Origin of the sequence: Acidiphilium iwatense (genome assembly GCF_021556475.1) — a bacterium.
Taxonomy (GTDB): Bacteria; Pseudomonadota; Alphaproteobacteria; order Acetobacterales; family Acetobacteraceae; genus Acidiphilium; species Acidiphilium iwatense.
Window position 1 is genome coordinate 57,672 of sequence record NZ_JAKGBZ010000005.1, and the last position, 55,477, is coordinate 113,148.

The following is a 55,477-nucleotide window of genomic DNA, read 5'->3' on the forward strand; positions in this document are numbered from 1 at the left end:
GGGCGATCGCGACGCCGACGCGGATCGTGCCGCCGCCATCCGGCGTCTTCGGGTCGGGCTTGATAGCCCCATACTTGGTCGCATTATCGATCAGATTGCCGAACACCTGGGTAAGCTGGCCGGAATCGCCGCGAATCTGAGGAAGGTCGACCGGGATGTCGAGCGCCAGCGTCATTTCGGCCTCGCGCAGGATCGGCTCCATGAAGCCGGCGACCTGACGCAGCACGAGGGCGATGTCGATCATCTCGGTCGGCGGCTGGTGCTCGGTCATTTCGATGCGCGACAGGCTGAGCAGATCGGCGATGATCCGCTGCATCCGGTCGGCCTGCTCGGCCATGATGTTCAGGAATCGCGGCAGCGCCTCGGTGTCGCCCACAGCCGGCCCGCGCAAGGTTTCGATGAAGCCGATCAGGCTGGTCAGCGGGGTGCGCAGCTCGTGGCTCGCATTGGCGACGAAGTCGGCGCGCATCCGTTCGAGCCCGCGTTCCTGCGTGCGGTCGGCGAGCAGCAGATAGAGCGGCGCCAGCCGATCGCCGGTGCCGGCGCGGATGACGATCGCGTCCAGATCGCGCGGGATCGGGGCGGCGAGGGCAAGCGAGATGCGGACCGGCTGGCCGCTGGCTTCCGCCTCGGCGAGGGCGGTGCGCAGGGCGGGATGTCTCAGCAGGGCGGATTCCTCGGTGCCATAGGCGCGCGCCGCGGCCGGATTTCGCCAGATGATCCGCCGTGCGCCGGGCGAACCGTCGAACTGGAACAAGGCGTCGGGCAGCCGGTCGAGCAGTACCTGGCTCGAATCGGCGCCGGTCGCGATTGCCTGACGGCTGCGACGTTCGGTGTCGATCGCGTGGATCGCCGCGAAAGCGAGATTGGTCAGCCCCGGCGTGACCAGCCTGATTTCGCCGGGTGCCGAGGCGGCAATTCCCGCGCCGAACCGGCGCAGATCGCGGGCGAGCACGATCCCCGCGCCGAGCGACCAGACCGCGCAGCCGATCAGGCACACCACGCCTTCCCAGGGCCGCAGAATGCCCGCCATCGTCAGGATGACGACGATCAGCGACGGCGGACCGCCCAGCCACGCGGCGATGGTCGCGATCGGGCGGTTCATGTTTTGGTCAGCTTATCGGCGGTGCGGCCGGCGGCCGCAGGCTGGTCGGCGCCGGCGAGACGATTTGCGGGCCGCCGGGTTCGACCTTGAACACGGCGAGGCCGCGCTGGACATGGCCGTTCGGGTCGAGCCGCAGCACGCCGTCGGCGCCGGAGAAGCCTTCGGGATTGGTCATTACCCGATCGGTGTAGCCGCCCTCGCGGGAGGCGAGAACGGCGATCGCCGCGGCGTCGAACGCGATTTTGTCGATGTCGGGAGGTGCGGAACCGCCATAGCGTGCCTCGAATTTCTGGACGAAGGCGAGCCCGAGCGACGGATCGGGGGCGGCATAGATCGCGCCGCGCAGCGAATCATGCGTCGCCATGGCCCGTGCATCATGGGCCCAGAGCGCCGGGCCGAGCAACTGGATCTGCGGTGGTCCCGCTTCGTAATAGGGCAGTAGCGTGCCGACTTCTGCGAGTTGCTCGCCGGTGGCACCGACCAGAAGCGCGTCGAACGGCGGCGGCGGGATTGGTTGGCGTTCCAGCTTCGCGGCGATCAGCCGCCCGGCTTCGGTATCCTGATCGCGCGCCGCGCGGATTTTCGCCTCGATGCTCGCCCCCCTGCTGTCGAAGGCGGAGACGCTGCGCACCGTCTGAGTCAGGCTCGCGAAGGAATGGCCGAAGTAACCGATCTGCGGCGAGGGGCCGCCGAGCGCGTTCACCTTGGCCCGCAGCGCGCTCGCCATCATCCGGCCAAAGGCGTTGTCGGGAAGGATCGCGGCGGTGCGGGTGCGGCCATGATCGGCGGCATAGGCAACGACGCGCCGGACCTGCTGTCCCGGCGAGACGCCGAGCGGCCAAACGCCGGGAGCGCCGACCGTCTCGTCATTGGTGAAGGCAAGTACGTTGACATTGGCGGCGCGCGCGATCGGCGCGACCGCCTGGGTGTCGCCGGCGGTGAGCGGCCCGAGGATCAGCCCATCGCCCGCTGCGATCGCCGCCTGCGCCGCGGCGGCGGCGCCCTGCGGCGTTCCGCCGGTGTCACGCACGTCGAGAGGCGGCGCGCCGGGTGCGGCGAAAGCGAGTTTGACCGATTGTTCGAGCGACTGGCCGATCGGCGCCAGCGGCCCCGACAGTGGCACCAGAAGAGCGACCGGGCCGCTGGTCTTGCCGATATTCGGTATTTCGGCGGACGGTCCCATGCCACCGATCGGGCCGAGACCCGGCAGGCTCGGCATCGGCTCCGAACAGGAGGACAGGAACAGCGATGAGGCGAGCACGGTTGCCAGGGTGAGCGTCAGAGGCGTTAATACGCGGCGTGACATCTGAAACTCCTATACAAACAGCCGAGTCCGTAGCGGATCGCCAGCCCGCCCTTGTGCTGGTTTCCACGCCGATCGGCAACCTCGGCGATATGACACCGCGCGCGGTCGCGGCGCTGCGGGATGCCGATACCATATTGTGCGAGGACACGCGCGTTACAGGGATCTTGCTTGCCGTTCATGGACTGTCGGCACGGTTGCAACCGCTGCACGACCATAACGAGCAGGACCGGATCGCTCCCCTGATCGAGGCGATGCGCGCCGGGCGGCGGTTTGCCCTGGTCAGCGACGCCGGCGCACCGCTGATCGCCGATCCGGGGTATCGGCTGGTGCGCGCGGCGATCGAGGCGAAGCTCGATATCAGTGCGATTCCCGGCCCGAACGCGGCGGTGATGGCGCTCGCCTTGTCCGGCCTGCCGCCGCATCCGTTCCTGTTCGGCGGGTTCCTGCCGCCGCGCTCGGCGGCTCGCCGGTCGGCGCTGCAACGGCTCGCCGATGCCGAGCGAGCGGGGCTGAATGCGACGCTGATTTTCTATGAGGCGCCGCATCGCCTGGCGGCGTCGCTGGCCGATTGCGCCGCCGTGCTCGGCGACCGGCCGGCGGCGGTCGCGCGGGAATTGACCAAGCGCTTCGAGGAGGTCCGGCGCGGCGGCTTGGCCGAACTCACCGCGAATTATCGCGATGTGGCGCCGCGCGGCGAGATCACCCTGGTGATCGGGCCGGCGCCGGATCATGTCGCATCCGACGAGGATCTCGATCGCGCGTTGACCGAGGCGCTTGACACGATGAGCATCAAGGATGCCGCCGCCGAGGTAGCGCGGCGGCTCGGTCTGCCGCGCAAACAGGTCTACGCGCGCGCGCTCAGCCTGCGGGCGACGTCAGGATGAGGCGAAGCAGGCCCGGATGGAGTGCGTAGGGCAGGCCGTAGACGACCCCGATCGCGACGTTCATGGCGATCAGCAGGCTCAAGGCACGCCAGACCGAGAGGCGCAGGCCGGCGCGCAGGATGAACCACTGGTACCAGAACATGTAGAGGACGATGAGGCCGATCGTGACGGCCGTTGCGGCCGGTTGCGGCAATCCGACACTCACCAGACCGCCGCTCAGCACGACTCCGGCAAGGATCAGCGGGAAGATCAGCCAGATCGACCAGTTCAAGGCGGTGCTCGTCATCAGCCAGGTGGCGCCCTGTCCGGTCCGGCGTGCACTCCATTCGGTGATCACCGGCTGGATCAGCACCCCGCATATCCGGGAGAGGAAGATGACCGCGGCGAGTATCCAATGCCCATTGATTCCGATCAGCGCCGAGCCGACGATCGGAAATGCCAGCAAAGGCGCGATCGACGCGGAAAACGCCGTCGTGGTATTGCCGAATTCGCGGATGCCCCCGGCATCGCCGCGGGCGAGGCGGTACAGACCGCGAAGGACATTGCCTTGCATCCGGGCGCGCCCGCGGTTGCCGCTCATCCGAAAACCTCGTCGAGGATCATGCCATAGACGTGAGCGAGATCGCGCAATTCCGCAACGGGCACGGATTCGTCGGCCCGGTGCATGGTGCGGCCGATCAGGCCGAATTCGGCAACCGGACAATAGGCCGCGATGAAGCGCGCATCGGAGGTGCCGCCGCTGGTGTCGAGCTTCGGCTCGATGCCGGTGGCCCGCCGGATCGCGGCGCTTAGCGTCTGGGTGAACGGGCCGGGTTCGGCCAGGAACGCCTCGCCGCCGATGGTGATGGCGCAGTCGGAATCGGGCGCAAAGCGATGGATCGTCTCGGTGATCCAGGTGCCGAGACCAGCGCCGGTATGACGGTCGTTGAACCTTATGTTCAGCGCGGCGCGCGCTTCGTCGGGGATGACATTGCCGACGCGGTTGCCGACATCGACGCTGGTGATTTGCAGGCTGGAAGGCTCGAACCAGGCGGTGCCGGTATCGAGTGGGGTTGCCCGAAGCGCATCAAGTGCGGGGATCAGCCGGTGCAGCGGATTGTCGGCGAGATGCGGATAGGCGACATGGCCCTGAGTGCCGCGCACCAGGATGCGCGCCGAAACCGAACCGCGCCGGCCGATTTTGACCGTATCGCCGAGAGTTGCCCGGCAGGTCGGTTCGCCGACCAGGCAGGCATCCGGCATCGTGGCGGTTTCGGCAAGTCGATCGAGAATGCGCCGCGTTCCGTCGATCGCATCGCCCTCCTCGTCGCCGGTGATCAGCATGGAGAGCGTACCGAACCGGCCGCCGCGCTCACGCCGCGCGGCGAGCGCGGCGATGAAGGCGGCGATCGCACCCTTCATATCGACCGCGCCCCGGCCGAACAGCACGCCGGCCTGTACTATCCCGGCGAAGGGGTCGCATCGCCAGCCCTCGCCGGGTGGCACCACGTCGGTATGGCCGGCGAAGGCAAAATGCGGCGCACCGGCGCCGTATCGCGCGACGAGATTGTCAACCGCGCCGTGCCGCGATGTTTCGATAGCGAAACCGAGACGATCGAGCGCGTCTGCGATCACGCTCTGCGCCCCCGCATCCTCCGGCGTGACCGACGGGCAGCGGATCAGCGCCTGGGCGAGCGGCAGCGGGTCGGTCAGGGTCACGCGCGCAGCAGCTCGTTGATCGCGGTTTTCGACCGGGTCTGGGCATCGACCCGCTTGACGATCACCGCGCAGGCCAGCGACGGGCCGGGCGATCCATCGGGGAGGGGTTTGCCCGGCATGCTGCCCGGCACCACGACGGAATAGGCCGGAACGCGCCCGTACAGAACCTCGCCGGTCGTGCGATCGACGATCCGGGTCGAGGCGCCGAGAAACACGCCCATCGACAGCACCGCGCCGCGCTCGACGATCACGCCTTCGGCGACCTCGGACCGAGCGCCGATGAAGCAGTCATCCTCGATAATCACCGGATTGGCCTGGAGCGGTTCGAGCACGCCGCCCAATCCGACGCCGCCGCTGATATGGCAGTTGCGGCCCACCTGCGCGCAGGAGCCGACGGTGGACCAGGTGTCGATCATGGTGTCTTCGCCGATTCGCGCGCCGACATTGACGAAGCACGGCATCAGCACCACGCCGCGCGCGATATGGGCGGAATGGCGGACAACGGCGCCAGGCACCGCCCGAATCCCTGCTTCGGCGAAGCGCGCAGCGGTCCAATCAGTGAATTTCATCGCCACCTTGTCGAATACCGGCGCGCCGCCGGGGCCCGGCAGCGCCACGTTTTGCATCAGGCGAAACGACAGCAAAATCGCCTGCTTGACCCATTGATGGACCACCCACCCCTGCGGCCCCGGCTCGGCGACCCGAAGATCGCCCCGGTCGAGCAAGGCAAGGGTCTGATTCACGGCGTCGCGCTCGGGGCCTGCCTGCTCCGGCTTCAGCGCATCGCGGCGCTGCCAGGCTGTCGCAATAGCCGATTCCAGGGAGGCATGATCCATCGATGGCGGTTCCGTGCTTGTTGATGCGGGCCGGACCATGAGGAGGCGCGCGAGGGCTGTCAACGGTCCGGTAACCAGCCATTTACTTCTCTGTGCCAGAACCGAGAGCATGAAGGATCATGAGAGCTCGCTTGGCAGATCCCCCGGTTTTGCTGCCGAATCTTTGGTCGGGGTTGAGGCGCGTTGCGGAACATTGGGCCGGCTGCTCGACAGTCTGACCGGTTTGCCCGATGCAGTGACGGCAAGTGCCGCCGCCTGTGCCCTGGTGGCGAGCGAACTCGCCGATGCCGGCATGGTTCTGGCATTTCGTCGGAACAAGGGAGCAAAGCGCCCCGATATCGTTCTCGCCGATTATCCGGCCGGGATCGGACTTGCCGATATCGCCGGCGCGGAAACCATGTCGGCGGCGGTTCCGCTGCGCGAGCATGATTCGGGAGATGCGGGAACCGCAATCCTGATCGCCTGGCGCAGCCGGGGTGATCGGCGGTTCAGTGCGGAGGAGCGGGAACTGCTCGTTCATGTCGCGCCGAAATTCGCGCCTCTGTGCGCCCGGCTGGTCGCGGATCGAGGCCAGCCGCGAACCGGCATTCTCGACCCGGAAACCGGGGTCTGGTCGTTGCCGCCATTTCTCGAACAGGCCGCCCGGCGATTCGACCGGCTCGATGTCGAGGATAGCGTCGGCACCATGTTCGCGTTCGGGTGGGTACGGTGCGATGGCTTGGCGGCTCCCGAGGCATCCTCCATCGTGGTGCGCAACTCGGTTGCCTGTCTTCAGGAGATGCTGAGGCCGGCCGATCTGATCGGCCGCATCGGGCCAACCAGGATCGGCGCATGGTGCGACGGCATCGATCATCTGATCGCCGCCGAACGCGGCGACCGGATCGTGACGAAGCTGGACGCACTGCTCTCCGGTTCGAGCCGTCACGCCGCGATTGGGATCGCCACGCGCTGGCCGCAATCGGGAGACGATCCGGCGACATTGCTTGCCCGTGCCCGGATCGGCCTCGAACAGGCGCGGCTTGCGGCGGCAACCCAGGCAAAGCCCGCCGTCCGCATCTGGCAATCTTCCGATCGTTGAGCCGAAGATGTGATTTCAGCCGCTCGCGGGTCTCACATCGAGGAACCGGCTCAACAGCCAATCGCCGTCGATCTTTTCCTCGGTCAAGGCCATTGCGAGAACCTCGCTGCCGAAAACCGGCGCCGCTAAAATCATATCGGGGCGCACCCTGCGGACCCGCTCAAGGTTTTTTCGCGTGCTGACGGCGGCGACCTTCTTCGCATCAGTACCCATTTCGTGAACCGCGAGAATAACGAAGGCGTTTTCCGAATCGTCGTCGGACAGGGCGAGGATCGCGCGTGCGTGCACGCCGCCCGCTTCGCGCAGCGTGTCGAGTTCGGTGGGGTCGCCGACGATGGTTTCGGCGTCGCCGAAACTTGCATCTTCATCCTCCACGATAACCAGCACGGCCTCGCCGCGCTGGCGCAGCTCGCGCACCGTGTTGCGCGCGAGCACGCCGTTGCCGCTGATGATGAAGTGATTGACCCGCTTCATTTTCCGTCTCCGTGGACCGATCGTTCTGTTGATCCGGCTTTGCAGGACCGGACCGATGACCGCAGTGAGCGCGGTAGCAAAGACGGTGAGCCCGAGGATGATCAAGGAGATGACGAACAGGCGGGCCTCGCCGCTCTTGGGCAGGATGTCGCCGTAACCGACGGTGGACATCGTAACGATTGTGAAATAGAATGCGTCCGGCAGATTGGTGATCGGCGGCGCGAAGCCCGCGCCGAGCAGATACGAGCCCAGCACGCCGTAAATCATCAGCACCAGAACCGAGGTGAGGGCGAACAAGGTGCCGGCCGCGAGCGACGAGCGCCGGAAGGCATCCCGTGCCAGCATCAACGCGACGAGCAGGACACAAATGTAGATCGTCTCGTAGGTCAGGATCGACCCTGAGGTATGGGCGATCGTGAGGATGAGCTGGGCGAGGGTGATTCCCAACGCCGAAAGCCAGGCAATGCGCGAACGCCCGAGCAGGCCGATGGCAATCAGGATTTGCAGGGCACCGACCAAGACCGTCGGCACGCCGGAGAGGATCAGGCGCGGAACGTGCCCCGCGATGGGCTGCAGCGCGTGAAACAGATCGCCGAGCTTGAGGTGCAGATATTCGGCCGCGTAACGCCGGATCGTCGGCAGGATGGCGAATATCCCGGCCCCTCCGACCGCCAGTGCGAGAGGCACCTGGGGAAACCAGAGATCCATTCTGAATCGCCGGTACCAGCGATGGTAGATCAGCCCGATTCGAGGGAATATCGCCCACAGAGTTTCACCCATGCGGCGTGACCGTCTGGCGATGCGCTCGGCCTGTCATGGCCGAAACATAAGCATCATCGGACGGAGCGACAATCAGGCGGTCAGGGCAGGCTGACCTCGAAGCGCTCGATCACGGTATTGGCAAGCAGCCTGCGCGCCATCGCCTCGGCGGTCGCACGTGCGGCAGACGCCTCGGTTTCCGCGAGTTCGATCTCGATCACCTTGCCGACGCGCACCTCGCCGACACCGGCAAAGCCGAGCCCTTCGAGCGCGTGGCCGATCGCCTTGCCCTGTGGGTCCAGAACGCCTTGCTTGAGGGTGACGGTGACGATCGCTTTCACTGCATGATCTCCGGGCCCTTCATGTCGCGCGTCCCCGCCTCGGGCAGGATGCCAAGGCGTTTGGCGACTTCCTGATAGGCTTCCTCGACCCGGCCGAGATCGCGCCGGAAGCGGTCCTTGTCCATCTTCTCGTTGGTCTTGGTGTCCCAGAGGCGGCAATTGTCGGGGCTGATCTCGTCGGCGAGGACGATTCGCATGTCCTCGTTCTCCCAGAGCCGGCCGAACTCGACCTTGAAATCGACCAGCATGATCCCGACGCCGAGGAACAGACCGGTCAGGAAGTCGTTGATTCTCAAAGTCAGATGGACGATGTCGTCCATGTCCTGCGGGCTCGCCCAGCCGAAAGCGCTGATATGCTCCTCGGCGACCATCGGGTCGTTCAGGGCGTCGTTCTTGTAATAATATTCGATGATGCTGCGGGGCAGGCGGGTGCCTTCGGCGATGCCGAGCCTCGTGCTCATGCTGCCCGCCGCGACGTTGCGCACCACGACCTCGATCGGGATGATTTCGACCTCGCGGATCAACTGCTCGCGCATGTTGAGGCGGCGGACGAAATGCGTCGGGATGCCGATTTCGGCGAGGCGCTGCATCAGGAATTCGCTGATCCGGTTGTTGAGTACGCCCTTGCCGGTGATCACGCCTTTCTTCTGGGCGTTGAACGCGGTTGCGTCATCCTTGAAATACTGCACCAGGGTGCCGGGCTCGGGGCCTTCGAACAGGATTTTTGCTTTGCCTTCGTAGAGCTGTCGGCGGCGAGCCATGGCTGAACCTCATGCGTCGGCGGAGGAGGATGGGATCGATGGCCTCCGGGCGGTTGGATATATCAATCCGCGCCGGTTCGCGCCATGGGCGCGATCAGGCGGCCTGTTTTCTGAGCGCGGCGGGAAGCTGCGCGATCGCCTGATCGATCAGAGGCGCATCGCGCGATTCGTCGATCGTCTCGCCAAGCAGCTTTTCCGCGGCCCGGCTGGCGAGCGATGCCGCCGCCTCGCGCACCTCGGCCACCGCGGCGTTTTCGGCGGCGGCGATCCGCTCGAGAGCCATCTGTTCGCGCCGCTTCGCCGCCGCCGCGGCATCGGCCAGCAACTCCTCCGCGAGCCGCTCGGCTTCGCGGCCGGCGAGGGCAAGCATGTCCTTGGCCTGGGCAAGTGCCGCTTCACGCCGCGCTTCGGCATCCCTGAGAATCACCTCGGCTTCCCCGCGCAAGCGCGCCGCCTCGTCAAGCTCGCGCCGGATGGCGGCGCTGCGTTGATCCAGCATGGTGACGACGGCGCCGACGATCTTGCGGCCGAAAAAACCCAGAAAGATCAGAACCGCGATGGTGACCCAGAAGGTTCCCTTGTCCCAGACGATACCGTGCAGGGCGGCATATTCCATGGCGTAATTCCTCTATCCCTGGGCCGAGGCCAGGGCGCGGTCGAGCCGTTCAGGGTCGGCCGGTTTGCCGGCGAGGCGAAGGATCAGGCTGGAGGCGACTTCTCGCGCGACGGGGGCGAGGGCTGCCATGGCCTGCTTCCGCGTGGCGTCGATCTCGGCTTCGGCGCGGGCGAGTTCGGCATCGAGGCGCTGGTTCAGGCGGTCCGACTGCGCGCGTGCGCGTGCCTTGGCGGTGCCGACCGCCTCGGCGATCGCCGCCTGGCTTTCCTCCCGCGCATTGCGGATCGCGAGATTGAGTTCGGCGACCGCGTGTTCGGCCTCGGCCTTGGCATGGCGGGCAACATCGAGGTCGGATTTGATGCGGTTCTGCCGATCCTCGATGACGCTGCCGAGTTGCGGCAGCGCCCAGCGCGAGAGCAGAAAATAGAGAACGATCATGATGATCGCCATCCACACCACCTGCGCGCCGGTCAGCGGGTTGGCGAAGTCCATCTGCGGCATCTGACCGTCGGCCGACGCCAGTGCCGGGGTCGCTGCGAGGGCAAAAGCGGCGAAGATGATCGTCAATCGGCGCATCGTGCGCTGTATCCTTATCCCGGCCGAATCAGGTGAACAGGATGATCAGCGCGATGACCAGCGCGTAGAGCGCCACCGCTTCGGTTAGCGCGAAGCCCAGCAGAACATCGCGGAACATCTTGTCGCGCGCTGCGGGGTTGCGGCCGACGGCACCGACGAATGAGCCGAACAGGTTGCCGATACCCACACCGGCGCCGGCGACTCCGATGGTGGCGAGGCCGGCACCGATGTCACGGGCGAGCAGGATGGAGTTGATAGCCATGAGGCGATTTCCTTTCAGCGTTCAGCGGTATTATGGCCGGTTCGGCCGGTAAAGCGCAACGGATCAACCCGACGAAACATCATCAGTGCAGATGGATCGCGTCGTGTAGGTAAAGGCAGGTCAGAACGGCGAACACATAGGCCTGCAGGAAGGCGACCAGGAATTCCAGCGCCGTCAGGGCGATATTGAGACCGAGCGGAATGATGGCGGCGACCACGCCCACGGCGCCGAGGCTCGCCACCAGCATGATCATGAAACCGGCGAACACTTCCCACATCACATGGCCTGCGGTGATGTTCGCGAACAGACGAACCGACAGCGAAATGGGCCGGGACAGGAACGAGACGATCTCGATCGGGATGAGCAGGGGCAGAAGCCAGCCCGGTACGCCGGGCGGCGAAAAGAATTTCAGGAACCCGATGCCGTGATACCAGAACCCGACGAGGGTGGAGAGCAGGAACACGAAAATGGCGAGCGCGCCGGTGATCGCGATATGGCTGGTGAAGGCGAAGAAATATGGAAAAAGACCAAGAAGATTGCCGACCAGGATGAAGCTGAACAGCATGAAGACGAACGGGAAAAACCTGCGCCCTTCCTCGCCGATCGTGTCGACCACCATCTGATGGACGAATTCGTAGCTCATCTCGGCCAGGCCCTGCATCCGGCCGGGAACCACGGCGCGGCGGCGCAGCGCCATGAAGCACAGAAGGGTAATGATCGCGGCGGCGAGCAGCATCATCTGGTTCGAATTGGTGAATTCGATCATCCGGCCGACCGGACCGAATGCGGTGGTGAGCTGGAACTGGCCCAGCGCGTCGATCGCCGATTTTTGCGTCATAGCGTCTCCTCCGGTCAGTCCTTCTTGGCCGGTCCCATCACCCGGATCACGTTACGCAGCCCCGCGGCGGCCCCGATGGGAACAAAGCCGATCATGAACCAGGGTGAACTATGGAACAGCCGATCGAGCCCATAACCGATCGCCACGGCGACGACCAGGGACGCCACCATTTCGGCACCCAGCCGCATCGCCAGACTGAACGGGTTAGGGCCATCCGCCTGCGGTTCCGCCACCGGCTTGGGCTTGTCGAGCCCGGCCCGGTTGCGCGCCGCGGCAAGACGCTGATCGAACGTGGTCCGATCATCATGTCCCTTAGCCGGATCGTCATCCATCATCACACCCCAACGCCCGCCTCGAAAGACGGCGAGGGGTTGCTACCGGCGCCGGTGGTTCAAGTCAACATATCGCGATCCCGGAATTCTACTCCGCGGCGAGGACGCGCGGGGGATCGACCATCGCTGCGGCCGCGCCCAGATCGACCGATAGCAGCCGCGAAACACCCCGCTCCTGCATGGTTACGCCATAGAGTCGGTCCATCCGCGCCATGGTCAGGTGATGATGGGTGACGACCAGAAAGCGCGTGCCGGTATCGCGGACCATATCGTCCAGCAAGGTGCAGAATCGGCCCACGTTGGCGTCGTCGAGCGGCGCATCCACCTCGTCGAGCACCGAGATCGGCGCCGGATTGCAGCGGAATACGCCGAAAATCAGCGACAGGGCGGTCAGCGCCTGCTCGCCGCCCGACAGAAGCGACAAAGTGGCCAGTTTCTTGCCGGGCGGTTCGGCGAAAATCTCGAGCCCGGCCTCGAGCGGGTCGTCCGAGCCGGTGAGGGCGAGATGGGCCCGCCCGCCGCCGAACATCCGGGTGAACAATGCCTGGAAATGCCGGTCGATCTCGGTGAACACGATGGAAAGCCGCTCGCGACCCTCGCGGTTGAGATGCCCGATCGAACCGCGCAGCTTGGCGATGGCGGTAGCGATTTCATCGCGGTCGCGCTCGATCGCGGCGATCCGGGCCTCGATCTCCGCGACCTCGATTTCGGCGCGCAGATTGACCGGCCCCATCTCGTCGCGCTCTTTGGTCAGGCGTTCGAAGCGCTTGCGGGCACGCTCGGCCAGTTCCGCCGTCGCCTCGGCGATCGGCGGCAGGGCGGCCTCGACTCCGAGACGTTCGAGAATCCGCTCGGCGACGGTTCCCCAGGCGTGATTGGCCTCTCTCACGACGGATTCGGCGCCGATCAGGGTTTCGCGCGCACGGGCGAATTGCTGCTCGGCCCGGCGAGCGGCATCGGCGGATTGCCGGCTTTGCGCTTCGGCCGAGGCGAGGGCGGACGCAGCCTCGCGATGGACCGCTTCGGCTTGGCGAAGCGATGCCTGGGCGCTATCGCGCGCTTCCGATCCGCCTGCTTCGAGCGTCAGGATTTCGAGCGCCGTGCGCGCTTCGTGCAAGCGCGCCGCCAGATCGGTGGTGCGAAAACCGGCATCCCTGGCGCGTTCGGTCCAATCCGCGCGTTCCCGGACGACCACGCCGAGCCGTTTGTCGAGTTGTTCGGCTTCGACGCGGAGGTGCTGGACCTGCTGGCGCGCCGCGGCGTCCTGCCGGCGGGCCTCGCCGAGTGCCAAACGCGCCTGCTCGACTGCCTGGCGGATCGTCCCGGCGTCGGCCAGACCGGCCAGATCGGCTTCGGCTTCCGCCAGAGTCTTTCGCGCATCCGCGAGTTCGGCTTCGAGCCGGGTGCGATCCTCCGAGCAAGTGGCTTCGCGTGTCGCCAGACGCTCGGCGTCGGTTGCGAGGCGGCTCGCAGCCTCGGTGCGGATACGTGCCTCGGTTCGGGCCCGATCCACACGGGACTCGGCTGTCTTGCGCCGCGCCCGAGCGTCGTCCTCAGATTTGCGGGCAGCCAATTCCGCCTGTTCGGCCGCGATGCGATCGGCCTTGGCGCGTTCCGCCGCGTCGCGCGCGTGATCGACCTCGCGGCGCAGCACCGCCAGCCGGTTGCGCTGGGCCAGCCGTATCGCCGCTTCGGTCGGAGCGCCGGCACGGGTGACGAAACCGTCCCAGCGCCAGACCGCGCCGTCGCTCGCCACAAGGCTTTGCCCCGGCGTTAGCTGAGTTTGCAGCGCATCCCCGTCGGCACCTTCGGGCAGAAGAAGAATATGGTCGAGGGCGCGGCGCAGCTCATCCGGCGCCTCGATCCGCTCCGACAGGCAATGCAGCGTGCTGGCAGCGTCGATCGCCGGCAGGGAGCGCCAGAACCGTGCTGCCGTGGACTTGGTGCCGGCGGCCAGTTCCTCGCGCAGCACGGCACCGAGCGCCGTTTCCATCCCTTCGGGAACGTCGATGCTGTCGAGAATCGGGTCGTCGTCCCGGCCGAATTTTTGCGCCAGAATAGCGGCCAATGCGTCGGCTTCGGCCAGGAGCCGCGAGTGAGCCGCCTCGGTGGCGAGTGCGGTACTGCGCACATCCGCAGTTTTCGCCGATGCGGCCAGCCGGGCTGCCTCGGCGTGACGGATGGTATTCTGAGCCTCTTCCAGCGATGTTTCGGCGCTTTGGCGTTCGGCCTCGGCCGCCTCGCGTTCGGCTTCGGCGGCGGCCAGCCGGTCGGGCGGGATCAGGGCGGCGCGGGCGCGTTCGTGAGCCTGTACGGCTTCGGTCGCTCGGTTATGCGCCTGGGTTGCCCGGTTCCGTGCATCCTTCAGGCGCAGATTGATCGCATCCTGCACCGCGCCAAGGCGGGCGGCCATCTCCGTTGCCTGTTGCGCATTCTGTTCCGCGTGTTCCATCGCCTCGGAGCCGCGTGCGGCGGCGTCGAGTGCCGCCGCCAGATTACCGGGAGCAGCGGCGCGTTCGGTTTCGAGCCGTTCGCGTTCGTCGGTCAGGCGTGCGATCGCGGCGGTCGCGTCGGCACCGAGACGTCCGGCGTGATCGTGATCGCGGATCAACGAGGCAAGCCGGCTTTCCGCCTCGGTGCGGGCCGCCTCCGCGCGGACGATTTCGGCTTCGACCTGTTCGGCCTGGATTCGGGCACGTTCGAGCCCGGTGCGCGCCTCGGCCTCCTGCGCGCGAAGCGCCGGCAAAGCCCCGCTTTGCTCGCCTTCATCGGCCAGCGCCGAATTGCATTCCGTCTGAGCGGCGGCAACGGCGGCTTCGGCCTCGGTCAAGGCGGTTTGCGCCCGGCTCCGCGCCTGTTCGGCGATCTGTTTCTCGATGGCAAGATATTCCGCCTCGGCGTCGCGGATCGCTCCCGAAAGATTGCGATAACGATTAGCCTGGCGGGCTTGCTTGCGAAGCTCGGCGAGGCGGGATTCCTGCTGGCCGCGCAGATCCGCGGCACGGGTGAGGTTTTGTTCCGCCGCGCGCAGTTTCAGTTCGGCCTCATGCCGGCGCGAATGCAAGCCGGTGATGCCGGCCGCTTCCTCGAGAACGGCGCGGCGCTCTTCGGGGCGCGCGTTGACCAGGGCGGAGATCTTCCCCTGGCTGATCAGCGCCGAACTGCGGGCGCCCGAGGCAAGATCGGCGAACAAGGTCGCCACATCGCGCGCCCGTGTCTCGCGCCCGTTCACCCGATAGAGGCTGCCGGAGCCGCGCTCGATCTTGCGGGAGATTTCGAGCTCCGGTTCGGCTTGAAAGGGCGCTGGGGCAAGACCCGCGGTTTCGGTGAGGATAACCGCGACCTCGGCAAGGCTGCGCGCCGGCCTCGCCATGGTGCCGGCGAAGATGACGTCGTCCATCTCGCCGCCGCGCAGCGATTTCGCGCTGGCCTCGCCCATCGCCCAGCGCAGCGCATCGACGACGTTGGATTTACCGCACCCGTTCGGCCCGACAATTCCGGTCAGGCCGGGGAGAATGTCGATCGTGGTGGCATCGGCGAAGCTCTTGAAACCGGCGATGCGCAGTCGGGCGAAGCGTGCGGGCAAATCCGGCCTATGCCTGCTTGATCATTTTCGAGAACTGGCGGAAATCCATGGCTCCCTCGTGTTTGCGGCCATCGACAATGAAGCTGGGGGTGGCGTTGACGTGATATTTCGTCTCGGCGCGTTTCTGTTCGTTCAGGATGAACGTTCTGAGCTTGGCATTGGCGATCGCCGCGTCGAACGAAGCGCGGTCCATGCCGGCAAGGGCGGCGTAGCGGAACAGCGCGTCCTGATATTGTTTTTTGGTTTTCAGATCGGAATTGAAGGCCCATTGATCCTGGCTCGCGAACAGCGCCGAGATGAACGGGTAATATTCGTGCGGCGGCAGGCTGCGGGCGACCTGGGCGGCCATCAACGCCACTGCATCAAGGGGAAAGTCTTTGAAAATATAGTAAAGTTTTCCAGTTTTCACATATACCGAAACAACTTTCGGCAGGACGCGCGTGGCGAAAAAGGCGCAATGCGGACAGGTCAGCGAAAAATATTCGATTACCGTTGCCGGCGCGGTGGATTTGCCGAGGCTGCGAACCCCGAACGGCTGCTTTGCGGCCGGGGTTTGCGTCGTGTCGGCGGCGAAGGCAGACATCGGGTCCAGGCCGGTCGCGAGACCCAATCCACCCACTACCCCTAGTAGCGTACGACGGTCGATTTGCATTTTTACCTCTATATATAGTGTAGCCGAAAGATTCGGCCGCGTCGAGCCAAAACCGTTCGCCGATTCACCCGACTGGTTCGCGGGAATGCCGCATCTCATATCCAACTCCGGGGAACCTGACGAGGCCGTTTGGCCTGAAGCACCGTCACATCGGCGTATGCGGGCGCATGAAAGCCGAAAAGGATTTGTTCATGGCATTGCCGGGGCGGAGAGGGCCGGCGTGAGCGGTTCAAGCCGTTTGCCGGACTCGGCATCGAAAACGTGGAGATAATGTGCGGGCAGGGAGATTTTGATGGTCTCGGCCGCCGGTGCCGGGCCAGCGACGCGGAGCATGAACTCCGATCCATCGGCGAGCCGGCCGTGGATCAGGGTCTCGGAACCGAGCGGCTCGATGAGTTCCACGGTCAGGGGCATGGCATCGGCGCCGGTCGAAAGCAGCGCGTGCTGCGGCCGGATACCGATGGTGATTCGGGTGTCGTCGGCTCCGGCTCTGGCGCCATCGGGGAGATCGACAGTCGGACCGGCATCGAGGCGGGCGGCAGTGCCGCCTGCGATCAGGGTCGCGGAACAAAAATTCATCGCGGGCTCACCGATGAAGCTCGCGACGTAACGATCCGCTGGTTTGTCGAACACTGCAGTAGGAGCGCCGATCTGTGCGGCGCGGCCTTCATGCATCACGATCAGCCGGTCCGCGAGGGTCATCGCCTCGATCTGGTCGTGGGTGACATAGAGACTGGTCACTTTGAGGCGTTTTTGCAGCTTGCGGATATCGGCGCGCACCTGGACGCGCAATTTAGCATCGAGATTGGATAACGGCTCGTCGAACAGAAACAGTTTGGGTTCGCGCACGATCGCCCGCCCCATCGCGACGCGCTGGCGCTGGCCGCCCGACAACTCGCGCGGCTTGCGCCCGAGCAGCGCGGAAAGCCCGAGCGTGTCGGCCGCCTCCTCGATCTTCCGGGCGATTTCGGGACGCTTCATGCCCTTGAGCTTCAGCCCATAGGCCATGTTGTCGAACACGCTCATATGCGGATAGAGCGCGTAGTTCTGAAACACCATGGCAATGTCGCGGCGCGCGGGATCGCGCCCTGTGATGTCCACGCCGTCGAGCAGGATGCGTCCGGCGCTGGGTTCCTCCAACCCGGCGACGAGGCGCAGAAGGGTCGATTTGCCGCAGCCGGACGCGCCGACGATGACCAGCATCTCACCGTCGGTCAGCGCGAGATCCACGCCGTGAAGCACGGTTGTCTTGCCGAATCGCTTGGCGAGGCCTTGAAGTTCCAGCGTAGCCATTATTTGTCCGCTTCGGTGAGGCCGCGCACGAACCAGCGCTGCATCGCGATCACGACCAGAACCGGCGGGATGAGGGCGAGGATGGTGGCTGCCATGACGAAATTCCATTGCGGCAGGGCTTCGGGGTTGATCATCTGCACGATGCCGAGCACGATGGTGTCGAGCCGACCATTGGTCGCGACCAGCAGCGGCCACAGATACTGATTCCAGCCATAGATGAACAGGATCACGAACAGGGCGGCGAGATTGGCGCCCGACACCGGAAGCAGAATGTCGAAGAAGAAGCGCATCGGGCCGGCGCCGTCGAGCTTGGCGGCTTCGACCAATTCGTCGGGGATGGTGAGGAAGACCTGGCGAAACAGCAATGTCGCGGTTGCCGAGGCGATTAGTGGCATGGTCAGGCCGGTGAAGGTGTTGATCAGATGAAAATCCGACATCACCGAATAGGTCGGAATGATCCGAACCTCGACGGGCAGCATCAGGGTGATGAAGATCAGCCAGAACGCAAGCATGCGGAACGGGAAGCGGAAAAACGCGATGGCGAAGGCAGATAGCGCGGAAATCGCGATTTTCCCGATCGCGATGCCCAGCGCCATGCCGAAACTGACCAGCAGCATGTGCCAGACCGGCACGCCGCCTTTCGCCGCATTGCCGAGGCCGAGGGCCTGGACGAACACGACCAGGCCGGACAGGCGCGGGATCAGAGAGATGTCACCGCGATTGATCGCCGCCGCCGATTGGGTGGCGCCCGCGAAGGTGACCCAGATCGGGAAGATGAAGATCAGAACGCCCATCAGCAGGATCGCGTGGGCGAGATAATCGGGCTTGCGAGTCACGAGACTGCTCGCTTGCCGGTGTAGCGGAACTGGATCGCGGTGAGGCCGACGATGATCGCCATCAGGATCACCGATTGCGCGGCGGAACCGCCGAGGTCGAGATTGATCACCCCGTCGCGATAGACTTTGACGACGAGCGTTTCGGTCGCGGTGCCGGGACCGCCCGCAGTGAGTGCGAAGATCAATGCGAAAGTGTCGAACGCCGCGTAAACGAAATTCACGATGATCAGAAAGAACGTCGTCGGTGTCAGGAGCGGCCAGATCATGGTGCGGAACCGGTGGAAACCGCGTGCGCCGTCCAGCGTCGCGGCCTCGATCACCGAGCGCGGCACCGATTGCAGCCCGGCGACGTAGAAGATGAAGTTATAGCTCACCTGCTTCCACGCGGCGATCAGGATGATCAGCAGGAATGCCTGGCCGCCATTGGTCGCGTAGTCGAAATCGATACCGAGACGGCCGAGCAGGTTGGTGATCAGGCCGATCTGCGGCTGGAGCAGGAAAACGAAAATCACCGAGGCGATTGCCGGCGCGATCGCGTAGGGCCAGATCAGCAGCGTGCGGTAGATCGCCCGGCCCTTGATCGCGCGATCCGCGAAAACAGCGAGGACGAGCCCGGCCGCCATCGCCAGAACCGTGACCGCGACGCAAAAAACGCCGGTTCGGATCATCGCGTGCTGATAAAGATTCGAGCGTGCGAGATGGAGGAAATTGGCGAATCCGACGAAACTGGTGTGCAGCCCGAACGCATCGGTCGCGCGCACGCTTTCGGCAAAGGCTTTATAGGCCGGCAGGATGAAAAACAGGATCGTGATGGCAAGCTGGGGCAGCACGAGAACGGCCGGCAGAAGCCGGCCGTTGAACAAAGTACGCCGTTCCATTGCCGATCCTGGCGACGATCAGGCGTGGGCGGTCCGGGCGAACCGATCGACCATCGCCTGAGCGCGGCGCTGCGCCCGCGCCAGGGCGGTATGCGCCGAAGCGCCGTTCTGGATCGCCCGCTCCCATTCCTCTTCGATGATCACACGGATTTCCGGCATGCCGCCGAGCCTGATACCGCGCGAATATTTGGTCACCTGGCTACGGGTCAGCTGTTTGACTGCGATATCGGTGCCCGGATTCGCCGCATAAAAGCCTTGCTTGGTGATCAGCGCATTGCCCGCTTCGGTGACCGGCACATAGCCGGTCGCCTCGGCCCAGCCGGCATCGTTCTTCGGCGTGCTGATGAAGCGGAAGAATTCAGCGACGGCGTGGTATTCGGTCTTGCTGCGATGCGGCGCGGTCATCGCCCAGAAGGCGGCGCCCCCGATGATCGAGTTGATCGGTTTCTTGATGACGGAAGGATGGTAGGGAAGATAGGTATCGGAGAATTTGAATTTCGCGCTCTGCTTGAGCTGGCCGTAGATCGAGGATGAATCGAAGGTGATGGCGGCCTTGCCGGCATAGAAGATCGGGCTCGGTGCGCCGTCGCGGCCTTCGTATTTGAACAGGCCTTCCTTTTGCATCGAGAGCAGCGTGCCGAGATTCTTCACGAAGGGCGCGGAATCGATCATCAGTTTCGGCTTAGGACCGCCGAACCCGTCGTTCAGGGTCGCGTATTCGACGTTATGGATCGCGGCGAACTGCTCGAAATGCACCCAGGTCGGCCAGGAGGTCATGACCGGGATTTCCGCCGCTCCCCTGGCCTTGACCGCGCGCGCGGCCTTGATCACGTCGCCCCAGGTGGCGAGCGGGGTTTTCGGATCGAGCCCGGCTTTTTCGAAAGCGTCTTCGTTGATCCACATCACCGCGGTCGAGGAATTGAACGGGGCGGCGCCCATCCGGCCATCGTTCAGACTGTAATAGCCGCGAACGGCGGGGATATAGGTCGCGGGCTCGATGGCGACGCCGGTCATCTCGGCCAGCTTCCATACATCGACCACGGCGCGGCCGGCGGCGAGCATGTCGGCGGTGCCGACATCGAACACCTGAGCGATCGAGGGCGCCTTGCCGGCACGCCACGCGGCGATGGTCGCGGTCAGCACCTCGGGGTAGGAACCTTTATAGACCGCCTCGACCTGTGCCGCCGACTGGCTTTTGTTGAAAGCATCGACGATGGATTGCAGCTTCTGGCCAAGCGCGCCACTCATTGCGTGCCAGAGGGTGATTGTGGTGGGTGCTGTGGCGCGGGCCGTGGCGGCGACCATGGCGGTCGCGGGTGCGGCGGCGATCAATGTGCGGCGTTTCATTGTGAATTCCCCTCGATTCGTTTGAGATGCGCCGCTTAGCGCGGCTTGATGACACACGGATGACATATCAGTTAAGGAGGCATGACAATAGGGGGTTCGGCGGTCGTATGCCGCCGCTGGTTTGCCACCCGCGCCGGCTCGGCTATACGAGCCCGATGAATCTGAAAGACCATATACGCGGCGTCCCGGATTTTCCGAAGCCCGGAATCCTGTTCTACGACATCTCGACATTGTTGCGGAACGCCGATGCGTGGCAGGTCGCGATGGGGCGGCTGGCCAAGCTGGTGCGCGCCCATCATCCCGATATTCTCGCCGGGGTCGAAAGCCGAGGGTTTCTGCTGGCCGCGCCGCTTGCGCTCAAGCTCGGATGCGGGTTCATTATGCTGCGCAAGCGCGGCAAGCTGCCGGGACCGATCGTCGCGCTCGACTATGATCTCGAATACGGCACAGATCGGATCGAGATTCAGGCGGACGCGATTCAGCCGGGCCAGCGCGCGGTCGTGGTCGATGATCTGCTCGCGACCGGCGGCACCATGGCGGCCGGGATAGCATTGCTGAGAAAGGTTGGCGCCGAAGTGCCGGCGGCGGCCGCGCTGATCGAACTTGAATTCCTCAAGGGACGAGACAGGCTCGATGTGCCGTTCGAAGTGCTGGTCACCTACGATAAATAGATGTCCGCCGGGTCTGGCCTGATGCGGCGGCGGGCGCTTCTGCGGGTGATCGGCGCGGGCCTCGCCGGGTCGGCGATGGTTCGGCCGGGCTTTGCCGGAAGCCCGGCCATCATCGCCGACCAGGATGGCGGATCGAGAGCCCGATATAACATCCTGGTTGGCGGCCCGCACGGCGGCCGGATGGATCGCTGGGCCAGGGCGTCGGCGCTGGGGATGCGGACGGCTCTGTCGGCGCACGCGCCGATCCAGTTGCGTACGGTCGGCGGCCAGGACGGTGTGACCGGAGCGAACCGGCTGCAAACGCTGGTAGTGCCGAACGGGCAGACTGCCGCGATATTGCCGGGGGAGGCGTCCATCGCCTTTTTGGCTGGCGATCCGCGCGTGCATTTCCAGCCGGGCGACTGGATACAAGTGATGGCCGGATTGAGCGCGGCCCTGCTGATCCTGCGCGGCGGGCTGGGTCGTCTGTCCGAATCGGCGCCGATCCGGCTTGCCGCCGCCTCGCCCGAAAGCCCCGATCTCGCGGCACTCCTGGCCTTCCAGCGCCTTGGTGCCAGCGTAGTGCCCATCTTCGGTCTGCGGGGTGCCGCCGCCGTTGCGCGTGCCTTTGCGGCGGGCGAGGCCGATGCGGTCCTGCTGACCGGCGAAGAGATTCCCGCCGATGCGGCGCCGTTGGCCGCTGAAGGCGGCATCCCGGTCGGCACGCTGGGGATTGCCGGCGAATCGGGCGATATCGTGCGCGATCCTCTGTTTCCACATTTGCCGACGATTCATGAGATCGCCGATAATCGCGGCGCGCCCGGCTTGTCGCAACCGTTGGATCAAGCCTATCGCGCCGTTGCCGCCGCCAGCCGGATCGATTTCATGCTTGTCCTGCCGCATCTGACGACATCGGCCAAAGTGGCGATCTGGCGCCAGGCCGCCGTCGCGGCGGTTGCCTCGCCGGCCTTGCAGTCGGCGGCGGCGGCAAGCGCAATCAGCCTCACGGCCGATGGCGGTGCAGCGTCGGCGCTTGCCCCGCTCGATCTGCCATCGGGCGCGCTGCTCGCCTTGCGCGAATTCATGTTCCAGCGCCTCGGATGGCGCCCGTCGTGATGCGTGAGCGTCAGCCTGTCTTGGCGGAGCGCTGATTGGCCCGCGCCGCTCTACGTTTCGTCTGCTCCTCATGCGGTGCGGCGGTTCCGAAATGGACCGGCCGCTGCGAGGCATGCGGCGAATGGAACACGCTCGAGCCGGAAACGCCGGCGCCCGGAGTGACATCCCGCCGGGCCGGACGTTCGGCCGGACGCGGAGTCGATTTCGTCGGCCTGGCGGGAGAAACGCCGCTTCCTGAACGGGTTCCGCTTGGAATCGCCGAATTCGACCGGGTGTTGGGCGGCGGCATGGTGCCGGCTTCGGCGATCCTGGTCGGCGGCGACCCCGGCATCGGCAAATCGACATTGCTGCTTCAGGCCGCCGCGAGGCTGGCGGGTGCGGGAAAGCGGGTTCTTTATATCTCGGGCGAGGAATCGGTCGCGCAGATCCGGCTGCGCGCCGAACGGCTGGGGTTGCGCGGTGCCCCTGTCAACCTCGCCTCGGCAACCGTCCTTGCCGATATCCTGGCGGCCCTCGATGCGGAACGGGACGTGGCGATGGTCGTGATCGACAGTATCCAGACGATCTGGGACGAGACGGTCGAATCAGCTCCCGGCACCGTCACCCAGGTGCGCGCCAACGCGTTCGCCCTGATCCGTGCGGCCAAAACGCAAGGTTTCGCATTGATGCTGGTGGGGCACGTCACCAAGGAGGGAGCGCTCGCCGGACCGCGCGTGATGGAGCACATGGTCGATGTCGTGCTGCATTTCGAAGGCGATCGCGGGCATCAGTTCAGGATTTTGCGTGGTGCGAAGAATCGCTTCGGTGCGACCGACGAGATCGGCGTTTTCGAGATGACCGGGCGCGGCCTTGCGGAAGTCGCCAATCCGTCGGCGCTGTTTCTTGCCGAGCGGCACGGGAATGTCGCCGGCAGCGCGGTCTTTGCCGGGTTGGAGGGATCACGTCCGGTTCTGATGGAGGTTCAGGCGCTGCTCGCCGCCAATCCCGGCGGATCGGCGCGGCGTTCGGTGATCGGCTGGGATCAGGGCAGGCTGTCGATGCTGCTCGCCGTGCTGGACGCGCGCTGCGGTGTGAAACTCTCGGCGCAGGATGTTTATTTAAATATCGCGGGCGGATTGCGCGTTTCCGAACCGGCGGCGGATCTTGCGGTGGCGGCGGCGCTGGTTTCGGCGGCGACCGGAGTGCCGACCGATCCCGAGACGGTCTTTTTCGGCGAGATCGGGTTGTCCGGCGAGTTGCGTCAGGTCGCACAGGCCGAATTGCGGCTCAAGGAAGCGGCAAAGCTCGGTTTCGCGCGCGCGGCTTTGCCTCGGCGGGTTGCGGGAGGGACGCGCCGCATCGCGGCACCCGACGGGATTGCGCTTGCGGAATACGGCCATCTCAGCGACCTGGTCGCGGCGACGGCAGGTCGGGTGCCGATGGAGGAGGATGAACGATGACCTGGGTGGACATTGCCGCGCTCGGCATCATTCTGCTATCCGGCCTTCTTGCCTTGGCGCGCGGGTTCGTGCGGGAGGTTCTCGGCATATTGGCATGGATCGGTGCGGGGATGGCCGCGTTAGAATTCTATCCCGATATCGAGCCGCAACTGGCGGGCTTCATCCATCAGCCGAAGCTGATCCTGCCGTTGTCGATCGGGCTTGTGTTCATCGTCGTGCTGATCGTTCTGTCGATCATCAGTACCTGGCTCGGCTCGATGGTGCGGGACTCCGTTCTGTCGGGCCTCGATCGCACGCTCGGGCTTGCGTTCGGGCTGGTGCGCGGGGCGGTGATCGTCTGCCTCTGCTATATCGGCCTGTCGATCTTCCTCCAGCCATCGGAATGGCCGGCGGGCATTACCAAGGCGAAATTGCTACCTTATGCCGCGGGTGGTTCGGTATGGCTCGTCGATTTTCTGCCACCGGCCTATCGTCCGCATATCGACAGGCGGCCCAAGGCTGCGTCGTTGCCGCCACCCGCAACGCCGCCTGCTTCCCAGGGGGCGGCCAATGGCTCGCAGTAGGTCCTGCCATGTCCGCATATCCTCGACAGGACAGGGGCGGCGCATTAGATCAAAGTCTCCTGTCGTAAAGGACATGGTGGCGTGACCCAGCCTGATATTTCGCCGATCGCTTTCGATGACGACAAGTTCCACGAGGAATGCGGCGTCATCGGCGTGTGGAACGTGACCGATGCCGCGGCGATCACGGCGCTCGGGTTGCACGCGCTTCAGCATCGCGGCCAGGAAGCGACCGGGATCGTCACCCATGACGGGGTCCGGTTTCATGCCCATAAAGGGCTCGGCCTGGTGGGCGATAATTACAGCGACGCCAAGGTCATGGCCGGGCTGCCGGGCACCAGGGCGATCGGGCACAACCGCTACGCGACCACGGGAGCGACGCTGCTTCGCAACGTCCAGCCACTCTTCGCCGATTTCGAATTCGGCGGGCTTGCGGTCGGGCATAACGGCAACCTGACCAATGCACACACGCTGAAGCAGGCGCTGGTGCGGCGCGGCTGCCTGTTCCAGTCCACGACCGATTCGGAAGTCTTCGTTCATCTTATCGCGATCAGCCTGTATGCGACTGTGCTCGACCGGCTGATCGACGCGCTGAAGCAGGTCACCGGCGCCTATTCCCTGGTCGCATTGACCAACGACATGCTGATCGGCGTGCGTGATCCGCTCGGTGTGCGGCCGCTCATCCTGGGCCGGATCAACGGTGCGGACGGGGCCAATCCCGGCTGGGTGCTCGCGTCTGAAAGCTGCGCGCTCGACATGGTCGGCGCCGAATTCGTGCGCGATATCGAGCCCGGCGAAATTGTCGCGATCGATCGGGCCGGAATTCGCAGCCTCAAGCCCTTCGCGCCGCAGAAGCCGCGCTTTTGTGTGTTCGAATATATCTATTTCGCCCGCCCGGATTCCATGATGGAGGGCAGTTCGGTCTATGCGGCGCGCAAGCGGATTGGTCGTGAACTGGCTCGTGAATCGCCGATCGAGGCCGACCTGATCGTGCCGGTGCCGGATTCGGGCGTGCCCGCCGCGATGGGATTCGCCGAGCAAAGCGGCGTGCCGTTCGAACTCGGCATCATCCGCAACCATTATGTCGGGCGCACCTTCATCGAACCGACCGACCAGATCCGGCATCTTGGGGTCCGGCTCAAGCATTCGGCAAATCGAGCCATTCTGGAAGGCAAACGGGTCGTGCTGGTCGATGATTCGATCGTGCGCGGCACGACATCGCAGAAAATCGTGGAGATGGTGCGCGGGGCCGGCGCGCACGAGGTGCATCTCAGAATCTCGTCGCCTCCCACCACCCATTCCTGCTTTTACGGCATCGATACGCCCGAGCGGGGCAAGCTGCTCGCCGCGCGCAACAGCGTCGCGGAGATGGCCAAGCTGATCGGCGCCGACAGCCTCGCTTTCGTATCGATGGAGGGCCTCTATCGCGCGCTTGGGCGCCCAGGGCGCGATCCCAAATCGCCGGCCTATTGCGATGCATGCTTCAGCGGCGACTATCCGATTCCCCTGACCGATCATGCCGAACCGCGCGAGACGCAGCTATCGCTGCTGGCCGAACTGGCGTAGCGGTGCTCGGGAGAGCCCTGCAAAATCGTTCCTGCCGCGCTATATCCCGGTGATGTTCAACAAAGCCAAGACCATCATGCCGTCCGCCGCCGAGGCCTTGCCCGGCCGGGCGGCAGCAATGCCGGTTCCCGAGTTCCATTACGTCAGTGGCGCCCGAATGGAAGAGCCTTATCCGAGCGGTTCGGAAATGGCTCTGTTCGGACTCGGATGTTTCTGGGGTGCCGAGCGCAAATTCTGGCAGACGCCGGGTGTTCTCGTTACCGCCGTCGGTTATGCCGGCGGGTTCACGCCTAATCCCACCTATGAGGAGGTCTGTTCAGGCCGGACCGGCCACGCCGAAATGGTGTTGGTCGTGTTCGATCCGTCGGTCATTGGTTACGAGGCATTGCTGAAGATTTTCTGGGAAAACCACGATCCCACCCAGGGCATGCGCCAGGGCGGTGATATCGGCACCCAATATCGCTCCACGATCTACACGTTCAGCGATTCCCAGCTCCAGGCGGCGCGGGACTCACGGGTTGCTTACCAGCGGCGCCTTTCCGATTCGGGATTTGGCACAATCACGACCGAAATAAGCCCCGCCCCGCCGTTCTCCTTCGCGGAGGAGTATCACCAGCAATATCTAGCGAAGAACCCAAACGGGTATTGCGGTCTTGGCGGTACCGGTGTGTCCTGCCCGATCGGATTGACCGCGTCGTAAGACGACGAGCCGTCGCAGGCTCGTCGTCGATGGTCGGTCAATGCACCGAAACTGGCGCCATTTCGTTCTGGACGATTGCCGCCCGCGCCAGATTGCCGTCGCTGGCGATGGCGATCGGCGTTCCGTTTGCCGCGAAAACCCCAAAGGCGGGGCCGTTCTGGGTCATGATCGGGCGGACATAGGCAATCTGCTCAAGGCCGAGTTCGGCCAGTTGAGCTTCGGTCATGTTGTGAGGATCGAAAAACGCCCTGAACGGAAACGCTTCGGTCGAGCCGTCATGGGTCTTGATGTTCATCGTCGTTACTCCTGTTCTCCGTCACGCTCGAACATCCGCGTCTTCAGCGTGTCGCCGTCCAGCGACCGCGCGGGACCGAACCCGCCTTGCGCGTTGGCGCCTTTCTTGATGGCAATGGTGCGAATTTTCGCCTCGGGCAGCGGTCGGACGAGATCGATGTGAAGCAGCCCATTATCGAGCCATGCCCCTTTAACCTCGATTCCCTCGGCCAGAACGAAAGCGCGCTGGAATTGCCGCGCCGCGATACCCCGGTGAAGAAAAATCCGTCCCTGAATGTCGTCGCTTTGTCGGCCCCGGATGACAAGCTGATTGTCTTCCTGGGTGATTTGCAGGTCGTCCATGGTGAATCCGGCGACGGCGACGGTGATTCGCAGGCTGGTCGTGCTGAGCTGTTCGATATTGTAGGGCGGATAGCCTTCCGATGATGTCTTGGCGGCACGCTCGATCACCTGTTCGAGATGATCGAACCCGAGAAACAGTGGCGATGTAAAAACCCGTGTTGTCATAGCCTCCTCCTTTCGAGCGAGACAAACGAAGCCCATAAGGCACTCCGGTAATCAGGATTTGGGCATAAATATCCGATTTTGCAAGCGCCGATTGATCGTGTGGCGGGGCAGGGGTAAATCGCGCGCATGAGTGAACGCAACGAACCGCGGAGCGATGATATTCCGCCGATCCTGATCGTCCCCGACAAGAGGCTGCGGATGAAGGCACGGAAGATCGTCCCGGCCGACCGCGCCGAGGCGGCCCGGATCATCCCCGGCATGTTCGCGGCCATGTATAAGGCTCCCGGCATTGGGCTTGCGGCAACCCAGATCGGCGTTCCGCTCAGGCTCGTGGTGCTCGACCTTGGACCGGACGGGGAGCCGGTGCCGCTGGTGCTGATCAACCCGGAAATTACCCATGAAAGCGTCGAACAGGTTACGCGCGAGGAAGGCTGTCTGTCATTGCCGGGCCAATACGCCGATGTGACACGCCCGGCACGGATCACCGCCAGTTTCGAGGATCTGGAGGGCAAGCGTCATACGATCGACGCCGACGGATTGCTCGCCGCCTGCATCCAACACGAGATCGACCATCTCGACGGTATCCTGTTCGTCGATCATCTCTCCGCACTCAAACGCAATATCCTGCTCCGCAAGCTCGCGAAGGAGCAGCGCGAAAAAGCCGATACCGGCAAGCGCGCTCTCTGATGAGGCTCGCGTTCATGGGCTCGCCGGATTTCGCCGTCCCGGCGCTGGAGGCGTTGCACGGCGCGGGCTATGACTTGGTTGCAGCCTATTGCCAGCCACCAAGGCCGGCCGGGCGCGGCCATCGGCTTGCCAAGTGCGCCGTTCATGTCGCGGCGGAGCGGTTCGGCATTCCGGTGCGCAACCCGACGCGGTTGCGCCACAATGCGGACGAACTAGCCTATTTTCAATCGCTTGGCCTGGATGTCGCGGTGGTCGCCGCCTATGGCCTGATCCTGCCTGCGGATTTTCTCGACACGCCGAAGCGTGGCTGCCTCAACATTCACGCAAGTCTGCTGCCGCACTGGCGCGGCGCGGCACCGATCCATGCGGCGATCCTCGCGGGCGAAGCCGAGACCGGCATCACCATCATGCAAATGGATCAAGGTCTGGATACTGGCCCGATCCTGCTCACCGAATCCGTGACAATCGGCTCGGCGGAAACGACAGCCACATTGCACGATCGTCTGGCCGCACTTGGCGCACGGCTGATCCTGCGCGCACTTGCCGAAACACCGGCACCGCGGCCGCAGCCCGAACCGGCGACCTATGCGCCCAAATTATCCCGCATGGATGCGCTGATCGATTGGGCAGCACCGGCGGATGCCATCGAACGGCGAGTTCGTGCCTTTACGCCCTGGCCGGGGACCGAGACGCGCCTGGAGGGCAAAACCCTCAAGATTCTGGCAGTCGAACCTGCAGAGGGGTGCGGCGATCCGGGGACGGTGCTCGATGACCGGCTGACCGTTGCCTGCGGGAGGGGTACGTTGCGACCCACCATGGTTCAGCGAGCGGGCCGCGCCGCGATGCCGACGGAGGCATTCCTCCGCGGCTATAAAGTACCGCCGGGAACTAAGCTGGGATGACCCTCTGGGCGTTGAAGCTGGAATATGACGGCAGGGGATTCGTCGGTTGGCAACGGCAGGTCAATGGATTGTCGGTGCAGGAAGTACTCGAACAGGCGGCATCCCGCCTATGTAATGGAGTCGTGCCGGCGAGCGTGATAGCGGGACGAACCGATGCCGGGGTTCATGCCGCCGCACAGGTCGCCCGGATCGACCTGCCCGACGGGCTGACCGCAAGGGCGGTGCGCGAGGCGCTGAATTTCCACATGAAGCCGCATCCGATCGTCGTGCTCGCGGTGGCCCCGCCGCCGAATGCCGATTGGAACCCGCGATTTTCCGCGATCGGCCGGGATTATCGCTACCTGATCCTGAACCGAGCCGCGCGTCCGGCGCTGGAGGCCGGTTTGGTATGGCACGTGAAGCAGGTACTCGATGCCGATGCCATGCATCGTGCCGCCCAGTCGCTGCTGGGCCGGCATGATTTTACCAGTTTTCGCGCGGCCGCGTGCCAAGCCCCATCGCCATTGCGCACTCTCGACCGGCTCGATGTGCAGCGGGTCGGTAATCGCGTCATCATCGATGCGTCGGCGCGCAGCTTCCTGCATCACCAGGTTCGCAATATGGTTGGCACGTTGAAACTGGTGGGCGAGGGGCGTTGGCCGGAAACCAGGGTTGCGGCCGCGCTTGCCGCATGCGACCGCTCCGCCGCGGGCCCCACTGCGCCGCCGGACGGCCTGACCTTGATGGAAGTTCGTTACCCGCGAGACCCGTTCGGTACCCAGCAATGAGGCCGGGTGGGCTTGTTCTGTTGCTTCCGCTCGCCGATATCGTCTAGAGCTTCCAACATAAAATTGATTCCGAAACCACCACAGGAGAGCGACATAGCCAGACTACCTGCTCCGCCGACCCCGCCTAGCCGCGAAGGGCCGCGCGTCAATGAGGATATTCGTGTGCCGCAGGTCCGATTGATCGACCAGGACGGCGAAATGATGGGTGTTTTGAGCACCAGGGAAGCGCAACGCCGCGCCACCGAGGTTGGTCTCGACCTCGTCGAAATCAGCCCGAACGCCGACCCGCCGGTCTGCAAGCTGCTCGATTACGGCAAGTTCAAATACGAGCAGCAGAAAAAGAAGAACGAAGCGCGCAAAAAGCAGAAAGTGATCGAGATCAAGGAGATCAAGGTTCGCCCGAATATCGACGAGAACGATTATCAGGTGAAGCTGCGTGCCATGAAGAGCTTCATCGGCGAGGGCGACAAGGTCAAGGTGACGCTTCGGTTCCGCGGCCGGGAAATGGCGCATCAGGAGCTTGGCGTGAAGGTTCTCGAACGGATTCGCGTCGATATGGAAATCGATACCAAGGTCGAGCAGATGCCGAAAATGGAGAACCGGCAGATGGTCATGGTGCTCAGCCCTCGCTGAGCATTTCCGTCAGGTGACGATCGGGTTTGTCACGGGATTGGCTGCCGAGGCGCGCCTGCTTGCAGGCGTGTCGCGGTTTGTCGGCATTGGTGGCGGCACGCCGGAAGGTGCTGCCACGGAAGCGGAACGCCTGATCGGTCTGGGAGCGGCCGGGCTGATCAGTTTCGGTCTGGCGGGCGGCCTTGATCCTGCTTTGCCGCCGGGGTTTCTTCTGGTTCCGCAACGGATCGTCGAGCAGGACTCCACGTACGAATGCGACCCGAGATTGATCGAAAAGATCGGCGGAGTCACGGTGGGATTGCTCCTGGGCGGCGATGCCGTCGCGGCGACGATCGCCGCAAAGGCGGCATTGTTCGGCGGAACAGGGGCTTCGGCAATCGACCTTGAATCCGGTGCCATCGCTCGGGTAGCTCGGGCGCACGGCGTTCCGTTCGCCGTGCTGCGCGCCGTCGCCGATCCGGCATGGCGCGATCTGCCCGCAGCGGCGATCATTGCCCTTGACCATGCGGGACGGATTGCCATCGGCCGGATTGCCTTGAGCATCGCGCGACAACCAGGCCAGTTGCCGGCTCTCATGACCTTGGCGCGCGACGCGGCAAAAGCGCGCAGCACCTTGCTCGAGCGGGTCAGGGTCAGATTTTCAACGTCACCGTGACGGGGACGTGATCGGACCCGCGGGGCCAATCGCGCGCATCCTTATGGATGGTGTAGCTCTGCAACGCGGATTCGAGGTCTTGGGAAACCCAGACGTGATCGAGCCGCCGTCCGCGGTCGGAGGCCCGCCAGTCGCGGTTCCGGTAGGACCACCACGTATAGAGTTTCCGGTCGGGTGGGACGAAGTGCCGGACGGCGTCGACGAATCCCTGGGCGCGCCAGGCATTCAGCCCCTCGGTTTCGGGCGGGGTGTGGCTGACGACATCGAGTAACTGCTTATGACTCCAGACGTCGTTTTCCAAGGGCGCGATGTTCAGATCGCCGACTAGGATGGAGCGGCTGGGCGGCGCTTCCGCGAAATGAGCGCGCGCTTCGGCAATGAAGTCCAGCTTGTGGCCGTATTTCGGATTGGCGTCGCGATCCGGGATGTCGCCGCCGGCCGGGACATAGAAATTATGCAGCAGGATCGGCACCTTGCCGGTTTCGACATAGGCAGCAAGATGCCGGCAATCGGATTTCAGGCACCAGTCCGGGGTATCCTCGACCGGCGACAGCTTCAGGCGGGAAAAGACCGCGACGCCGTTATAGCCCTTCATGCCCCGATGCAGCACATGGGGCAGGCCCAGCCGTTCGCCCAGATCAGCGGGAAACAACGGATCTGGGACCTTGGTTTCCTGCAGACAGATGATGTCCGGCTTGGCGTCGTTTACCAGAAGAGGCAGCAGATCCTGGCGCAGGCGAACGGAATTGATGTTCCACGTGGAGATTGTGAGCGTGGCGTTCATTCCACCCGAAAGGCGAAGCCGCCAATTCCCTCGATATCGGCCGCGAGGGAATCGCCGCGCTCCACGGCACCGACGCCCTCGGGCGTTCCGGTAAAAATCAGATCGCCCGGCTTCAGGATGACCAGATTGGAGAGGAATGCGATGATATCGGGCACCGGCCATATCATGTCGGCAAGGTTGCCGTCCTGGCGCAGCTTCCCGTTTATGGTGAGCGAGATGCGGCCGGAAGCCGGATGCCCGATTCGTGCCGCCGGGGTGATCGTGCCGATTGGAGCCGATTCGTCGAAACCCTTGCTCATGTCCCAGGGTCGGCGCAAGGATTTAGCTTCGTCCTGCATATCGCGCCGGGTCAGATCGACGCCGGCGGCATACCCGTAGACATGATCGAGTGCGCTGGCCACGGGAATGGCCGCGCCGCCGTGGCTGATCGCGATGACCAGTTCGACCTCGTGGTGCAGCGATCGCGTCGCGGGGGGGAAGGCGACCATTGCCTGTGTCACCAGCGCGTCGGCCGGTTTGGTGAAGAAGAACGGCGGCTCGCGATCGGGATCGGCGCCCATTTCCCTGGCATGGACCGCATAGTTGCGTCCGACGCAAAACACCCGGCGGACCGGAAATAATCCTCCGCCCGCCACGGGAACGGTCGAAACCGGCGGCGGTTCGATTACGAAATCAGCCATTCATCCCCCAAACATTCTATGCGGCCGCGACTTTTCGTTCCAGGTTGCGAACCGCCTCGCCGAAACTTTTAAAAATACGATGTGACGCGACATCCTTATCGAAATCGTATTCGGGATGCCACTGCACGCCGAGCAGATAACCGGCTCCGGTCCCGCTGACCGCTTCGATCGTACCGTCGATTGCCCGAGCTTCGACCAACAGGCCGGAAGCAAGGCGATCGATGCCTTGATTATGAAGGGAATTCACCGGGAGCGAGTCTGTCACGACCAATCGTTCGAGTGCGCCGCCGGGAACGAGGATGACGCGATGCGCTTTTCCCGTGCGAACCGGCGCATGGGGCTGCATCGGCGTCGAGTGGTCGATTCGGCCGGGAAGATCCTGGAGTCTCTGGTGCAGCGTGCCGCCCAGCGCGACGTTCAACTCCTGCAACCCGCGACAGATCGCGAGAACCGGCATCCCGCGTTCGATCGCCCCGCGCACCAAAGGCAGCGTGACATGGTCCCGTTCGGGGTCTTCGGGTGCGTCCTCCGGCGGCTGCGGCGGTCCGCCATAAAAGACGGCGGCGACATTGCTGCGGCTGCCGGTGAGAATCAGCCCATCGAGACGATCGAGCAACGTCGCGACATCCGCATGCGCGCCATTCGCCGGGATCAGCAAGGGAATTCCGCCAACCACCTCATCGACCGCCCGAACATAGGTGTCGGATGCCGCATGATTGATCATGCCGAAGACGCCAAACAGTTTTCGGCAACAGGAAATGCCGATCAACCGCGACGATCTGATTGTCATGATGGTTTCGTCGCAAATCCCGCCGATTTTGTCAGCCCTTTTTGATGTCGCGGCTGTGTTGCGGCAGGTGGGGAGGACGGGATTTCAATCAATTATGCGAGAATCCCTGGACATATTCGAAATCCTTGTCGGGAAACGGCTTGGTGGCGTGAAGATCGTACAGGCTGACCTGGGTGATCTGCCCCTGAGCGTCGGTAACCCGCCACTGGCGGAGTTCGAGAGGATCGGTGGAGAAAACCAGCGTTATATGACCTTGTGCCGCCTTGCCGGTGCGGATCAGCGTTACCTGAATTTCGCCGGGCGGCTGGGCAACCCGTGTCACGGTCACGGGCCCGGACAGTTGCACGGTCTTGGCGAGCAGAATTCCCAGAGGTGTCGATGACAGCGGAATATTGGTCGTCTGATTCAATTGCGGGTCATGATAGACGAGCAAGCCGAATCCCGCGACCAGCAGTTGCGGGTTCGGTTTGTCATATTGGAACCGCATCTTTCCGGGGCGTTGGACGATGGCCTTCCCCGTCCTTACCGATCCGTCGGGGCCGACCTGCATGAAGCGAGCTGTGATCGTTTTCAATCCGTTGAGATAAGCGGAAACCTGGGCCAACAGGGCCTGTGATCCGGTCACCGCCGGAGTGGCGCTGACACCATCCTGCATAGTCCCGATCAGACAAAGTCCGGCGATCATCATGCCGGCGGCGAATCGCCGGGCGGCCGATTTAAGGATCACGCTTCAGCCCGCGGCCGCCGGCCGGCGAGCGGAGATATCCCCATGCTGCTTCCCGTTGGCCACCAGTTCATTCATGACCGTCCTGATCTCGCGAAGAAACGCCGTGCCTTTGGTGGTGCGCTGTACCAGGACGCTGCGGCGGTCCGACGGATCCACTTTTCTCCGCGCAAGATCGAGATCGGACAATCGATCGAGCGCGCGCGTGATCGCCGGCTTCGAGACGTTCAATTGACCGGCCAAGCCCCGGACCGTGTGGGCGCCGTCATTCAAATAGCAGGTCAGGAACACGCCCAGTTGCCGGGCGGACAGATCAACCCCGTCCCGGCGCACCAGAGCGACAATGGTATCGCGAAGGATGCCGACCAGTTCGTCCGAAGTCATTTGCGTCGCCATAAAACACTCCTCTGTGATCCGTAGGCCGCCGATTTCATCGAAATGACCGGCGGATTTCCGAACTTCCGCGTGGGTGCGATCGTGGTCGCCTCATTGCCGCTTCGGAGCGACCGCCCCTCCATCAGGTATGAGACTTTGAAGGGGCGAACAAGACATTAAAACATGAAAACATTGCAACTCCGTTGCAAGACCCTCGGCCCCAATTTTGGCACAATCTAATCATTGCGAAGAGTGCAAAATGTTTCGATTGCCGTGAAGGCCGCGCGCAAACCTTGCGCCTCGCCGCCTTCGGGCCGGCCTGGCCGCGTTTGGTCGTTCCAGGCGTAAGTGTCGATATGCGCCCAAGGGATGGATTGTGGCACGAAACGTTCGAGAAAAAGCGCTGCGACAATCGCGCCGGCGAAGGGCTTCTGACTTACCGTGTTCAGGTCGGCGACGTTGCTGTCGAGCCAGGGCGCGTAATCCGCCCAGAGCGGCAGGCGCCAGAGCGGATCGCGAGCGCCGGTACCGGCGGCGATCAGCGCATTGGCGATCCCGTCGTCATTGGCGAACAACGCCGGAAGCTCGGGTCCGAGAGCGACGCGCGCGGCTCCGGTCAAGGTGGCGAAGTCGATCAGCCAGTCAGGTTTATCAGCGGCGGCATCGGCCAGGAGATCGGCCAGCACCAACCGGCCTTCCGCGTCGGTATTGCCGACTTCCACGGTCAAACCGGCCCGTGTATGCAGCACGTCGAGCGGCCGCATGGCTTGGCCCGATATACTGTTCTCGACGCAGCCGATCCGAACGTCGAGCCGAACCGGCAGATTTCTCGTCATGATCGCCTGTGCGAGGCCGAGCGCGATTGCCGCACCGCCCATGTCCTTTTTCATGCGGAGCATCGCAGCACTTGGCTTGATGTCGTAACCGCCGGTATCGAAGCAGACTCCTTTGCCGCAGAGCGAAATCAGCGGCAGGGCAGCGTTGTCCCGCCAGGAGAAGCGAAGCATCTGCGCCGCTCTCGACGAACCTGCCCCGACCGCGGCGAGGGCGGGATAACCCGCCTGCAAATCCGTTCCGGTCACGCGCTGAATGCGTCCGCCACATCGCGCAGCCAAGTCGGCAGCCGTATCGGCGAGTTCCGCCGGCCCAAGCAGGTTGGCCGGTGTGTTGATGAGGTCGCGGGCAAAGCAGATTGCTTCGGCAAGCGCTATCGATCGTCCCTCCGAGGGCGGCGTCACGATCCGCGCCGGGGTTTCCGTTCGGGGTTTCAGGCGGTCGAACCGGTAGGCTCCCATCGCCGCGCCAAGAATGGCCAAGTCGAGATCGTAATCGCCCGGCATCAGGCGCCAGATTGTCGCGGGGGGCAGTTGCGTCGCCAAACCGCCGAACGCCGCGGGCGAGCGATCTTCTCCAAGGCCGAGAATGGCACAAGCCAAGCCGTTTGCACCCGGAAGAATTACAACACTTTGTGCTTCGGCCTTGAAATGCTGTGCGCGGATGAACGCGACGGCGGAAGGATCATGGCTTGCCAGGAATGCATCGAGCCCCGCCGGGCGAACCGGATAGAGGGGTAAGGCGTCGTCGTCGGTTACGTCGAGTCCTGCCAGATGTGTCGCATGAGCCATTGATCGGTCCTTCGTCGGTATGGCTGCCAGGATTGTCCGTCGGCGCTCATGGCGCAAGCGTGATCGCGCGTCCCTGCTTTGTGTCTTGTGTTTACCCCGAACCCGCCGTTTCTTCGCGGCATGAGGCGCGCGTCAATCCTGGTTGCCGGATATGTTTGCCTGGCTGTCGCGCCGTGGCCGGCGTTTACGGCTATCGCCGCGGCACGGCCTGCTGCGAAGACCGTCCATTTCGTCGAATTCTATACCAGCGATGCATGTTCCAACTGCCTGCCGGCGGATAAGGCGGTTGCGGCCTCGGCCGGACGGCCCGGCCTTGTTCTCCTGAGTTTTCACGTGCCTTATTGGAACTATCTGGGCTGGGACGACAGGCTCGGCCTGCAGGCCGCTGTGGCGCGCCAGGAAGCCTATGCCCATCATTGGCGCTGGTCCGACATCTTTACCCCGCAGGTCATCGTCAATGGCCGGATCAGCGGAACCGGAAAATCGCCGGCCGACCTCGATCAGTTGATTGCCTCGGCGCAACCAATTCGCCGGCTCAGCATCAGGCCGGGCAAAAACAGTCTCAAGGTTGCTTTGCCCAAACTGTCCGGTGCGAACGGCTCCACCGTCTGGATCGCGGTTTTCGATCCCATGCGCATCGTCGCCGTGAGCCGTGGCGAGAATGCCGGCCATAGACTCGATGAGGTCGATGTCGTCCGCGACATCATGCCGATCGCCCATGTCGGCAAAATGCCCGATACTCTGTCAGTGGCGAGCGATGTGCTCGAACGCCATCGAGGGATCGCGGTTTTCCTGGAGCGGGGGCGAGGCGGCCCGGTGATCGCCGCGGGTGCGCTTGTATTGCCGTCCCGGCGTGTTCCGTAGGTCGCTGAGGTCTAATCGGGCAGGTCGGATGGAAGAGCGTCGATCATGCTCGCCTGGAGATAGAATTGGATGTTGCGCGCAAGCCATGCCTTGAAGTGGTTGAGTTGCGCCGTATGGTTTGCCGGGCTGGTCGTGCCCAGCAACTGAGCGCCGAAGATCGCATTGCCCATTGCGATCGTCGTCACCATGAAGGCAAGCATGCGGGAATCCTCGGGATCGGGTAATGCGCCGCCGACCCGCTCGGCATAGATCAGACGGCCGCCATGGATGAGATCGACGATATCCGACAACGCGCGGCTCATGGAACCCGGCGGATTATCGGCGTCCGCTCCGAGCCACGCGACGCGTTGCGCCAACCCGCCGTCGAAGGCGCTGAAGACATTGTCGAGAACCTGATCGATAAGTTCCCGGCGCGGCGACGTCGCCTGATCCAGCACGGCATGCATCGCCGATTTAAGCTGGCTGATGGTTCTGGCGTTCAATGCGTTGAGCAGGCCTTCGCGGCTGCCGAAATGGTGGAGGATGACCGGATGCGACAAACCGATATCGGCTGCGATGTCCTGCAGCCGGAGACCGCCTGGGCCGGAGCGTGCCAGCCTTGCTTCGGCCGCGTCCAGGATGACCCGTTTTGCGTCGTCCGCGTTGCGGCGCGTCCGTTTTCTGGTAGCTGTCATGTCCTTGAACAGACGTAATCGTGATCCGAAGTCAATCGAAATGTGTATATGTCACAACGACCGCATGATTGCTTCCCGGTTCCCGAACTTCCGTCTGACGCACCGGGGGAGACAGGATGGTTTGGCGGCAAAGTTGTCCACCTGCCAGAATATCGCGCTAAAACAGGCCGCTAGGTAACGGATCTGTCATGATAATGACATATTCTCATTTAGACAAATCAAGAATATCAACGACTTATTGTGTATTTTCAAAATTTCGAGCTATTTGAAAAGGTTGCGATGGACAGACGCAAATTTTCCGTTTCCAGAAGGTTACGCACAGAATTATCCACAACCCGCCGAAATGACCGTTTTGCCAAGTTCCTGCCGTGATGTCTGACCTGGATTCCATTGGCCCTGGCGTGATCGAGGCGGCGTTGACGACGCTGCCCTCCGGTCCGGGCGTGTATCGGATGCTCGATGCGGCCGGGGAAGCTCTCTATGTCGGTAAGGCGCGCAGCCTGAAAAAGCGGGTGGCCGCTTATACCCAGCCGGCGCGGCTTCCCGAGCGCTTGCGCCGCATGGTCGCCGAGACCGCGAGTCTCGAGGTGGTCACCACCCACACCGAGCCCGAGGCGCTTCTGCTCGAAGCCAATCTAATCAAGCGGCTGAAGCCGCGATATAATATTCTGCTTCGCGACGACAAATCATACCCCTGGCTTCTGCTGACCGAGGATCATCCGTTTCCCCAGATCACCAAGCACCGCGGCGCGCAGACCCGCAAGGGCAGCTATTGGGGTCCGTTCGCCTCGGCATGGTCGGTCAACCAGACGATCCAGGCTCTACAGCGCGTGTTCCTGTTGCGCACCTGCGCGGATACCGTATTCGCCACCCGGACTCGCCCCTGCCTGTTGCACCAGATCAAGCGTTGTTCCGCGCCCTGTGTCGGCCGGATTTCGCCCGAGGACTATGCCTCTCTGGTTGGTCAGGCGCGTGCGTTTCTCTCCGGCCGCTCGGGAACGGTGCAACGCGACCTTGCGGCCGAGATGGAAACTGCCTCCGCCGCACTGGAGTTCGAGCGCGCAGCCGCGATCCGCGATCGCATCCGGGGGCTGACCCACATCCAGGGTTCCGATGTGATCAATCCGGGAAGCATCGCGGATGCCGATATCATCGCGATCCATCAGGCGGCAGGCCAGTCCTGCGTTCAGGTGTTCTTCATTCGCGGTGGACGCAACAACGGCAATCGCAGCTTTTTCCCGGCACAGGCACGCGGGGAGCAGGCCGCCGACGTGCTGGGTGCGTTCATCAGCCAGTTCTACGATGACAAGACGCCACCCCCGTCGATTTTGTTGAGTCATAGTGTGACTGAATCGTCCCTGATCGGCGAGGCTCTCTCGTTGAAAGCTGGCCGGAAGGTCGAATTGGCGGTGCCCGCGCGCGGCGAGAAGCATGATGTCGTGCTTCACGCCGAAATCAATGCTCGAGAGGCGCTGGAACGGAAACTGGCCGAATCGGCGGGTCAAGCGAAACTGCTGACGGCGACGGCCGAGATATTCGGTCTGGATCAATCTCCCATGCGAATCGAGGTGTACGACAACTCCCACATCATGGGGACGAGCGCCTATGGCGTGATGATCGTGGCCGGTCCCGACGGGCTGGCCAAATCGGCCTACCGGAAATTCACGATCAAGGGATCACTCACGCCCGGCGACGATTTCGCGATGATGCGCGAAGTGCTAACCCGGCGCTTCTCCCGCGCAATCGCCGAAGACCCTGACCGCAGCGAAGGCACATGGCCCGATCTGGTGCTGATCGATGGCGGTGCCGGCCAGTTATCGGCGGCGCAGTCGGTGCTCGACGATCTCGGCGTTCAAAATATTCCGCTGGTGGCGATCGCCAAAGGGCCGGATCGGGATGCCGGGCGAGAATGGTTTCATCTTGCCGGACGTTTGCCCTTCCAGTTGCCGGAGCGCGATCCGGTGCTCTATTTCCTGCAGCGCCTGCGCGACGAGGCGCATCGCTTCGCGATCGCGACCCATCGATCCGGGCGCAGCAAGAAAATCACCAGAAGCGAACTTGACGAAATTCCGGGGATCGGTGCCTCCCGCAAGCGTGCCTTGCTCAATCATTTCGGTTCAGTGCGCGGCGTGAAACAAGCCGGATTGCGGGACCTGGAGGCGGTTATCGGTATTAATCGGGCCGTAGCACGGATGATTTATGCTCATTTCAACCCAGGCACCCACATTGATCAGCCATCCTTATGATCGGGAAAATTCATGAGACATGAAAATTTCACGTGACACAACTTAAGATTTAATTAAAATACATCCTCTGGTTGTTGGTTTGCATAACCCAGCCGATTTGAGGAGCCGTCATGTCCAGCACGATCAGTGGAACCCTCCGAAACGGGGTGATTCTAGAAGCACCGAGCTACGCCAGTCCGACAACGATCATCGGGACGATCGACGCGTCCGGCGGAAACGCCGTTTCGGCCCTCTCGGACTGGGATATTGCAATCACCGGCAGCATAACCGCATCGACCGGTGATGGCATTTTTCTCAAGGACGGCGGCTTCATCGATAATTCGGGGGTGATCGACGCCGCATCCTCATATGCGGTCTTTGCCGCGGCACAGACGGACAGTCTGATAAACAGCGGTTCGATCTATGGCGGCAGAGCCGGCGTGCTGATGGTGAATGCCACGGTCAATCTCGACAACCGTGTCTCGGGCACGATCGATGGCGGGACGCTGGGAGTCAAATTCACCGGGGCCGGTACGGTGAACAGCACGTTGCTCAATGCGGGACTGATCGAAAGCGCGGCGGGCACGGGCGTCAGGTTGACGGAAGCTTCTGGCGTTAATTCCACGGGAGGCGTCGTCAGCGGAAGTTCCGTCGGGATTTATGTCGGCGCTCTATCGACCGTCATGAATGCTGGTACTGTTGCCGGCGGCACAGGTATTCTGGTTGGCGGGACGGGAGTCACGGTTGTGGACTCCGGGACGATTTCCGCATCCGTCGGCAATGCGATTTCATTTGCCTCCAATGCAGCTTCGCCTGCCGCTCCCGATTTTCTCACATTGCTGCCGGGCGCGGTCCTCATCGGAACCGCGAGCGGCGGCGGCGTCGCCGATGTGGTGTTCTCCGGCACGACACCCGGAACCTTTGCGAATGTCGGTCGAGAATTGACGGGATTTCCGACGATTTCGATTGCGCCCGGAGCTGAGTGGGCATTTTCCGGGATGTCCACCATGCTCGGCAACGTGACGTTCGAGAATGACGGCACGCTGATTCAAAGCGCAGGCGATATCCTCACGATCGATTCCACGATCAATGGCACCGGAACGATCGAACTGGACGCAACGACCCTCGCGACCGGCAATACGGTCGGCTCCGGCGAGGTTTTCGATTTCCTGACCGGATTCTCGATGCTTTTGCTGTCCGGGAGTCATGTTTTTTCCGGCACCATCGTCGGTTTCCAGGCTGGCGATACGATCGAATTGACCGGCTTCGGGGTTGATGCATCAATTACCGGCACCTTGATCGGCGATGTCATGACTTTGTCGGGCGGGATCGATCCGGCGATGATCACCTTCGCATCGAATCCTGGTTCGCTCGATGTCGTGCCGATTCTGGGTGGGGGGGCAACGAAATCCTATGAAATCGTCGCACCCTGTTTTCGGGCCGGCACAAGATTGTTGACCCCGGACGGGCAGCGTCCGGTGGAGAGTCTGCGGAAGGGCGACCTACTTGTGACCCATGGCGGTGCTGTCCGGCCAATCATCTGGCATGGACAGCGCCGGATCGATTGTCGCAAACATCCCAGGCCGGAAACGGTCTGGCCGATCCTGATCGAACTCGATGCCTTCGGGCCCGGTTTTCCTTCGCGCGATCTCCATCTTTCGCCCGATCACGCGCTCTATTGCGACGGCGCTTTGATTCCGGTGCAATTCCTGATCAACGGAGTCTCGATTCGTCAGATCGCCGTGCCGAACGTAACCTATCATCATGTCGAGTTGGCGGATCATGACGTGGTCTGGGCGGAGACGCTGCCGGCCGAGACCTATCTCGATTGCGGCAATCGCCATAACTTCGTCCGCCAGGGCAAAGCCATCACGCTGTTCCCGGAATTCGAGCAACCCGAATGGGATGTGAAACGGGCTTTTGCGCCCTTGGTAACGCAAGGTCCCACGCTGGCCATGGTGCGGGCGCGCCTTCACGATCGGCTGGAAGCGCGGGGCTTCAGATGTGTTGCAAGCCAATTCCAGGTTTTTGCCGATCAGCAGCCATTATCGTCAGCAAACTCAGGGAGCGGCCGACACGTCGTGCGCCTGCCAACGGGCGCTACGAATCTCGTCATCGGTTCGGCTGCGTCCAGCCCGGCGGAAACCGACCCGGCGGCGCAGGACCGGAGACGCCTCGGCATCGCCATCACTGGTGTTCTCGTCGACGGTCTTCCGGTTCACGAGGCAGATCCGCGCTTCGGTACCGGATTTTATCCGCCCGAGCGGTCAGGCCGGCGATGGTTTCGCTGGACTGACGGTTCCGCGTCTTTCGGTGTTAGCGGGGTTCGGGAATTGTCGTTCACGGTTCAGGCCGCATCGATGATTTGGCAAGCGTCGCCGGATGAGAATCGGAGGCGATCCGTTTCGGGATTGCGTTGACGATCACCTGCTTCAAACCAAGGGCCGCCTGCTGAGCTGCTGCCATCGCAACGTCGCCCCAATAAGGTGTCATCTGCGATGGCTTCAGATCGTGCAATTGGCTGACCTTGCCAATGAATTCGCCGCTTTGGCCGCGAACGATCCAGTCGAGTTCGACGATATCGACTCCGCCTCTTTCTTGCGAATGCGTGCTGGGAGACGCCTTGACGGTGCCGTTGACGATGAAATCGGCGTCATGTTTGTTGGCAACCATAACAATGCCGAGTTGCGGCAGATCGCGCTGAAGATTGATCGCCAGTGCGTGATCGCCATCCCCCGGCGCGCCGCTGACGCCGGCGAACAGCACGCGCGGCGGCCGGTTCTCGAGCGATAGCGGGTTGCTCTGCTGCACGCTCGCGTTGATCGCGCTGAGTTGCGTGGCGAGTTCCGGCGCGGCGGATTCGGCGGCGGCCTTCAAAACGGCGGGATCGCCATTGGCCCAGGCCTGCTCCGCCACGGGCGCGCTGGTTGCGTGTCCATAGATTTTGCCGGTGGGGCCGACGATCGAGAAAGCCGGGACGACCTGGCTTTGAACGATCCTTGCCTGCGCGATCAAACGCCAGTCGGCCTTGCCGGCTGGACGGGCAAGGCTGGGCACGTCCCGTTTTACCAAGGCTTGCGCGAGGTCGGTTGCATAAAGCCGTGCCGCGTTGTCGCCCAGCAACGCATCGCGCGGCGGCGGAACGATCAGAACCGGCGGCGGCGGCACCGAGAGCAGAGCTCCTTCCGGGCCGGGCCTGCCGAGAAACGGCTGGGGCAAGGTGCCGCAACCGGCGAGCAGAAGAGGGATGAACAGGATAACGCGATGTTTCATGGAGCTCTCATGATGATCGAGATCTGGAGCCCGCCCGGACCTTCCGCGCGGAGGGTCCGGCGCCGATGGGAGAAGAAACGTGCCTCATCGGCATAGGTGTCGTGCGGCAGAATACTGGTCTCGACCCTGGCCGCGGCGAGTCGCTCGGCGCAGTAGCCGGGAAGATCGAAAAACCAATGGTTAGGGCGGCCGGAGACAAAGAATTTTCGATCAGACTTATCCCGTCCGACCACCGCGTCGCGCAAATCCTCGCCGACTTCGTAGCTTGCCTGATGGATGCACGGGCCGATGACGGCGGTGATATCGTTGGCGCCCAGGGCGCGCATCGCATCGGCAGTGGCTTCCAGCACGCCGGCAACCGCCCCGCGCCAGCCGGCATGAGCGGCTCCCACGATATGCGATCTGGCATCCGCGAACAGCACCGGCGCGCAATCGCCCGTGATGATGCCCAGCGCGATGCCCAGCCGGTCCGTCACCATGGCGTCCGCTTCGACCCCGTCGCCCGATGTCCATGGCGTGCGTGCGGTCACGACGCGGGGGCCGTGAACCTGTTTGAGGCCAAGCAGATTCGAAGGCATGGCGCCGATCGCCAGGGCGGCGCGGGAGCGGTTTTCAGCCACGTGTGCGGCATCGTCCTGGCCGAAAAGTCCGCAATTCAGGCTGGAATAGACGCCCTGCGATACGCCGCCCTCGCGGGTGAAGAATCCATGCGGCGCGGCAAGCGCGCCTCGGAAATAGGGGGTCATGCTGAAAAACCAGGTGGAATTCGCATACTGGGGTGGCGGATCGCGAGCGTCTTGAACAGGCTGCCCATCGCCTCGGCGGAAGTTAGGCGACGGGTCGCCGCGAGGAGCCGCACCGCCATTTCCGGCGATGCGGCGCGTCCGAGCTGCGCCGTGCGCTCATGAATGCCAAGGGCGGCCAGGAAAGCGCCCTGCGCAATCGGTCCCGACACGGAGCAACCCGCTTCTGTGGCAGCAATGGCGAGCCGGGCGAAATCGACATGGGCGGTCAGGTCGGCGGTGCCCGGTTCGGCAAGTGGATCGACCGGAACGCCGGCACGAATCGCCTGCAAGCTTTCGCCCGGCCCTCCCTGTGCCGATCCGTAATCGACGATCAGCGCAACACCGCCCATCCGCGCGATCCGCGCGGCGAGAGCGGCGACGAATTCTTCGGCAGCTTCGCCATATTCATGAACCACGCCGCATTCATTGGCAGGAAAGCTGGCATCGGCCGGGACTTCGATGAACCGGCCGTTTTCGATATGGCGCTCGGTCCAGCCGGTCTCCCGCCGAACGAACTGGCGAATCGGCAGGGCATCGAGGAATTCATTAGCAATCAGAATGATCGGGCCGTCCGGCAGGCCGGACAGATCGGAATGGATCGTGGCATCGGGCAGGGCGGTCGCCAATTCCCCGATCAGGCGCGGCGATGTCTCGATCAGATGCGGCGACATGGCCTCGGCGAAATCGGGCAGGGCGCGGCGGATCGCGCGCAGCGCATCCCGCATCAAGGTTCCGCGGCCGGGGCCTGCTTCGGCGAGAACGATCCGCCCCGGCGATCCCATCATCTGCCAGACCAGCCCCGCCCACAGGCCGAGCAATTCACCGAATATCTGCGATATCTCGGGTGATGTGGCGAAATCGGCGAACGGATCACGCGTTGCGTAATAGGCGGCATTGGCTCGCGCCATGAAGCGATCCAGCCGTTCGATCACGCGGCGAGAACGGTCTGACGGCGCGAGACGCGTTTGGCGCGCCAGATCATGACGGCGCCGAGCGCGATCATGGGAATCGACAATAACTGTCCCATCGTCAGTCCGAACATCAGATAGCCAAGGAACCAGTCGGGCTGGCGGAAACATTCCGCCGTGGTTCGCGCAATTCCATAGCCGAGCACGAAAATTCCGGCGAGGTAGCCCGGCTGGCTTCTGACCCGCTCGCTCCGCGAAGCGGCGAACAGCACGATGAATAAAACGAGCCCTTCCAGACTCGCCTCGATCAGCTCCGACGGGTAGCGCGGCACGTCCGAACCGGATTGAGGATAGATCATGCGGAATGGGAACCAGGTGGGTGCCGGCCGGCCCCACAACTCGCCATTGATGAAATTGGCGATGCGGCCGAGAAACAGGCCGATCGGCACCGGTACGGCGACACGATCGGCGAAGCGCCATGGATCAAGCCCCTGGCGATGGCAGTAGATTAGAATCGCAACCGCGACGCCGATCATCCCGCCATGGAAACTCATTCCGCCATCCCAGACCGCGTAGGTGCGGTTCAGGTGATCGAGGAAATACACCGGCTGATAAAACAGGATGTAGCCGAGCCGGCCGCCGAGAACGACCCCGAGCGTCGCCCAGGACAGGAAATCATCCACCTGCTCATGGGTTGCGACGGCCGGTCTTTCCCGCACCAGGCGGCGCATCAGCCGCCAGCCAAGGACCAGCGCCGTGATATAGGCGAGGGCGTAATAATGAATAGCGAACGGCCCGAATTTCACCAGGATCGGATCAAAATGCGGCCAAGTATAGACATGATTCATCGATATGGGTCCGATTGCTTCAGAAATTCCGTGACATAGCGGGTAACGCCGTCTTCCAGCGTGGTGAAGCGATGTTCGAAGCCGGCGTCGCGCAACCTGTCCATATTCGCCTGGGTGAAAGATTGGTATTGACCGGCGAGGCGTTCCGGCATCGGCACGAACTCGATCCGCTCGGGCACGCCATTGGCGGCACACACCGCGCGGGCGAGATCGGCATAGCTGCGCGCCGTGCCGGTACCGAGGTTGAACAGCCCCGAAACGCCCGGATGGTCAAGCAGAAACAGCAGTGCCGCGACCACGTCGTCGACCCAGATGAAATCCCGCGCCTGGGCGCCATCGGCCAGATCGGGCCGATCGGACCGGAACAGGGTCGCGGGACGGCCAGCGGCGATTTCGTCGTGCTTGACCTTCACGACCGAGATCATCGCGCCCTTGTGATATTCGTTCGGGCCATAGACGTTGAAGAACTTGAGGCCCGCCCATTGCGGCGGGCGCGGCCGGCTGGAAGCGCATTCCCCGGCAACCCACAGGTCGAAGGCATGTTTCGACCACCCATAGAGGTTCAGAGGGCGCAGCCGGCGCAAGGCGGCGTGGTCGAACGCATCGTCGAAGCCCGCAGAGCCATCGCCGTAAGTCGAGGCCGACGACGCATAGATCAGCGGCACGTTGTGCACAGCACACCAATGCCAGAGATGCTGGCTCAGCGTCACATTGCTGTGCCAGACCAGATCGCCGTCGGTTGCGGTGGTTTCGCTGATCGCGCCGAGATGCACGATCGCCTGCAGCGGCGGATCGGACCCGAGATAATCGGCGATGCGATCGGGCCCGATCAGCCGAGCGGGGGGATGCTTGCGGAGGTTGCGCCACTTCCCTGTTTCGCGCAGGCGATCGGCGATCGTGACCTCCACCATCCGCTCATGCAGCGCCGCATGCAGATTCGACCCGATGAAACCGGCTCCGCCCGTGACCAATATCATGCCGGGGCTTATAGTCAGGGACCGCCGATCCGTCATCACTGGGAGAGATTCATCATGACCGAACGACCGAGATTTTTCGACGATCTGGCGGGGGTGGCGGGCGGTGCATTGTCCGCATTCAGCGGTTTGCGCGACGAGATGGCCGCACTGATCCGCGCTCGGATCGACGAGGCAATCCGTAAGCTCGATGTCGTGCGCCGCGAGGAATTCGAGGCGATGGCCGAATTGGCCGCCAAGGCGCGGGCCGAGACCGAATTGCTGGCCGCCCGCGTTGCCGCATTGGAGGCGATGATGGTTCCAGCAGCGCCGCGGGGTGTCGAACCGCTTCCGCCACAATCGAATCCGGCCCCGGAATTACCGCCGGAGACCGATCACGGTTGAATTTCGCCCGCTTGTCGTAAAAAGCCGAGCAGGGGCAACAGCGGCAGGCCGAGAATCGTGAAGAAATCCCCCTCGATCCGGTCGAACAACTGAATACCGAGCCCTTCCAGCCGATAGGCTCCGACCGAGCCGAGCAGGGCTTCGCCTTCACTGGCCAGATAATCGGCGATGAACGCATCCGAAACCGCTCGCATCGAAAGGCGCGGCGCTTCCGCGTGATGCCAGATTACCGCGCCGCCTCGCATGCAGACCACGGCGGTTTCCAGGCGATGCGACCGGCCGCGCAGGCGGTGGATATGAGCACCGGCTTGCGCAACGTCGCGTGGCTTGTCGAACCACTCACCCTCGCAATCCAGAACCTGGTCTGCGCCGATGACCAGGGCCTCGGGCCGGCGGGCGGACATGCGCGAGGCCTTCGTCTCGGCGAGCATCAGGGCCAGTTCGCCTGCTTTCAGCCTGTCCGCCTTGGCCGATTCCTTCATGCCGGCCTCGTCGATCATTGCCGGCGCGGTCTCGATCGGCACGCCTGCGCGCAGAAGCATGTCGCGCCGCGTTGCCGAGGCGCTGGCCAGCACGATCACGAAATCAGAACCCCTCCAGCACGATCTTTCCATGGGTGTGGCCGGATTCGATCGCCGCATGGGCGCGGCGCAGATTTGCCGCGTTGATCGACCCGTAATTCTCAGTCAGTGTGGTGCGCAGAACGCCTTGATCGATCAGCCGGCTGACCGCCTGAAGGATTTGGTGCTGCTCGTTCATCCGCGGCGTCTGGTGCAGGGACCGCGCAAACATCGATTCGGTGTGGATCGAGGCGGATTTGTTGAACAGTTCATGAAGATCGAGCGGCGGTGTGGTCTCGATCAGACCGATATGACCTTCGGGAGCCAAGGTCCGGCAAAGGGCGCGCCAATGGCTTTCGACATGGTTGGTACAGAAAATATACGCCGGCGGCGCGACCTCGCAGGCCAGGATCTGGGCGGCGATGTCGCGATGATGATCGATGACGTGGTGCGCACCGAGCGCGGAACACCATGCCCGAGTCTCCGGCCGGGACGCCGTGGCGACCACCGTAAGCCCGGTCAGATGGGCAGCGAGCTGGATCGCCATCGACCCCACGCCGCCGCCGCCGCCAACGATGAGAAGCGTGTCGCCACGGGTCCGGTCGCGCGGGATGGCAAACCGATCGAACAGCATCTCCCATGATGTCAGCGTGGTCAGCGGCAGTGCCGCCGCCTCGGCGAAGGAGAGGGATCTCGGTTTGCGGGCGATGAGACGTTCGTCGACGATCTGGTATTGTGCATTGCTCCCGGAACGATCGACCGCGCCGGCGTAATAGACCTCGTCCCCGACGCCGAACTGGGTCACGCTCGAGCCGACCTGACGCACGATTCCGGCCGCGTCGAAGCCGAGAATCCGGGGTTCGCCCAGGGGTTCGTTGCGGCGCCTGATCTTGGTATCGACCGGGTTGACCGCAACCGCGCGCACTTCGACGAGAACGTCGTGGCGCCGCGGGGTCGGCTCGGGCAGATCGACGTCCACCAGAGACTCTTCTGCCGTGATCGGAAGGGAATGGGTAAAGGCGACCGCTTTCATGAGGGGATTTTTTTCTCGCTATTTCAGGGTGGGACGGATGTGGGCCGGGTTCAGGAAATTCGCAACAAACCGGGGCCGTGGGTACTGAGCCAACTGGTCGCGGCGGCGCGATACGGCGTGAGGCGATTGGTCAAGTCCCAGAAGGCGGACCCGTGGTTCAAATAGCGAAGATGCGCGACCTCATGAGCGATCACATAATCCTGAACGAAATCCGGGGCCATGATCAATCGCCACGAGAACATCAGCGTGCCATCCGGCGCGCAACTTCCCCAGCGGGATGTCGTATCCTTCACCCGGACCCGGCGGGGCCGAACTCCGATCTTCGCGGCCGTCTCGTGGGCACGCTGGGAAAACCGCTCATGGGCGAATTCGCGCAGCGCATCGCGCACGCGGCGGGCCAGGAACTCCTTCTGCCCGGTGACCCGGATGATCGACGCCGCGATAACCGTCCCGCCACGCATGACAGGATCATGGATGATGGTCCGGGGCGTCCCGCAAACCGGGATCATTTCTCCGTCGGCAAGCCGCATCGGCGCGGGCAGTGCGGCGAGCTTGGCCGCCACCCAGTCCTCATACCCCCGCAGAAGTGCCAGTCCGGCACGTCTCGAGCCGCGCGGCGGGAGAGTGATCACGATTTCGCCACCCTGAGGATCGATTTTCAGGGCGACGCGCCGGGCGCGCTGGCTGCGCCGCCATCGCACCGAGGCGGCGCGTCCACCAATGATGACCGATTCTTCGTGGAGGTCGAAATTCGGGCTCATCGAGTTCGCCGCCGGGGCCAGCGCGAGGGCCATTCCACCACATGGTGCTCCAGCGGCCCCGCGTCGCGTTCGCTCACCGCGCGGCCGGCGATCGAGGCCCCGGCCCGGTGCGTGCTCCGGCGATCGCCGGTGACGAGGGGATGCCAGTCGGGCAGGTCGCGCCCCTCCGCGATCAGGCGATAGGCGCAGGAGGGCGGCAGCCAGTCGATTTCGGCGAGGGAACCAGGCGTGAGGGCGACGCAGTCGGGAACCTCACGCCTGCGATTCGGATAGTCGCGGCACCGGCACGATGCCAGGTCGAGCATCCGGCAGGCGACATTGGTGAATTCGAGGCTGCCGGTATCCTCGTCGCGCAATTTGTGCAGGCAGCAGCGCCCGCACCCGTCGCATAAGGACTCCCATTCAGCCTCGTTCATCTCATCGAGACGCTTCTTTTGCCAGAACGGTGCGTCGACAGATTGCGGCATGAACGCAATCTATCGCGCCGGTTCAAGCTCGCAAAGAACTATCCGCCAAATTTGGCCAGCATCGCCCGCAACGGATTCGCACCTGCATTATTGACAGACATGTTTACAACAATTTGCCTGGGGTCGATGAGCTGGCCATAATATTGCTGATCCAGCGCTGCATCGTTCGAGAACACTGATCCGGACAACGAAATGCCGCCATAAAGCCCGCGCGCCTTGGAAAAGGTGACAATATCCGCGCCCAGCGCGGTGCCGGTCGAACCGCCGACGCCCGCACCGATCGTCGCCACCGAAATTCCCGCATCGGCGCCAACCTTGAACTGGCTGTTCAGGAAGGCGTTGAGCGCGGTATCGTTCATCAGCAACATCACGACCTCGGCGTCCTGCACGCCGATCTGCAGTCCGAAGCTGCCGCTGCCCATGCTGTAGAAGGCCGGGTCGGACCACGAACCGCTGGCCGCGCGGGATACCAGGACGCAATCGCCGCCTTCGCCGCCGATGAAGAAGCCGGCCTTAAAGATCCGTGGGCAGACCACGACCGCCTTGGCCCGGCGAAGGAATTGCGTGGCTTGGTTGGCCTGGGCCGAGCCGTTGCCAAGCATGGTCTCGACGGTCAGGGTGGAGCGATCCACCAATTCCTGGGCGCCGTTCGAACTATTGCCATTGTTGGCGCACGCCGCCAACGGAGCCGCAAGCAAAATGGCGGCGATGCCCAGATTCCTGATTTTCAATGCCGAATGATTCCTTCGCCCATTCTTTTCAGCCATCGAGAACCTCCGCTTTGTTGCTTGCACAATTTATTTGGTCCATGAATTCAATTGATTCAAATGGATATTTGTTCATTCAGCGACACGAATCGCCAGGCGTGACGGTGGCGCTCGATCCGGGTGATCGACAGATTATCCACTGCCAGGCTGAGCGCCTGGTGTGCGCTCAAATCGAGCGCATGGGCAATCGCTGCGCGAATCGCTCCGCCATGGGAAATCGCAATGATGTTCCGTCCGGCGTGAACCTTGGCCAGACGTTCCAGGGCATCGCCGACCCGATCGCGCATGGCGGCGAATGTTTCGCCGTCCGGTGGTTCTTCGTCGCCGCCCACCGGCCAGAACGGATGCTGGCTCGGCCGATTGACGAAATCGCGCATCGGCAGTCCCTGCCACGCGCCGAAATCCTGCTCGATCAGTGCCGGTTCGACATCGGTGCTGATCGCGCCGTATCCGGCCTCCATGATGGAATCGGCGGTCAGGCGCGTGCGCGAGAGCGGCGTGACCAGCCAGACGGCATCGCGCGGCAACCGGGCTGCGATCGCAGCATAACGCGGTGCGTCGGCTGCCCTGGTCGCGGCACAAAGCGGCACGTCCAGCGTGCCGTAGAGGATCGAGAGGGATTCAGGAGCAACTAAGGCGTGGCGGATGAGCCAGAACCGCGTCGTCGTATCGGGATCGTACATGGATTACAGAAATCCCTATTCGCCGATGGAAATCAATGCGCCGTTGACCCGCGCGGCGCGGAACTGCGCTGCAAAAACCAGGGTCGCTCCGACCATCCAGATGAGGTTGAGGCAAAAGGCAGCCGCGAGCTGCGGCCAGTTCATGGCGTTATGGTATAAAACCGAGCGCATTCCGCCAAATATATGTGATGCAGGCAATATCTGGGCGACTGGCCGCAGCCAGACCGGAAGCACCGAAACGGGGTAGAACACGCAGGCAATCGGCGTGACGCCGAAAGCCAGCGTCCATGCCAGGGCCTCCGCCGAAGCGCCATAGCGGAACAGCAGGGCGATGACGCCCAGCGACATCCACCATCCCATCAGTAAAAGATTGAGAAAAAATAGCAGTAGAGCGGGGCCGAGCGCGAACAGGTTGAAGGCATAGAGCAGAAAGGCGATCGCGGTCGCCGGCGCAAGGCCGATCACCGTGCGCATGACCGAGACCCCCAACAGGGCAAAGATCAGCTCCCGTGGGCGCAGCGGGCTGACGAACACGTGACCGAGATTGCGCGACCAGATTTCCTCCAGGAACGAAATCGTGACCCCCATCTGCGCGCGCAGTGCAACTTCCCAGAGCAGCACGCCGCCGATCAGCGCGCCTCCCGCCTTCACCGGCATGCTGGTCTGGCCATGGATCACGAATTGCGCGGTAAAGCCCCAGATCAGCAATTCCAGGGTCGGCCAATAGGCGAGTTCCAGCAGCCGTGGCCAGGATCGGCGATACAGGCAGAGATGCCGGTATATCAGCCCCCAGACCCGGCGGAGTCCGGGCGCGCTCACGCCGCTTTCCCGGCACGGGCGATGGCGAGAAACACCTGTTCCAGATCGTCCCGTCCATAGCGGGCGATCAACGCATCCGGCGCGCCGCGATCGACGATTTTTCCCTGCTTCATCATCAGCACGTCCGAACACAGTCGTTCGACCTCGGCCATGTTGTGCGAGGCGAGCAGGATCGCCGCGCCGCTTTCCGCGCGATAGGCTTCGAGCCGGCCGCGCACGTAATCCGCGGTATCGGGATCGAGGCTTGCGGTTGGTTCGTCAAGCAGCAGAAGCTCGGGCCGGTTGATGAGTGCCTTGGCCAGGGCGACACGGGTTTTCTGGCCGGCCGAAAGGGCACCAGCGCGGCGCTTGAGCAGGGTTTCGAGATCGAACTCATGCGCGAGTTCGGCGATCCGGTGCCTGAGCTTCGGCACATTATAGAGATGACCGTAAACGGCGAGGTTTTCCGCAACCGTCAGGCGCATCGGCAGCGCCACATAGGGCGACGAATAGTTCATGCGCGCCAGCGCCGCGAACCGATCGCGCGCCATGTCGTGCCCAAGCGCTTCGATATCTACCGGAATCGGGCACCAAAATGCCGAGAAGCATGGAAATCGTGGTGGTTTTGCCGGCGCCGTTGCCGCCCAGCAGACCCACGGTCGCCCCGCGCGGAACCGTGAAGCCGATTCCGTCCACCGCCGTGACCGTTCCGAACCGCTTGGTTAATCGCTCGACCTTGATGGCACTCATGGCTTGCGCATAGCTTCCTGTGCGCCTTATGCCAATCTGACCCGTGAGGCAGCGCTTGTCCGCGAGGTGCGCGCTGTGGCAAGTCTTTCCGATGACCCAGACGGATAATGCTCGATCGGTGATGGTAGAATCAGGGACTCTGGCCGACCGGACCGCGCTGGTCCAGCTTGATCGTGACTTCGTGAAACGGCTGGAAATCGCCGATCCTTCGCTTCACGCCGCGCTGATGAGCGCGCGGGCCATTCCCGACCACCTCGAACGCAAGGCCGAGGCGGAACTGGTCATTGCGCTCGCGCCGCACCTTGAAGCCATGCTGGGCGAAATGTTCGGCATCGAGGACGAAATCGCGACGATCCGGGCGGTCACGGAGGCACGCGCGCCGGTTCATACGGTCAAGCGCAATTTCGTCCAGCGTCAGGCGGTGAAGTCCTATCCCGATCCCGCCGGGTTCGACGGTCCCGGCTTGCAGGCGGCGCTACAGGCTCACGGAATCACGCCATTTACCGAAACCAATTTCGCCAGGGCCGTGCTCGATTGGGAAGCGGCGGGCGATGCCGACGCGCTCGATCTCGCCAGGCGCTATGCCGCATGGGCGACTCTGACCGGGGATGGGCGTGCCGCCCACGCGGATGACGTGCTGTTCCGCACCCCGCATCGGATCGATCCGGCGCATCTGGTGCCAGTCGAAACAATCGAGCGGGACGGGGTGACCATGCTTCGCCTGCCCGAAGCCGGATGGCGCGCACGCGACGGATTCACCCTCACCGACGCCGGCATGACCACCGCGCAGGCGCTCGATCAGATGAATTACTGCATCTGGTGCCATGCCCAGGGCAAGGATAGCTGCTCGCAGGGGCTGAAGGATCGCAAGACCGGCGCATTCCAGTCCTCGCCGTTCGGCGTTTCGCTCGCCGGCTGCCCGCTGGAAGAGCGGATCAGCGAAATGCACCAGTTGCGTGCCGAAGGCATGCTGCTCGGCGCCTTCGCGACCATCATCATCGACAATCCGATGGTCGCGGCCACCGGTCACCGGATTTGCAACGACTGCATGAAGGCGTGCATCTATCAGAAACAGGAACCGGTCGATATCCCGCAGGCCGAAAGCAACATTCTGCGCGATGTGCTGGCTTTGTCCTGGGGTTTCGAGATCTACGCGCTGCTGACCCGGTGGAATCCGCTCGATATTCGTCGGCCGGTCGAGAAACCCGACACCGGCCGCTCGGCCCTGATCGTCGGACTCGGGCCGGCCGGATTTACCCTCGCGCATCATCTGCTCAACGACGGCCATCGCGTCGTCGCGGTAGATGGTCTGAAGATTGAGCCTCTGCCGTTCGATCCGGCAACGCCGATCCGCGATGCCGCCACGCTGTTCGAAAACCTGGACGACCGGGTGATGGCCGGATTCGGCGGCGTGGCGGAATACGGCATCACCGTGCGCTGGGACAAGAACTACCTGAAACTGATCCGCATCCTGTTGGAACGCCGCCAGCGTTTCGCCGCGTTCGGCGGCGTGCGGTTCGGCGGCGGCGGCACGCTGTCGCTCGACGATGCCTGGGCGATGGGCTTCGACCACATCGCGTTGAGCATGGGCGCCGGTCGACCGACCGTGCTCGACATTCCGAATGGCCTGGCGCGCGGCGTGCGCCAGGCATCCGACTTCCTGATGGCGCTGCAACTGACCGGGGCCGCGAAACCCTCCTCGATCGCCAATCTGCAATTGCGCCTGCCGGTCGTCGTGGTGGGCGGCGGCCTCACGGCAATCGATACAGCGACCGAAAGCCTCGCCTATTACGTCCGTCAGGTCGAGAAATTCGCGCTGCGGTACCGAATCCTCGCCGCCGAACGCGGTGCGGAACGCGTGCGCGCCGGCTGGTCCGCCGAGGATACCGAAATCGCCGAGGAATTCCTCGCACACGCCGACGCGCTGGCCGAAGAGCGTGCTGCGGCGGAACGCGAGGGCCGCGCGCCGCGTTTCGCGCCGATGCTCGACGGTTGGGGCGGTGCGACCATCGCCTATCGCCGCCGGTTGACCGATGCGCCGAGCTACACGCTCAACCACGAGGAAGTCGCGAAGGCGATGGAAGAGGGTGTGCGGTTCGCCGAAGGGCTGGCGCCGGTTGCCGTCGAGACCGACGATTTCGGCCACGCCACGGGATTGCGGCTGCGCGGGGCGGCGGGCGAAACCGTGCTGCCGGCACGCGCCATCCTGGTCGCGGCCGGCACCCAGCCCAACACGGTGCTCGCGCGCGAGGACGGCCGGATCAAGCTGGAAGGGCGTTATTTCCAGGCGATCGATGCGGCGGGCAATCCGGTGATTCCCGAACGCGCCGCGGCCAAGCCACATGAGACGCATGTGCTGATCCATCGCGCGCCGGATGGCCGGATGATCAGTTTTTTCGGCGATCTTCACCCGTCGTTTTTCGGCAATGTCGTGCGGGCGATGGGCAGTGCCAAGCGCGGCTACCCGATCGTCTCGGCGCTGATGAACGCACGGGCTCCCGCTACCGACGAGGATATTCTTGCCGTCGCGCGCGATGGGTTGCGGGCCACGGTCCATGCGGTGAACCGCCTGACCCCGATGATCGTCGAAGTCGTCGTGCGCGCGCCGGCGGCTTCTCGCGCGTTCCGGCCCGGCCAGTTCTTCCGGTTGCAGAATTTCGAAACCCTTGCTCCCACGCTGGACGAACCGGGTCTCCGTACCGTTCTGGCGATGGAAGGCTTGGCGATGACCGGCGCCGGCGCCGATCCCGCCGCCGGACTCGTCTCGATCATCGCGTTGGAAATGGGCGGATCGTCCGATCTCTGTGCGCA

At 63.7% G+C, this 55,477-nt stretch carries 60 protein-coding genes (2 of these 60 only partly in view); 18 read left to right on the forward strand and 42 right to left on the reverse strand.

Annotation, left to right across the window (positions count from 1 at the left end):
• Positions 1-1,105, reverse strand: partial view of a sensor histidine kinase gene (locus L2A60_RS04040; RefSeq protein WP_235703087.1) — the 5' portion only. The gene continues 308 nt to the left of window position 1, outside the view; only the first 1,105 of its 1,413 coding nucleotides appear in the window; the start codon lies at positions 1,103-1,105; the stop codon falls past the left edge of the window.
• A 7-nt stretch (positions 1,106-1,112) separates the two neighbouring features.
• On the reverse strand, positions 1,113-2,411 hold the full coding sequence (locus L2A60_RS04045) for a penicillin-binding protein activator (RefSeq protein WP_235703088.1): 1,299 nt from the start codon (positions 2,409-2,411) through the stop codon (positions 1,113-1,115).
• Between L2A60_RS04045 and rsmI the strand changes: the two genes are divergently transcribed.
• A complete protein-coding gene (rsmI, locus tag L2A60_RS04050) occupies positions 2,396-3,295 on the forward strand; it encodes a 16S rRNA (cytidine(1402)-2'-O)-methyltransferase (RefSeq protein WP_235703166.1) in 900 nt (299 codons plus the stop codon). The genes L2A60_RS04045 and rsmI overlap by 16 nt on opposite strands.
• On the opposite strand, the gene L2A60_RS04055 is transcribed toward rsmI, so the two are convergent.
• From L2A60_RS04055 to dapD, 3 genes are read right to left on the reverse strand one after another with little or no spacing between them, the layout of a single operon-like run.
• Positions 3,270-3,875 carry a hypothetical protein gene (locus L2A60_RS04055; protein ID WP_235703089.1) on the reverse strand — a complete coding sequence of 202 codons (606 nt, stop codon included), beginning with the start codon at positions 3,873-3,875 and terminating at the stop codon, positions 3,270-3,272. The genes rsmI and L2A60_RS04055 overlap by 26 nt on opposite strands.
• Complete coding sequence (gene dapE, locus L2A60_RS04060; RefSeq protein WP_235703090.1) at positions 3,872-4,993, reverse strand: succinyl-diaminopimelate desuccinylase; 1,122 nt, start codon at positions 4,991-4,993, stop codon at positions 3,872-3,874. Before dapE ends, L2A60_RS04055 begins: the two co-directional genes overlap by 4 nt.
• The gene (gene dapD, locus L2A60_RS04065) at positions 4,990-5,829 is read right to left on the reverse strand and encodes a 2,3,4,5-tetrahydropyridine-2,6-dicarboxylate N-succinyltransferase (protein ID WP_235703091.1); all 840 of its coding nucleotides are present in this window, start codon (positions 5,827-5,829) and stop codon (positions 4,990-4,992) included. Before dapD ends, dapE begins: the two co-directional genes overlap by 4 nt.
• Before the next feature lie 109 nt (positions 5,830-5,938).
• Here dapD and L2A60_RS04070 point away from each other — a divergent pair, with 109 nt between their 5' ends.
• Positions 5,939-6,907, forward strand: coding sequence for a GGDEF domain-containing protein (locus tag L2A60_RS04070; RefSeq protein WP_235703092.1), 969 nt, complete (start codon positions 5,939-5,941; stop codon positions 6,905-6,907).
• A 15-nt stretch (positions 6,908-6,922) separates the two neighbouring features.
• Here L2A60_RS04070 and kch read toward each other — a convergent pair whose 3' ends face one another.
• The 14 genes from kch to L2A60_RS04140 form a co-directional block, all read right to left on the reverse strand.
• On the reverse strand, positions 6,923-8,161 hold the full coding sequence (gene kch, locus L2A60_RS04075) for a voltage-gated potassium channel protein (protein WP_235703093.1): 1,239 nt from the start codon (positions 8,159-8,161) through the stop codon (positions 6,923-6,925).
• 80 nt (positions 8,162-8,241) lie between these two features.
• A complete protein-coding gene (gene purS, locus L2A60_RS04080) occupies positions 8,242-8,481 on the reverse strand; it encodes a phosphoribosylformylglycinamidine synthase subunit PurS (protein WP_235703094.1) in 240 nt (79 codons plus the stop codon).
• The gene (purC, locus tag L2A60_RS04085) at positions 8,478-9,242 is read right to left on the reverse strand and encodes a phosphoribosylaminoimidazolesuccinocarboxamide synthase (RefSeq protein WP_235703095.1); all 765 of its coding nucleotides are present in this window, start codon (positions 9,240-9,242) and stop codon (positions 8,478-8,480) included. Before purC ends, purS begins: the two co-directional genes overlap by 4 nt.
• Positions 9,243-9,336: 94 nt before the next feature.
• Positions 9,337-9,858: a F0F1 ATP synthase subunit B family protein gene (locus L2A60_RS04090; RefSeq protein ID WP_235703096.1), complete on the reverse strand. Its 522-nt coding sequence runs from the start codon at positions 9,856-9,858 to the stop codon at positions 9,337-9,339.
• 12 nt (positions 9,859-9,870) lie between these two features.
• Complete coding sequence (locus tag L2A60_RS04095; RefSeq protein ID WP_235703097.1) at positions 9,871-10,434, reverse strand: F0F1 ATP synthase subunit B family protein; 564 nt, start codon at positions 10,432-10,434, stop codon at positions 9,871-9,873.
• Between the two features lie 28 nt (positions 10,435-10,462).
• Positions 10,463-10,696, reverse strand: coding sequence for a F0F1 ATP synthase subunit C (locus L2A60_RS04100; protein WP_235703098.1), 234 nt, complete (start codon positions 10,694-10,696; stop codon positions 10,463-10,465).
• An 82-nt stretch (positions 10,697-10,778) separates the two neighbouring features.
• Positions 10,779-11,534: a F0F1 ATP synthase subunit A gene (locus L2A60_RS04105; protein WP_235703099.1), complete on the reverse strand. Its 756-nt coding sequence runs from the start codon at positions 11,532-11,534 to the stop codon at positions 10,779-10,781.
• A 14-nt stretch (positions 11,535-11,548) separates the two neighbouring features.
• Positions 11,549-11,866, reverse strand: coding sequence for an AtpZ/AtpI family protein (locus L2A60_RS04110; RefSeq protein ID WP_235703100.1), 318 nt, complete (start codon positions 11,864-11,866; stop codon positions 11,549-11,551).
• Between the two features lie 88 nt (positions 11,867-11,954).
• Entirely contained in the window at positions 11,955-15,452 is a 3,498-nt protein-coding gene (gene smc / locus L2A60_RS04115; protein ID WP_235703101.1) for a chromosome segregation protein SMC, read from the reverse strand.
• A 7-nt stretch (positions 15,453-15,459) separates the two neighbouring features.
• On the reverse strand, positions 15,460-16,071 hold the full coding sequence (locus L2A60_RS04120) for a DsbA family protein (protein WP_235703102.1): 612 nt from the start codon (positions 16,069-16,071) through the stop codon (positions 15,460-15,462).
• Between the two features lie 222 nt (positions 16,072-16,293).
• The gene (locus L2A60_RS04125; RefSeq protein ID WP_235703103.1) at positions 16,294-17,397 is read right to left on the reverse strand and encodes an ABC transporter ATP-binding protein; all 1,104 of its coding nucleotides are present in this window, start codon (positions 17,395-17,397) and stop codon (positions 16,294-16,296) included.
• Positions 17,397-18,233, reverse strand: a complete 837-nt coding sequence (gene ugpE / locus L2A60_RS04130; RefSeq protein ID WP_235703104.1) for a sn-glycerol-3-phosphate ABC transporter permease UgpE — start codon at positions 18,231-18,233, stop codon at positions 17,397-17,399. Before ugpE ends, L2A60_RS04125 begins: the two co-directional genes overlap by 1 nt.
• Positions 18,230-19,111, reverse strand: coding sequence for an ABC transporter permease subunit (locus tag L2A60_RS04135; protein ID WP_235703105.1), 882 nt, complete (start codon positions 19,109-19,111; stop codon positions 18,230-18,232). The genes ugpE and L2A60_RS04135 overlap by 4 nt, the downstream gene beginning before the upstream one ends.
• Positions 19,112-19,129: 18 nt before the next feature.
• Positions 19,130-20,458: an extracellular solute-binding protein gene (locus tag L2A60_RS04140; protein WP_235703106.1), complete on the reverse strand. Its 1,329-nt coding sequence runs from the start codon at positions 20,456-20,458 to the stop codon at positions 19,130-19,132.
• 155 nt (positions 20,459-20,613) lie between these two features.
• On the opposite strand from L2A60_RS04140, the gene L2A60_RS04145 reads away from it, so the two are divergent.
• The 6 genes from L2A60_RS04145 to msrA all read left to right on the forward strand — a co-directional run bounded on the left by L2A60_RS04145 (position 20,614) and on the right by msrA (position 26,489).
• A complete protein-coding gene (locus L2A60_RS04145; protein ID WP_235703167.1) occupies positions 20,614-21,129 on the forward strand; it encodes an adenine phosphoribosyltransferase in 516 nt (171 codons plus the stop codon).
• A complete protein-coding gene (locus tag L2A60_RS04150) occupies positions 21,130-22,224 on the forward strand; it encodes a hypothetical protein (RefSeq protein WP_235703107.1) in 1,095 nt (364 codons plus the stop codon).
• A gap of 35 nt (positions 22,225-22,259) precedes the next feature.
• Positions 22,260-23,663 carry a DNA repair protein RadA gene (gene radA / locus L2A60_RS04155; RefSeq protein ID WP_235703108.1) on the forward strand — a complete coding sequence of 468 codons (1,404 nt, stop codon included), beginning with the start codon at positions 22,260-22,262 and terminating at the stop codon, positions 23,661-23,663.
• Positions 23,660-24,226: a CvpA family protein gene (locus L2A60_RS04160; protein ID WP_235703109.1), complete on the forward strand. Its 567-nt coding sequence runs from the start codon at positions 23,660-23,662 to the stop codon at positions 24,224-24,226. Before radA ends, L2A60_RS04160 begins: the two co-directional genes overlap by 4 nt.
• 81 nt (positions 24,227-24,307) lie before the next feature.
• Entirely contained in the window at positions 24,308-25,789 is a 1,482-nt protein-coding gene (purF, locus tag L2A60_RS04165) for an amidophosphoribosyltransferase (RefSeq protein WP_235703110.1), read from the forward strand.
• Between the two features lie 76 nt (positions 25,790-25,865).
• Entirely contained in the window at positions 25,866-26,489 is a 624-nt protein-coding gene (msrA, locus tag L2A60_RS04170) for a peptide-methionine (S)-S-oxide reductase MsrA (RefSeq protein WP_235703111.1), read from the forward strand.
• 37 nt (positions 26,490-26,526) lie between these two features.
• On the opposite strand, the gene L2A60_RS04175 is transcribed toward msrA, so the two are convergent.
• Positions 26,527-26,784 carry a DUF1150 family protein gene (locus L2A60_RS04175; RefSeq protein WP_235703112.1) on the reverse strand — a complete coding sequence of 86 codons (258 nt, stop codon included), beginning with the start codon at positions 26,782-26,784 and terminating at the stop codon, positions 26,527-26,529.
• Positions 26,785-26,789: 5 nt separating this feature from the next.
• Positions 26,790-27,290, reverse strand: a complete 501-nt coding sequence (locus tag L2A60_RS04180) for an Hsp20 family protein (protein WP_235703113.1) — start codon at positions 27,288-27,290, stop codon at positions 26,790-26,792.
• 126 nt (positions 27,291-27,416) lie between these two features.
• On the opposite strand from L2A60_RS04180, the gene def reads away from it, so the two are divergent.
• From def to L2A60_RS04205, 5 genes are all read left to right on the forward strand, one after another.
• Positions 27,417-27,977, forward strand: a complete 561-nt coding sequence (gene def / locus L2A60_RS04185; protein WP_235703114.1) for a peptide deformylase — start codon at positions 27,417-27,419, stop codon at positions 27,975-27,977.
• Complete coding sequence (gene fmt / locus L2A60_RS04190; protein ID WP_235703115.1) at positions 27,977-28,879, forward strand: methionyl-tRNA formyltransferase; 903 nt, start codon at positions 27,977-27,979, stop codon at positions 28,877-28,879. The genes def and fmt overlap by 1 nt, the downstream gene beginning before the upstream one ends.
• Positions 28,876-29,646: a tRNA pseudouridine(38-40) synthase TruA gene (truA, locus tag L2A60_RS04195; protein WP_235703116.1), complete on the forward strand. Its 771-nt coding sequence runs from the start codon at positions 28,876-28,878 to the stop codon at positions 29,644-29,646. Before fmt ends, truA begins: the two co-directional genes overlap by 4 nt.
• A gap of 93 nt (positions 29,647-29,739) precedes the next feature.
• Positions 29,740-30,279 carry a translation initiation factor IF-3 gene (infC, locus tag L2A60_RS04200; RefSeq protein WP_235703168.1) on the forward strand — a complete coding sequence of 180 codons (540 nt, stop codon included), beginning with the start codon at positions 29,740-29,742 and terminating at the stop codon, positions 30,277-30,279.
• Positions 30,280-30,292: 13 nt separating this feature from the next.
• The gene (locus L2A60_RS04205) at positions 30,293-30,934 is read left to right on the forward strand and encodes a phosphorylase family protein (RefSeq protein WP_235703117.1); all 642 of its coding nucleotides are present in this window, start codon (positions 30,293-30,295) and stop codon (positions 30,932-30,934) included.
• Here L2A60_RS04205 and L2A60_RS04210 read toward each other — a convergent pair.
• The 6 genes from L2A60_RS04210 to L2A60_RS04235 form a co-directional block, all read right to left on the reverse strand.
• Positions 30,912-31,718: an exodeoxyribonuclease III gene (locus L2A60_RS04210; RefSeq protein WP_235703118.1), complete on the reverse strand. Its 807-nt coding sequence runs from the start codon at positions 31,716-31,718 to the stop codon at positions 30,912-30,914. The genes L2A60_RS04205 and L2A60_RS04210 overlap by 23 nt on opposite strands.
• Complete coding sequence (locus L2A60_RS04215) at positions 31,715-32,398, reverse strand: fumarylacetoacetate hydrolase family protein (RefSeq protein ID WP_235703119.1); 684 nt, start codon at positions 32,396-32,398, stop codon at positions 31,715-31,717. Before L2A60_RS04215 ends, L2A60_RS04210 begins: the two co-directional genes overlap by 4 nt.
• A 16-nt stretch (positions 32,399-32,414) precedes the next feature.
• The gene (locus L2A60_RS04220; protein WP_235703120.1) at positions 32,415-33,188 is read right to left on the reverse strand and encodes a gamma-glutamyl-gamma-aminobutyrate hydrolase family protein; all 774 of its coding nucleotides are present in this window, start codon (positions 33,186-33,188) and stop codon (positions 32,415-32,417) included.
• 88 nt (positions 33,189-33,276) lie between these two features.
• A complete protein-coding gene (locus L2A60_RS04225; RefSeq protein WP_235703121.1) occupies positions 33,277-33,876 on the reverse strand; it encodes a LolA family protein in 600 nt (199 codons plus the stop codon).
• Positions 33,877-33,918: 42 nt separating this feature from the next.
• Positions 33,919-34,308 (reverse strand): MarR family transcriptional regulator, encoded by a 390-nt coding sequence (locus L2A60_RS04230; RefSeq protein WP_235703122.1) that lies wholly within the window; start codon positions 34,306-34,308, stop codon positions 33,919-33,921.
• 215 nt (positions 34,309-34,523) lie between these two features.
• On the reverse strand, positions 34,524-35,912 hold the full coding sequence (locus tag L2A60_RS04235; RefSeq protein WP_235703123.1) for a leucyl aminopeptidase family protein: 1,389 nt from the start codon (positions 35,910-35,912) through the stop codon (positions 34,524-34,526).
• Between the two features lie 120 nt (positions 35,913-36,032).
• Between L2A60_RS04235 and L2A60_RS04240 the strand changes: the two genes are divergently transcribed.
• Positions 36,033-36,776: a DUF1223 domain-containing protein gene (locus tag L2A60_RS04240; RefSeq protein WP_235703124.1), complete on the forward strand. Its 744-nt coding sequence runs from the start codon at positions 36,033-36,035 to the stop codon at positions 36,774-36,776.
• 11 nt (positions 36,777-36,787) lie between these two features.
• Here the strand turns inward: L2A60_RS04240 and L2A60_RS04245 are convergent, their stop codons facing one another.
• The gene (locus L2A60_RS04245) at positions 36,788-37,450 is read right to left on the reverse strand and encodes a TetR/AcrR family transcriptional regulator (protein WP_235703125.1); all 663 of its coding nucleotides are present in this window, start codon (positions 37,448-37,450) and stop codon (positions 36,788-36,790) included.
• Between the two features lie 371 nt (positions 37,451-37,821).
• Between L2A60_RS04245 and uvrC the strand changes: the two genes are divergently transcribed.
• Positions 37,822-39,696, forward strand: a complete 1,875-nt coding sequence (uvrC, locus tag L2A60_RS04250; RefSeq protein ID WP_235703126.1) for an excinuclease ABC subunit UvrC — start codon at positions 37,822-37,824, stop codon at positions 39,694-39,696.
• Positions 39,697-39,806: 110 nt separating this feature from the next.
• Positions 39,807-42,095: a Hint domain-containing protein gene (locus tag L2A60_RS04255; RefSeq protein ID WP_235703127.1), complete on the forward strand. Its 2,289-nt coding sequence runs from the start codon at positions 39,807-39,809 to the stop codon at positions 42,093-42,095.
• Here the strand turns inward: L2A60_RS04255 and L2A60_RS04260 are convergent.
• The 5 genes from L2A60_RS04260 to rfaD are packed head-to-tail and all read right to left on the reverse strand — an operon-like array spanning position 42,016 to position 46,466.
• On the reverse strand, positions 42,016-42,948 hold the full coding sequence (locus tag L2A60_RS04260; RefSeq protein ID WP_235703128.1) for a hypothetical protein: 933 nt from the start codon (positions 42,946-42,948) through the stop codon (positions 42,016-42,018). The genes L2A60_RS04255 and L2A60_RS04260 overlap by 80 nt on opposite strands.
• Complete coding sequence (gene pgeF, locus L2A60_RS04265) at positions 42,945-43,694, reverse strand: peptidoglycan editing factor PgeF (protein WP_235703129.1); 750 nt, start codon at positions 43,692-43,694, stop codon at positions 42,945-42,947. Before pgeF ends, L2A60_RS04260 begins: the two co-directional genes overlap by 4 nt.
• On the reverse strand, positions 43,691-44,665 hold the full coding sequence (locus L2A60_RS04270) for a class I SAM-dependent methyltransferase (RefSeq protein WP_235703130.1): 975 nt from the start codon (positions 44,663-44,665) through the stop codon (positions 43,691-43,693). Before L2A60_RS04270 ends, pgeF begins: the two co-directional genes overlap by 4 nt.
• A complete protein-coding gene (lgt, locus tag L2A60_RS04275; protein WP_235703131.1) occupies positions 44,662-45,489 on the reverse strand; it encodes a prolipoprotein diacylglyceryl transferase in 828 nt (275 codons plus the stop codon). Before lgt ends, L2A60_RS04270 begins: the two co-directional genes overlap by 4 nt.
• Positions 45,486-46,466 carry an ADP-glyceromanno-heptose 6-epimerase gene (rfaD, locus tag L2A60_RS04280; RefSeq protein ID WP_235703132.1) on the reverse strand — a complete coding sequence of 327 codons (981 nt, stop codon included), beginning with the start codon at positions 46,464-46,466 and terminating at the stop codon, positions 45,486-45,488. Before rfaD ends, lgt begins: the two co-directional genes overlap by 4 nt.
• A gap of 54 nt (positions 46,467-46,520) precedes the next feature.
• On the opposite strand from rfaD, the gene L2A60_RS04285 reads away from it, so the two are divergent.
• On the forward strand, positions 46,521-46,847 hold the full coding sequence (locus L2A60_RS04285) for an accessory factor UbiK family protein (RefSeq protein ID WP_235703133.1): 327 nt from the start codon (positions 46,521-46,523) through the stop codon (positions 46,845-46,847).
• Here the strand turns inward: L2A60_RS04285 and L2A60_RS04290 are convergent.
• Genes L2A60_RS04290 through L2A60_RS21015 form a run of 9 tightly spaced genes read right to left on the reverse strand, consistent with a single transcriptional unit; the run spans position 46,838 to position 52,666 of the window.
• Positions 46,838-47,428: a Maf family protein gene (locus tag L2A60_RS04290; RefSeq protein WP_329603552.1), complete on the reverse strand. Its 591-nt coding sequence runs from the start codon at positions 47,426-47,428 to the stop codon at positions 46,838-46,840. The genes L2A60_RS04285 and L2A60_RS04290 overlap by 10 nt on opposite strands.
• Before the next feature lie 4 nt (positions 47,429-47,432).
• Entirely contained in the window at positions 47,433-48,440 is a 1,008-nt protein-coding gene (locus L2A60_RS04295) for a zinc-binding alcohol dehydrogenase family protein (protein ID WP_235703134.1), read from the reverse strand.
• 50 nt (positions 48,441-48,490) lie between these two features.
• Positions 48,491-49,234 (reverse strand): M48 family metallopeptidase, encoded by a 744-nt coding sequence (locus L2A60_RS04300; RefSeq protein ID WP_235703135.1) that lies wholly within the window; start codon positions 49,232-49,234, stop codon positions 48,491-48,493.
• A complete protein-coding gene (locus tag L2A60_RS04305; protein ID WP_235703136.1) occupies positions 49,198-49,668 on the reverse strand; it encodes a YcgN family cysteine cluster protein in 471 nt (156 codons plus the stop codon). The genes L2A60_RS04300 and L2A60_RS04305 overlap by 37 nt, the downstream gene beginning before the upstream one ends.
• A 38-nt stretch (positions 49,669-49,706) precedes the next feature.
• Positions 49,707-50,435, reverse strand: coding sequence for a lipid-binding SYLF domain-containing protein (locus tag L2A60_RS04310; protein ID WP_235703137.1), 729 nt, complete (start codon positions 50,433-50,435; stop codon positions 49,707-49,709).
• A gap of 56 nt (positions 50,436-50,491) precedes the next feature.
• Positions 50,492-51,118 (reverse strand): histidine phosphatase family protein, encoded by a 627-nt coding sequence (locus tag L2A60_RS04315; RefSeq protein ID WP_235703138.1) that lies wholly within the window; start codon positions 51,116-51,118, stop codon positions 50,492-50,494.
• Positions 51,119-51,133: 15 nt separating this feature from the next.
• On the reverse strand, positions 51,134-51,937 hold the full coding sequence (locus tag L2A60_RS04320; RefSeq protein ID WP_235703139.1) for an ABC transporter permease: 804 nt from the start codon (positions 51,935-51,937) through the stop codon (positions 51,134-51,136).
• On the reverse strand, positions 51,934-52,467 hold the full coding sequence (locus L2A60_RS04325) for an ATP-binding cassette domain-containing protein (RefSeq protein ID WP_456237161.1): 534 nt from the start codon (positions 52,465-52,467) through the stop codon (positions 51,934-51,936). The genes L2A60_RS04320 and L2A60_RS04325 overlap by 4 nt, the downstream gene beginning before the upstream one ends.
• On the reverse strand, positions 52,352-52,666 hold the full coding sequence (locus L2A60_RS21015; protein WP_456237162.1) for an ATP-binding cassette domain-containing protein: 315 nt from the start codon (positions 52,664-52,666) through the stop codon (positions 52,352-52,354). The genes L2A60_RS04325 and L2A60_RS21015 overlap by 116 nt, the downstream gene beginning before the upstream one ends.
• Before the next feature lie 91 nt (positions 52,667-52,757).
• Between L2A60_RS21015 and L2A60_RS04330 the strand changes: the two genes are divergently transcribed.
• Positions 52,758-55,477: the 5' portion of an FAD-dependent oxidoreductase gene (locus tag L2A60_RS04330; RefSeq protein WP_235703140.1), read on the forward strand. The gene runs 727 nt beyond the window's last position; 2,720 of the gene's 3,447 nt are visible here — the first part of the coding sequence; its start codon is at positions 52,758-52,760; its stop codon lies beyond the right edge, outside the window.

What these genes read in the sequence shown, in the direction of transcription:
- L2A60_RS04045 (WP_235703088.1), bottom strand. Translation starts at nt 2,411, where the DNA reads ATGTCACGCCGCGTATTAACGCCTCTGACGCTCACCCTGGCAACCGTG.
- L2A60_RS04055 (WP_235703089.1), bottom strand. Translation starts at nt 3,875, where the DNA reads ATGAGCGGCAACCGCGGGCGCGCCCGGATGCAAGGCAATGTCCTTCGC.
- dapD (WP_235703091.1), bottom strand. Translation starts at nt 5,829, where the DNA reads ATGGATCATGCCTCCCTGGAATCGGCTATTGCGACAGCCTGGCAGCGC.
- L2A60_RS04070 (WP_235703092.1), top strand. Translation starts at nt 5,939, where the DNA reads ATGAAGGATCATGAGAGCTCGCTTGGCAGATCCCCCGGTTTTGCTGCC.
- kch (WP_235703093.1), bottom strand. Translation starts at nt 8,161, where the DNA reads ATGGGTGAAACTCTGTGGGCGATATTCCCTCGAATCGGGCTGATCTAC.
- purC (WP_235703095.1), bottom strand. Translation starts at nt 9,242, where the DNA reads ATGGCTCGCCGCCGACAGCTCTACGAAGGCAAAGCAAAAATCCTGTTC.
- L2A60_RS04090 (WP_235703096.1), bottom strand. Translation starts at nt 9,858, where the DNA reads ATGGAATATGCCGCCCTGCACGGTATCGTCTGGGACAAGGGAACCTTC.
- L2A60_RS04095 (WP_235703097.1), bottom strand. Translation starts at nt 10,434, where the DNA reads ATGCGCCGATTGACGATCATCTTCGCCGCTTTTGCCCTCGCAGCGACC.
- L2A60_RS04100 (WP_235703098.1), bottom strand. Translation starts at nt 10,696, where the DNA reads ATGGCTATCAACTCCATCCTGCTCGCCCGTGACATCGGTGCCGGCCTC.
- L2A60_RS04105 (WP_235703099.1), bottom strand. Translation starts at nt 11,534, where the DNA reads ATGACGCAAAAATCGGCGATCGACGCGCTGGGCCAGTTCCAGCTCACC.
- L2A60_RS04110 (WP_235703100.1), bottom strand. Translation starts at nt 11,866, where the DNA reads ATGGATGACGATCCGGCTAAGGGACATGATGATCGGACCACGTTCGAT.
- L2A60_RS04125 (WP_235703103.1), bottom strand. Translation starts at nt 17,397, where the DNA reads ATGGCTACGCTGGAACTTCAAGGCCTCGCCAAGCGATTCGGCAAGACA.
- L2A60_RS04135 (WP_235703105.1), bottom strand. Translation starts at nt 19,111, where the DNA reads ATGGAACGGCGTACTTTGTTCAACGGCCGGCTTCTGCCGGCCGTTCTC.
- L2A60_RS04140 (WP_235703106.1), bottom strand. Translation starts at nt 20,458, where the DNA reads ATGAAACGCCGCACATTGATCGCCGCCGCACCCGCGACCGCCATGGTC.
- L2A60_RS04145 (WP_235703167.1), top strand. Translation starts at nt 20,614, where the DNA reads ATGAATCTGAAAGACCATATACGCGGCGTCCCGGATTTTCCGAAGCCC.
- L2A60_RS04150 (WP_235703107.1), top strand. Translation starts at nt 21,130, where the DNA reads ATGTCCGCCGGGTCTGGCCTGATGCGGCGGCGGGCGCTTCTGCGGGTG.
- L2A60_RS04160 (WP_235703109.1), top strand. Translation starts at nt 23,660, where the DNA reads ATGACCTGGGTGGACATTGCCGCGCTCGGCATCATTCTGCTATCCGGC.
- msrA (WP_235703111.1), top strand. Translation starts at nt 25,866, where the DNA reads ATGCCGTCCGCCGCCGAGGCCTTGCCCGGCCGGGCGGCAGCAATGCCG.
- L2A60_RS04175 (WP_235703112.1), bottom strand. Translation starts at nt 26,784, where the DNA reads ATGAACATCAAGACCCATGACGGCTCGACCGAAGCGTTTCCGTTCAGG.
- L2A60_RS04180 (WP_235703113.1), bottom strand. Translation starts at nt 27,290, where the DNA reads ATGACAACACGGGTTTTTACATCGCCACTGTTTCTCGGGTTCGATCAT.
- def (WP_235703114.1), top strand. Translation starts at nt 27,417, where the DNA reads ATGAGTGAACGCAACGAACCGCGGAGCGATGATATTCCGCCGATCCTG.
- fmt (WP_235703115.1), top strand. Translation starts at nt 27,977, where the DNA reads ATGAGGCTCGCGTTCATGGGCTCGCCGGATTTCGCCGTCCCGGCGCTG.
- truA (WP_235703116.1), top strand. Translation starts at nt 28,876, where the DNA reads ATGACCCTCTGGGCGTTGAAGCTGGAATATGACGGCAGGGGATTCGTC.
- L2A60_RS04210 (WP_235703118.1), bottom strand. Translation starts at nt 31,718, where the DNA reads ATGAACGCCACGCTCACAATCTCCACGTGGAACATCAATTCCGTTCGC.
- L2A60_RS04215 (WP_235703119.1), bottom strand. Translation starts at nt 32,398, where the DNA reads ATGGCTGATTTCGTAATCGAACCGCCGCCGGTTTCGACCGTTCCCGTG.
- L2A60_RS04220 (WP_235703120.1), bottom strand. Translation starts at nt 33,188, where the DNA reads ATGACAATCAGATCGTCGCGGTTGATCGGCATTTCCTGTTGCCGAAAA.
- L2A60_RS04225 (WP_235703121.1), bottom strand. Translation starts at nt 33,876, where the DNA reads ATGATGATCGCCGGACTTTGTCTGATCGGGACTATGCAGGATGGTGTC.
- L2A60_RS04230 (WP_235703122.1), bottom strand. Translation starts at nt 34,308, where the DNA reads ATGGCGACGCAAATGACTTCGGACGAACTGGTCGGCATCCTTCGCGAT.
- L2A60_RS04235 (WP_235703123.1), bottom strand. Translation starts at nt 35,912, where the DNA reads ATGGCTCATGCGACACATCTGGCAGGACTCGACGTAACCGACGACGAC.
- L2A60_RS04240 (WP_235703124.1), top strand. Translation starts at nt 36,033, where the DNA reads ATGAGGCGCGCGTCAATCCTGGTTGCCGGATATGTTTGCCTGGCTGTC.
- L2A60_RS04245 (WP_235703125.1), bottom strand. Translation starts at nt 37,450, where the DNA reads ATGACAGCTACCAGAAAACGGACGCGCCGCAACGCGGACGACGCAAAA.
- uvrC (WP_235703126.1), top strand. Translation starts at nt 37,822, where the DNA reads ATGTCTGACCTGGATTCCATTGGCCCTGGCGTGATCGAGGCGGCGTTG.
- L2A60_RS04255 (WP_235703127.1), top strand. Translation starts at nt 39,807, where the DNA reads ATGTCCAGCACGATCAGTGGAACCCTCCGAAACGGGGTGATTCTAGAA.
- L2A60_RS04260 (WP_235703128.1), bottom strand. Translation starts at nt 42,948, where the DNA reads ATGAAACATCGCGTTATCCTGTTCATCCCTCTTCTGCTCGCCGGTTGC.
- pgeF (WP_235703129.1), bottom strand. Translation starts at nt 43,694, where the DNA reads ATGACCCCCTATTTCCGAGGCGCGCTTGCCGCGCCGCATGGATTCTTC.
- lgt (WP_235703131.1), bottom strand. Translation starts at nt 45,489, where the DNA reads ATGAATCATGTCTATACTTGGCCGCATTTTGATCCGATCCTGGTGAAA.
- rfaD (WP_235703132.1), bottom strand. Translation starts at nt 46,466, where the DNA reads ATGATATTGGTCACGGGCGGAGCCGGTTTCATCGGGTCGAATCTGCAT.
- L2A60_RS04285 (WP_235703133.1), top strand. Translation starts at nt 46,521, where the DNA reads ATGACCGAACGACCGAGATTTTTCGACGATCTGGCGGGGGTGGCGGGC.
- L2A60_RS04295 (WP_235703134.1), bottom strand. Translation starts at nt 48,440, where the DNA reads ATGAAAGCGGTCGCCTTTACCCATTCCCTTCCGATCACGGCAGAAGAG.
- L2A60_RS04300 (WP_235703135.1), bottom strand. Translation starts at nt 49,234, where the DNA reads ATGGCCCTCGCGCTGGCCCCGGCGGCGAACTCGATGAGCCCGAATTTC.
- L2A60_RS04305 (WP_235703136.1), bottom strand. Translation starts at nt 49,668, where the DNA reads ATGCCGCAATCTGTCGACGCACCGTTCTGGCAAAAGAAGCGTCTCGAT.
- L2A60_RS04310 (WP_235703137.1), bottom strand. Translation starts at nt 50,435, where the DNA reads ATGGCTGAAAAGAATGGGCGAAGGAATCATTCGGCATTGAAAATCAGG.
- L2A60_RS04315 (WP_235703138.1), bottom strand. Translation starts at nt 51,118, where the DNA reads ATGTACGATCCCGATACGACGACGCGGTTCTGGCTCATCCGCCACGCC.
- L2A60_RS04325 (WP_456237161.1), bottom strand. Translation starts at nt 52,467, where the DNA reads ATGGCGCGCGATCGGTTCGCGGCGCTGGCGCGCATGAACTATTCGTCG.
- L2A60_RS21015 (WP_456237162.1), bottom strand. Translation starts at nt 52,666, where the DNA reads ATGAGTGCCATCAAGGTCGAGCGATTAACCAAGCGGTTCGGAACGGTC.